At 71.9% G+C, this 56,716-nt stretch carries 48 protein-coding genes and 5 pseudogenes (2 of these 53 only partly in view); 28 read left to right on the forward strand and 25 right to left on the reverse strand.

The genetic code is table 11. The annotated features are described in order from the left end of the window. Positions 1-1,787 carry the 5' portion of an elongation factor G gene (locus tag SSP24_RS01040; protein WP_141306618.1) on the reverse strand. Its footprint begins 187 nt before the window's first position, so 1,787 of the gene's 1,974 nt are visible here — the first part of the coding sequence; it begins with the start codon at positions 1,785-1,787; its stop codon lies beyond the left edge, outside the window. Positions 1,788-1,966: 179 nt separating this feature from the next. Between SSP24_RS01040 and SSP24_RS01045 the strand changes: the two genes are divergently transcribed. Then, positions 1,967-3,067, forward strand: coding sequence for an XdhC family protein (locus tag SSP24_RS01045; RefSeq protein ID WP_141306619.1), 1,101 nt, complete (start codon positions 1,967-1,969; stop codon positions 3,065-3,067). A gap of 13 nt (positions 3,068-3,080) precedes the next feature. Here the strand turns inward: SSP24_RS01045 and SSP24_RS01050 are convergent. The 5 genes and pseudogenes from SSP24_RS01050 to SSP24_RS01070 all read right to left on the reverse strand — a co-directional run. Next, a pseudogene (locus tag SSP24_RS01050) lies at positions 3,081-3,422 on the reverse strand (phosphotransferase); the annotation flags it as partial. Positions 3,423-3,663: 241 nt separating this feature from the next. Next, a pseudogene (locus SSP24_RS01055) lies at positions 3,664-4,200 on the reverse strand (phosphotransferase); the annotation flags it as partial. A 41-nt stretch (positions 4,201-4,241) separates the two neighbouring features. Then, the gene (locus SSP24_RS01060; protein ID WP_141306621.1) at positions 4,242-4,742 is read right to left on the reverse strand and encodes a metallophosphoesterase family protein; all 501 of its coding nucleotides are present in this window, start codon (positions 4,740-4,742) and stop codon (positions 4,242-4,244) included. Positions 4,743-4,792: 50 nt separating this feature from the next. Further along, the gene (locus SSP24_RS01065; protein WP_141306622.1) at positions 4,793-4,972 is read right to left on the reverse strand and encodes a hypothetical protein; all 180 of its coding nucleotides are present in this window, start codon (positions 4,970-4,972) and stop codon (positions 4,793-4,795) included. Between the two features lie 91 nt (positions 4,973-5,063). Next, entirely contained in the window at positions 5,064-5,420 is a 357-nt protein-coding gene (locus tag SSP24_RS01070) for a DUF6479 family protein (protein WP_141306623.1), read from the reverse strand. Between the two features lie 129 nt (positions 5,421-5,549). On the opposite strand from SSP24_RS01070, the gene ctaD reads away from it, so the two are divergent. After that, positions 5,550-7,232, forward strand: a complete 1,683-nt coding sequence (ctaD, locus tag SSP24_RS01075) for an aa3-type cytochrome oxidase subunit I (RefSeq protein WP_141306624.1) — start codon at positions 5,550-5,552, stop codon at positions 7,230-7,232. Continuing rightward, positions 7,229-7,630, forward strand: coding sequence for an aa3-type cytochrome oxidase subunit IV (gene ctaF / locus SSP24_RS01080; RefSeq protein WP_141306625.1), 402 nt, complete (start codon positions 7,229-7,231; stop codon positions 7,628-7,630). The genes ctaD and ctaF overlap by 4 nt, the downstream gene beginning before the upstream one ends. On the opposite strand, the gene qcrB is transcribed toward ctaF, so the two are convergent. The 3 genes from qcrB to SSP24_RS01095 all read right to left on the reverse strand — a co-directional run bounded on the left by qcrB (position 7,548) and on the right by SSP24_RS01095 (position 12,130). Then, complete coding sequence (gene qcrB, locus SSP24_RS01085) at positions 7,548-9,086, reverse strand: cytochrome bc1 complex cytochrome b subunit (RefSeq protein WP_141306626.1); 1,539 nt, start codon at positions 9,084-9,086, stop codon at positions 7,548-7,550. The two genes, ctaF and qcrB, sit on opposite strands and share 83 nt — an antisense overlap. 112 nt (positions 9,087-9,198) lie before the next feature. Next, entirely contained in the window at positions 9,199-9,618 is a 420-nt protein-coding gene (locus SSP24_RS01090) for a CBS domain-containing protein (RefSeq protein WP_141306627.1), read from the reverse strand. Positions 9,619-9,685: 67 nt separating this feature from the next. Next, positions 9,686-12,130 carry a SpoIIE family protein phosphatase gene (locus SSP24_RS01095; protein ID WP_141306628.1) on the reverse strand — a complete coding sequence of 815 codons (2,445 nt, stop codon included), beginning with the start codon at positions 12,128-12,130 and terminating at the stop codon, positions 9,686-9,688. Positions 12,131-12,374: 244 nt separating this feature from the next. On the opposite strand from SSP24_RS01095, the gene SSP24_RS01100 reads away from it, so the two are divergent. Further along, the gene (locus SSP24_RS01100; RefSeq protein ID WP_141306629.1) at positions 12,375-14,519 is read left to right on the forward strand and encodes a SpoIIE family protein phosphatase; all 2,145 of its coding nucleotides are present in this window, start codon (positions 12,375-12,377) and stop codon (positions 14,517-14,519) included. 468 nt (positions 14,520-14,987) lie between these two features. On the opposite strand, the gene SSP24_RS01105 is transcribed toward SSP24_RS01100, so the two are convergent. Beyond that, on the reverse strand, positions 14,988-16,310 hold the full coding sequence (locus SSP24_RS01105; protein WP_141306630.1) for a S1 family peptidase: 1,323 nt from the start codon (positions 16,308-16,310) through the stop codon (positions 14,988-14,990). Positions 16,311-16,958: 648 nt separating this feature from the next. Here SSP24_RS01105 and SSP24_RS01110 point away from each other — a divergent pair. The 6 genes from SSP24_RS01110 to SSP24_RS01135 all read left to right on the forward strand — a co-directional run bounded on the left by SSP24_RS01110 (position 16,959) and on the right by SSP24_RS01135 (position 24,497). Continuing rightward, positions 16,959-17,174 carry a type A2 lantipeptide gene (locus SSP24_RS01110; protein ID WP_141306631.1) on the forward strand — a complete coding sequence of 72 codons (216 nt, stop codon included), beginning with the start codon at positions 16,959-16,961 and terminating at the stop codon, positions 17,172-17,174. A 105-nt stretch (positions 17,175-17,279) separates the two neighbouring features. Continuing rightward, positions 17,280-18,086: an HlyD family efflux transporter periplasmic adaptor subunit gene (locus tag SSP24_RS01115; protein ID WP_141306632.1), complete on the forward strand. Its 807-nt coding sequence runs from the start codon at positions 17,280-17,282 to the stop codon at positions 18,084-18,086. After that, positions 18,083-20,305, forward strand: a complete 2,223-nt coding sequence (locus SSP24_RS01120; protein WP_141306633.1) for an NHLP family bacteriocin export ABC transporter peptidase/permease/ATPase subunit — start codon at positions 18,083-18,085, stop codon at positions 20,303-20,305. Before SSP24_RS01115 ends, SSP24_RS01120 begins: the two co-directional genes overlap by 4 nt. 1 nt (position 20,306) lies before the next feature. Further along, on the forward strand, positions 20,307-23,123 hold the full coding sequence (locus tag SSP24_RS01125) for an NHLP bacteriocin export ABC transporter permease/ATPase subunit (RefSeq protein WP_141306634.1): 2,817 nt from the start codon (positions 20,307-20,309) through the stop codon (positions 23,121-23,123). A gap of 104 nt (positions 23,124-23,227) precedes the next feature. Further along, positions 23,228-24,235: a Ppx/GppA family phosphatase gene (locus SSP24_RS01130; protein ID WP_141306635.1), complete on the forward strand. Its 1,008-nt coding sequence runs from the start codon at positions 23,228-23,230 to the stop codon at positions 24,233-24,235. 55 nt (positions 24,236-24,290) lie between these two features. Continuing rightward, on the forward strand, positions 24,291-24,497 hold the full coding sequence (locus tag SSP24_RS01135) for a hypothetical protein (RefSeq protein WP_141306636.1): 207 nt from the start codon (positions 24,291-24,293) through the stop codon (positions 24,495-24,497). Between the two features lie 9 nt (positions 24,498-24,506). Here the strand turns inward: SSP24_RS01135 and SSP24_RS01140 are convergent, their stop codons facing one another. Then, complete coding sequence (locus tag SSP24_RS01140) at positions 24,507-25,115, reverse strand: flavodoxin family protein (RefSeq protein WP_141306637.1); 609 nt, start codon at positions 25,113-25,115, stop codon at positions 24,507-24,509. Positions 25,116-25,190: 75 nt separating this feature from the next. Between SSP24_RS01140 and SSP24_RS01145 the strand changes: the two genes are divergently transcribed. The 3 genes from SSP24_RS01145 to SSP24_RS01155 are packed head-to-tail and all read left to right on the forward strand — an operon-like array spanning position 25,191 to position 27,072. Then, positions 25,191-26,204, forward strand: coding sequence for an iron-containing redox enzyme family protein (locus tag SSP24_RS01145; RefSeq protein ID WP_141306638.1), 1,014 nt, complete (start codon positions 25,191-25,193; stop codon positions 26,202-26,204). Positions 26,205-26,225: 21 nt separating this feature from the next. Continuing rightward, complete coding sequence (locus SSP24_RS01150) at positions 26,226-26,879, forward strand: HemK2/MTQ2 family protein methyltransferase (protein ID WP_229864806.1); 654 nt, start codon at positions 26,226-26,228, stop codon at positions 26,877-26,879. Then, entirely contained in the window at positions 26,860-27,072 is a 213-nt protein-coding gene (locus SSP24_RS01155; protein WP_141306640.1) for a CDGSH iron-sulfur domain-containing protein, read from the forward strand. Before SSP24_RS01150 ends, SSP24_RS01155 begins: the two co-directional genes overlap by 20 nt. A gap of 137 nt (positions 27,073-27,209) precedes the next feature. Here the strand turns inward: SSP24_RS01155 and SSP24_RS01160 are convergent, their stop codons facing one another. Continuing rightward, complete coding sequence (locus SSP24_RS01160; protein ID WP_141306641.1) at positions 27,210-27,644, reverse strand: protease inhibitor; 435 nt, start codon at positions 27,642-27,644, stop codon at positions 27,210-27,212. A gap of 325 nt (positions 27,645-27,969) precedes the next feature. Here SSP24_RS01160 and abmR point away from each other — a divergent pair, with 325 nt between their 5' ends. The 4 genes and pseudogenes from abmR (at position 27,970) to SSP24_RS01180 (ending at position 30,717) form a co-directional block, all read left to right on the forward strand. Then, positions 27,970-28,524 carry an ATP-binding transcription factor AbmR gene (gene abmR / locus SSP24_RS01165; protein ID WP_141306642.1) on the forward strand — a complete coding sequence of 185 codons (555 nt, stop codon included), beginning with the start codon at positions 27,970-27,972 and terminating at the stop codon, positions 28,522-28,524. Positions 28,525-28,547: 23 nt separating this feature from the next. Further along, a pseudogene (locus SSP24_RS01170) lies at positions 28,548-28,712 on the forward strand (cytosine permease); the annotation flags it as partial. A gap of 50 nt (positions 28,713-28,762) precedes the next feature. Further along, positions 28,763-29,482 carry an alpha/beta fold hydrolase gene (locus SSP24_RS01175; RefSeq protein ID WP_141306644.1) on the forward strand — a complete coding sequence of 240 codons (720 nt, stop codon included), beginning with the start codon at positions 28,763-28,765 and terminating at the stop codon, positions 29,480-29,482. 65 nt (positions 29,483-29,547) lie between these two features. Further along, positions 29,548-30,717, forward strand: a complete 1,170-nt coding sequence (locus tag SSP24_RS01180) for an alpha-hydroxy-acid oxidizing protein (protein ID WP_141306645.1) — start codon at positions 29,548-29,550, stop codon at positions 30,715-30,717. A 103-nt stretch (positions 30,718-30,820) separates the two neighbouring features. Here SSP24_RS01180 and SSP24_RS01185 read toward each other — a convergent pair whose 3' ends face one another. The 5 genes from SSP24_RS01185 to SSP24_RS01205 form a co-directional block, all read right to left on the reverse strand. Next, on the reverse strand, positions 30,821-32,434 hold the full coding sequence (locus tag SSP24_RS01185) for an RICIN domain-containing protein (RefSeq protein ID WP_141306646.1): 1,614 nt from the start codon (positions 32,432-32,434) through the stop codon (positions 30,821-30,823). Positions 32,435-32,715: 281 nt separating this feature from the next. After that, positions 32,716-33,093, reverse strand: a complete 378-nt coding sequence (locus tag SSP24_RS01190; protein WP_141306647.1) for a toxin Doc — start codon at positions 33,091-33,093, stop codon at positions 32,716-32,718. Between the two features lie 3 nt (positions 33,094-33,096). Further along, the gene (locus SSP24_RS01195; protein ID WP_141306648.1) at positions 33,097-33,342 is read right to left on the reverse strand and encodes a hypothetical protein; all 246 of its coding nucleotides are present in this window, start codon (positions 33,340-33,342) and stop codon (positions 33,097-33,099) included. Between the two features lie 152 nt (positions 33,343-33,494). Continuing rightward, on the reverse strand, positions 33,495-35,726 hold the full coding sequence (locus tag SSP24_RS01200; protein ID WP_141306649.1) for a glycoside hydrolase family 9 protein: 2,232 nt from the start codon (positions 35,724-35,726) through the stop codon (positions 33,495-33,497). 148 nt (positions 35,727-35,874) lie between these two features. Next, a complete protein-coding gene (locus SSP24_RS01205; RefSeq protein ID WP_141306650.1) occupies positions 35,875-38,973 on the reverse strand; it encodes a glycoside hydrolase family 2 TIM barrel-domain containing protein in 3,099 nt (1,032 codons plus the stop codon). A 258-nt stretch (positions 38,974-39,231) separates the two neighbouring features. Between SSP24_RS01205 and SSP24_RS01210 the strand changes: the two genes are divergently transcribed. From SSP24_RS01210 to SSP24_RS01220, 3 genes are all read left to right on the forward strand, one after another. Further along, on the forward strand, positions 39,232-41,604 hold the full coding sequence (locus tag SSP24_RS01210; RefSeq protein WP_141306754.1) for a SpoIIE family protein phosphatase: 2,373 nt from the start codon (positions 39,232-39,234) through the stop codon (positions 41,602-41,604). A gap of 129 nt (positions 41,605-41,733) precedes the next feature. Further along, complete coding sequence (locus SSP24_RS01215) at positions 41,734-42,330, forward strand: DUF4232 domain-containing protein (protein ID WP_141306651.1); 597 nt, start codon at positions 41,734-41,736, stop codon at positions 42,328-42,330. 72 nt (positions 42,331-42,402) lie between these two features. Beyond that, positions 42,403-43,659 (forward strand): SLC13 family permease, encoded by a 1,257-nt coding sequence (locus SSP24_RS01220; protein WP_141306652.1) that lies wholly within the window; start codon positions 42,403-42,405, stop codon positions 43,657-43,659. Positions 43,660-43,696: 37 nt separating this feature from the next. Here the strand turns inward: SSP24_RS01220 and SSP24_RS01225 are convergent, their stop codons facing one another. Beyond that, positions 43,697-44,599 (reverse strand): helix-turn-helix domain-containing protein, encoded by a 903-nt coding sequence (locus SSP24_RS01225; protein ID WP_141306653.1) that lies wholly within the window; start codon positions 44,597-44,599, stop codon positions 43,697-43,699. A 69-nt stretch (positions 44,600-44,668) separates the two neighbouring features. Here SSP24_RS01225 and SSP24_RS01230 point away from each other — a divergent pair, with 69 nt between their 5' ends. Next, positions 44,669-45,487 (forward strand): phytanoyl-CoA dioxygenase family protein, encoded by an 819-nt coding sequence (locus tag SSP24_RS01230; RefSeq protein ID WP_141306654.1) that lies wholly within the window; start codon positions 44,669-44,671, stop codon positions 45,485-45,487. A 3-nt stretch (positions 45,488-45,490) separates the two neighbouring features. Here SSP24_RS01230 and SSP24_RS01235 read toward each other — a convergent pair whose 3' ends face one another. The 3 genes from SSP24_RS01235 to SSP24_RS01245 all read right to left on the reverse strand — a co-directional run bounded on the left by SSP24_RS01235 (position 45,491) and on the right by SSP24_RS01245 (position 47,506). Further along, positions 45,491-46,459 carry an aldo/keto reductase gene (locus SSP24_RS01235; RefSeq protein WP_141306655.1) on the reverse strand — a complete coding sequence of 323 codons (969 nt, stop codon included), beginning with the start codon at positions 46,457-46,459 and terminating at the stop codon, positions 45,491-45,493. Between the two features lie 63 nt (positions 46,460-46,522). Further along, positions 46,523-47,038, reverse strand: coding sequence for a flavoprotein (locus SSP24_RS01240; RefSeq protein ID WP_141306656.1), 516 nt, complete (start codon positions 47,036-47,038; stop codon positions 46,523-46,525). Between the two features lie 9 nt (positions 47,039-47,047). Next, a complete protein-coding gene (locus SSP24_RS01245; protein WP_141306657.1) occupies positions 47,048-47,506 on the reverse strand; it encodes a nuclear transport factor 2 family protein in 459 nt (152 codons plus the stop codon). A 96-nt stretch (positions 47,507-47,602) separates the two neighbouring features. On the opposite strand from SSP24_RS01245, the gene SSP24_RS01250 reads away from it, so the two are divergent. Continuing rightward, complete coding sequence (locus SSP24_RS01250) at positions 47,603-48,187, forward strand: TetR/AcrR family transcriptional regulator (protein ID WP_141306658.1); 585 nt, start codon at positions 47,603-47,605, stop codon at positions 48,185-48,187. Between the two features lie 26 nt (positions 48,188-48,213). Further along, the gene (locus tag SSP24_RS01255) at positions 48,214-49,092 is read left to right on the forward strand and encodes a sigma-70 family RNA polymerase sigma factor (RefSeq protein WP_141306659.1); all 879 of its coding nucleotides are present in this window, start codon (positions 48,214-48,216) and stop codon (positions 49,090-49,092) included. 205 nt (positions 49,093-49,297) lie between these two features. Here SSP24_RS01255 and SSP24_RS01260 read toward each other — a convergent pair whose 3' ends face one another. Continuing rightward, a complete protein-coding gene (locus SSP24_RS01260) occupies positions 49,298-49,744 on the reverse strand; it encodes a nuclear transport factor 2 family protein (RefSeq protein ID WP_141306660.1) in 447 nt (148 codons plus the stop codon). A gap of 192 nt (positions 49,745-49,936) precedes the next feature. Here SSP24_RS01260 and SSP24_RS01265 point away from each other — a divergent pair, with 192 nt between their 5' ends. Continuing rightward, complete coding sequence (locus tag SSP24_RS01265) at positions 49,937-50,386, forward strand: nitroreductase family deazaflavin-dependent oxidoreductase (RefSeq protein WP_141306661.1); 450 nt, start codon at positions 49,937-49,939, stop codon at positions 50,384-50,386. A gap of 59 nt (positions 50,387-50,445) precedes the next feature. On the opposite strand, the gene SSP24_RS01270 is transcribed toward SSP24_RS01265, so the two are convergent. Further along, positions 50,446-51,405 (reverse strand): cation diffusion facilitator family transporter, encoded by a 960-nt coding sequence (locus SSP24_RS01270; protein WP_141306662.1) that lies wholly within the window; start codon positions 51,403-51,405, stop codon positions 50,446-50,448. Between the two features lie 120 nt (positions 51,406-51,525). Here SSP24_RS01270 and SSP24_RS01275 point away from each other — a divergent pair, with 120 nt between their 5' ends. Together SSP24_RS01275 and SSP24_RS01280 are read left to right on the forward strand one after the other, a co-directional pair. After that, positions 51,526-52,557, forward strand: a complete 1,032-nt coding sequence (locus tag SSP24_RS01275; RefSeq protein ID WP_141306663.1) for a glutathione S-transferase family protein — start codon at positions 51,526-51,528, stop codon at positions 52,555-52,557. Between the two features lie 38 nt (positions 52,558-52,595). After that, a complete protein-coding gene (locus SSP24_RS01280; protein WP_141306664.1) occupies positions 52,596-52,901 on the forward strand; it encodes a DUF4235 domain-containing protein in 306 nt (101 codons plus the stop codon). A 61-nt stretch (positions 52,902-52,962) separates the two neighbouring features. On the opposite strand, the pseudogene SSP24_RS43730 reads toward SSP24_RS01280, so the two are convergent. Next, positions 52,963-53,173: pseudogene (locus SSP24_RS43730) on the reverse strand (hypothetical protein). 53 nt (positions 53,174-53,226) lie between these two features. On the opposite strand from SSP24_RS43730, the pseudogene SSP24_RS01290 reads away from it, so the two are divergent. Further along, a pseudogene (locus SSP24_RS01290) lies at positions 53,227-53,608 on the forward strand (amidohydrolase family protein); the annotation flags it as partial. Positions 53,609-53,987: 379 nt separating this feature from the next. Then, positions 53,988-55,718, forward strand: coding sequence for a hypothetical protein (locus SSP24_RS01295; RefSeq protein WP_229864805.1), 1,731 nt, complete (start codon positions 53,988-53,990; stop codon positions 55,716-55,718). A gap of 23 nt (positions 55,719-55,741) precedes the next feature. Here SSP24_RS01295 and SSP24_RS01300 read toward each other — a convergent pair whose 3' ends face one another. Beyond that, positions 55,742-56,716: the 3' portion of a cytochrome P450 gene (locus SSP24_RS01300; protein ID WP_141306665.1), read on the reverse strand. Its footprint extends 270 nt past the window's final position; 975 of the gene's 1,245 nt are visible here — the last part of the coding sequence; its start codon lies beyond the right edge, outside the window; its stop codon occupies positions 55,742-55,744.

Below are 56,716 nucleotides of genomic sequence, written 5' to 3' on the forward strand. Positions count from 1 at the left end.
GCCGCGGGCACCGAGCCCTCCAGGACGCAGGCCGTGCCACGGGTGCCGGTCGTCTGCGGCACGGCCCGCAGCGCGGCCAGCATCGGCAGCAGGGCGCCGAGGGTGTCGGCCGGGGCCTCGATACGGAAGCGGTGCATCGGTTCGTGCACCCGGGTGCCCCCGCGCCGCAGGGCCTCGATCAGCACCAGCGGGGTCAGGCCGCGGAAATCGTAGCCGGTGCTGGACATGCTCTTGTCGAAGCCCTGGTGGGCGTGGCTCTGCCGGGGCGAGTAGCCGGAGTGGGTCATGGTGACCGTGCAGTCGGGGATCGGCCAGCCGTGCAGGCCCTGACCGAGGGTCTCCCGGACGGTGTCCTCGACGGCCTTGAAGAAGGCGTACGGCATGGAGCCCAGCTCCACCTCCAGCCGGAAGTCGACGCCCGCACCGGGCGGCGCCGGGTCGACGCGCAGGCCGACCGTGGCGAGGAACGGATTGGCGTCCTTCTTGTTGAACTCCACCGCCGACCCGGTCCCGGCCAACCGCTCGATGCACAGCGGTGTGGTCTCCCGGAAGGTGACGTCCAGTCCGTAGTCGTCGGCGAGCGTCGCCTGGACGACCTCCTTCTGCACCTCGCCGTACAGGGACACGGACGTCTCCTGGCGCACCTCGTCGTGCCGCAGGGCGATCAGCGGGTCCTGCTCGGCGAGCTGGGTGAGCGCGAGGTGCAGGGCCCGTCGGTCCGTCCCGGGGCCCGGCACGACAACCGTCTCCAGGGTCGGCGGGGCGAAGAAGTGCCCGTACGGCTTGCGTGGTACGCCGATGGAGTCGCCGATCCTGATGTCGGCGAGGCCCCACAGCCGGGCGATACGGCCCGCCGGGACGGCGTCCTGCCGGGCGTCGGTGCCGTGGTCGAAGACGCTGATCGCGGTGACCCGGCCCTCGGTGGCGTCCTCGCCGCACGGCACCCGGTCGCGGGTGCGCAGCGTGCCGGAGAAGATGCGCGCGTAGGCGACCTTCTCCCCTGCCGGGCCCCGCTCGACCTTGAAGACGGTCCCGGACACCGGGCCCTCGGGGTCGCCGTCGGCGGTGGGCAGGAGGTCCCTGATACCGCCGATCAGGGCGTCCACTCCCGCGCCCGTGATGGCCGAGCCGCCGTACGCCGGGTGGACCAGGGCCTGACGGATCCGAGCGGCGAGGGACGTGCGCAGCAAGTCGTCCGAGACGGTGCCCTGGACGTAGGTGGCGAGCAGGTCGTCGTCGTGGTCGGCGAGGACGTCGAGCGCGGCCGGGCCGAGGCCGGGGGTGAAACCGGCGGCGCGGGTGCCGAGGCCGGTGGCCGTGCCCATGGGGACGACGGGGGCGCCGAGCCGTTCGCGGACCGAGCGCAGCACGTCCTCGTACCGGGCTCCGCGGCGGTCGATCTTGTTGACGAAGAGGAGGGTGGGGATGCGCAGCCGTTGCAGGGTCCGCATCAGGACGCGGGTCTGGGCCTGGACGCCCTCGACGGCGGAGACGACCAGGACGGCGCCGTCCAGGACGCCGAGCACCCGCTCCACCTCGGCGATGAAGTCCGGGTGACCGGGTGTGTCGATGAGGTTGACGGTCACGTCGTCGACGGGGAACGAGACGACGGCCGACTTGATGGTGATGCCGCGCTGCCGCTCCAGCGCGAGGGTGTCGGTCCGGGTACTGCCCGCGTCGACGCTGCCGATCTCGTCGATCACCCCGGCGGTGTGCAGCAGCCGTTCGGTCAGGCTGGTCTTACCTGCGTCGATGTGCGCGAGAATCCCCAGGTTGAGCAAGTGCACGAAGCGTCATGTCCTTTGTGGTGTGGGTCAGTGCGACGGCGGGGGACATGAACGCTGCTCGCATCAAATCGCTCCTTGTCTGTGACGACGTGACCACGTGACGACTGGTCGGGTGCAGTGCAGCAGAAGGAGCGGCGGCGCGACAATGGATTAACGCTCAACCATGCGAGGGTCGAAGCATGCGTGACATTCTTCCGGCACTGCGCCGCTGGTACGCGGCCTCGGACCCGTTCGGCCTGGCCACGGTCGTGGGGGTGAGCCGCAGCGCGCCGCGTGACCCGGGGGCGGCGATGGCGGTGGGGCCGGGCGACGAGGTGGTCGGCAGTGTGTCGGGCGGCTGTGTCGAGGGTGCGGTGTTCGAGCTGGCCCAGGAGGCCGTGGCGAGCGGCGAGGCGCGGCTGGAGACGTTCGGGTACAGCGACGAGGACGCGTTCGCGGTGGGGCTGACCTGCGGCGGTGAGATCACCGTGCTGGTCCGGCCGGTCACGCCCGAGCGGGATCCGGCGTTCGGGGCGGTGGCTCAGTCGGTCCTGGACGGCCGCCCGGTGACGGTGGCGACGGTGACCGACGGGCCGGCGCCGCGCGGGGCCACGCTGGCCGTCTGGCCCGATCGGGTGGCCGGCACGCTGGGGGCGCGCGGCCTGGACGTGGCGGTCACCGCAGACGCGCGCGGCGAACTCGCCCTCGGCGCCACCGGCGTACGGCACTACGGGCCGCACGGGGAGCGGCGCGAGGACGATGTCTCGGTGTTTCTGCACTCCTTCGCGCCGCCGCCGCGGATGCTGGTGTTCGGCGCGATCGACTACGCGGCGGCGGTGGCCCGCGTCGGCGACTTCCTCGGCTACCGGGTCACCGTCTGCGACGCCCGCCCGGTCTTCGCCACGCCGAAGCGTTTCCCGCCCGGCGTGGAGGTGGTCGTCGACTGGCCGCACCGCTATCTGCGCGGCACCGAGACCGACGAGCGCACGGTGATCTGCGTGCTCACGCACGATCCGAAGTTCGACGTACCACTGCTGGAGGAGGCGCTGCGCCGGCCCGCCGCGTACATCGGGGCGATGGGCAGCCGCCGTACCCACGACGACCGCGCCAAGCGCCTCACGGAGGCCGGGCTCACCCCGGGCGAGCTGTCCCGGCTGCGTTCCCCGATCGGGCTCGACCTGGGCGCCCGTACGCCGGAGGAGGTGGCCGTGTCCGTCGCCGCGGAGATCGTCGCGTTGCGGTGGGGCGGGACCGGGGCGCCGCTGGCGGCGACAGCGGGGGCGATCCATCCGCCGACATGACGGGCGGGGTCGCTCAGGCGTTCTCCTGCCGGTGGTCGGCGATGAGTTGCTCCAGCTGGTCCAGTGCCGCCGCGGTCCGGTCCGGGTGGTCCCGGAAGTAGGGGTCGTCGGGGACCGGGAGGGAGCTTGCCACGGCCCAGCCGCGGCCGCGTGTCCAGGTCGCGTCGTCCGGGTCGACGGCCTCCCGGAACGCCTCGCGGGCGGTCGCGGGCAGGAACAGCCAGGCGGGCAGCAGGTCGACCGCCGGGTCGGCCACGGCCAGGGTGCCGAAGTCGATGACGGCGCTGAGGTGTCCGTCCCGGGCCAGCAGGTTGCCGGTCGCGAGGTCGCCGTGGATCCACGCCGGCGGCTTGTGCCAGGCGGGCGCCGCTAGGGCCTGTCCGGCGGATCAGGCCGGCTGCAAGGAACGGCATCTGATCAGCGCAGGTGAGCGGGGTCTGGTGCGTCCAGCTGCAAGGCGGAGGAGGGCGGCGACGCGGAGCGTCGGCAACCGACGACAACGCCGCTGGGGGTACCCCCTCTGGGGGAGGGCGTGCCAGGCCCCGCGACGTCGGCATGATCCGCCGGACAGGCCCTAGGGCCGCCTCCCACACCTCGGTCACCGCGTCGGCGTCGACGAGTCCGGCTGCCCTGAGCGCCTCGATCTTGGGCCGCACCCGGGCCTCGGCGGCAAGGGAGTCGCGCTCGTCGCCCAGCGGCACGCCACGGAAGGCGTTGCTCTGCTGCGGGCCGGGCCCGCCCGCCGGGTCGATGTTCTGCAGGGCGGTGATGAACCCGGCGAGGTCGCGGGCCGCCTGCACGGGGTCGGCCAGCGTCCGGGGGGATGCTCTCTCGCCGTCCAGCCAGCGGTAGACGGACCACCGGTACGGGTAGCCCTCGCCCGGCTCGCCCTGCGCGAGCGGCTCGGAGACGGGCAGCGGGAGATGCGGGGCCAGCCGCGGCAGCCAGCGGTGCTCCCGCTCCACCTGGCCCTCCCAGTACGCGTAGCGCGGCAGCCGGACGGACAGTTCGTCGCCGAGCCGGAAGGTGGCGTTGTCCAGGCCGGAGATCGGAACCGGGGAGATCGGAAGGACGGCCCACTGCGGGAACTGGGCGGTGAGCAGACGGCGTACGAGGGCGGCATCGATCAGCACCCCGACAGGGGACCGCTGCGCACGCCGGTGCGTCCACCGAATTAGCGGGGCGGCAGCCGGTGCAGGGTCACGTCCGTGAGCCGGCCGTCGGTGACGGTGGCGGTCATGTAGGTGCAGTGGGGCTGGCGGCGGCGGTCGGTCGGGGAGCCGGGGTTGAGCAGACGCAGGCCGGTGGGGGCGGTGGTGTCCCAGGGGATGTGGCTGTGGCCGAAGACCAGGACGTCCAGGTCGGGGAAGCGGGCGGCGCAGCGGGCCTCGCGGCCCTGGGCGGGGCCCGTTTCATGGACGGCGCCGAAGCGCAGGCCGTCGAGTTCGGCGTACGCCACCTCGGGGAGCCGGGCGCGCAGTTCGGGGCCGTCGTTGTTGCCGTACACGCCGATCAGTCGGCGGCAGCGGCTCTCCAGCAGGTCGAGGGTGGCCGTGTCGACCCAGTCGCCGGCGTGGAACGCGACGTCGGCGTGCGGGAGTTCGGCGAGCAGCGCGTCCGGCAGCGCCTTGGCCCGTTTGGGCAGGTGGGTGTCGGACATCAGGAGCAGGCGCACGGCTTCAGCGTAGGACGGCTGCCGCACGCGGGGCGCGTCATGCGTGTGCTTCAGTCCTCACCCCGCACGATGTTCCACTCCGGGGCCGTGTGCGGGGTCCGTGGTCCGTCCGGGCTCTCCACAGCCGGGAGCCAGGTGCGCAGTTCGTTCTTCGCGCGCAGCCGACGGGCTTTCGACCAGCCGGTCTCCAGTCGGCGGACGACGGGTTTGTCACTGGTGGACGTGGTCACGACGCATCCTCTTCCTTCTGCGTCCCCTCGTACGGGTGTACGGAACTGGGGACCGGGTCCCCCGCTCCGCCGCTGGTAAACGCCCTGCCGGTCAGGCCCCGCCGGGTCCGCCGCTGCCGAACGAACCGCTGGATCCACGGTTCCAGCGCGGCCGGCGCTGATCTCCGCTGCGCATCCCGCCGGACGGCCTGAGGTCGTGCGGGGTGAGCCGTTCCTCCCCGGCCACCTCGTGGGGTTCGCGCTGCTCCCGCGTCTCCCGGACCGCGCCGGAGGCCGGCAGCCTCGGCTGCTCGTCGGGCCGGGGGCGGCGGGGCTCGCGCTTGCGCACCTTGATGCCGAGCAGGACGGCCCAGATCAGCACGGCGGTGACGACGACGCCACCGACGAGGATCACGACGAACCCGGCGGCGGAACCGGCTGCGGCTACTTCCTGAGCGATGGGATTCATGCGCTTTCGAGTACCCGGTCACGGGCGGTGAATGACTCCGGTCGGTGCCCTGACGGCTGACAACAGGGCGTGGCGCGGGCGGCACCACACGTCACGGCGATAGCGTCGCGGCGGCCGGAGAGGAGGACGATGACGGAGCTGCCGCAGGACACCCCGACCGCCCGGCGGCGCACGACGCACGGGCGTCCGCTGGGCGCCACGCTGTTGGGCTGGGCCACGACGACCGATCACAAGGTGATCGGACGGCTGTACATGGTCACCGCCTTCTGCTTCTTCCTCCTCGCCGGGCTGCTGGCCATGGGCATGCGCGCCGAACTCGCCGCCCCGGGGCTGCAGTTCTTCAGCGATCTCGGCTACAACCAGCTCTTCACGAACCACGGCACGATCATGATGCTGCTGTTCGCGACGCCGATGTTCGCCGGCTTCGCGAACGCGGTGATGCCGCTGCAGATCGGCGCCCCGGACGTGGCGTTCCCGCGCCTGAACGCGCTGTCGTACTGGATGTACCTCTTCGGCGGGCTCATGGTGATCGCGGGGTTCGTCGTGCCCGGTGGCGCGGCCGCCTTCGGCTGGTTCGCCTACGCGCCCATGAACAGCGCGTACTTCTCCCCCGGGGCGGGCTCAGATCTGTGGGTGATGGGACAGGTGGTGACGGGTGTGTCGACGACGCTGGGTGCGGTGAACTTCATCGCCACCATCATGTGTCTGCGCGCCCCGGGCATGACGATGTTCCGGATGCCGATGTTCACGTGGAACGTGCTGTTCACGTCGATCCTGGTACTGCCCGCGTTTCCGGTGCTGACCGCCGCACTGCTCTGTCTGGAGTCGGACCGGAAGTTCGGCTCGCAGATCTTCGACGCCACCAGCGGCGGGGCGCTGCTGTGGCAGCACGTGTTCTGGTTCTTCGGGCACCCCGAGGTGTACATCGTGGCGCTGCCGTTCTTCGGGATCATCACGGAGATCATCCCGGTGTTCTCCCGCAAACCGCTGTTCGGCTACCTGCCGATGGTCGGCGCGACCATCGCGATCACCATGCTCTCCGCGGTGGTGTGGGCGCACCACATGTTCGCCACCGGTGCGGTGCTGCTGCCGTTCTTCTCGCTGATGTCGTTCCTGATCGCCGTGCCCACCGGCATCAAGTTCTTCGCCTGGATCGGCACCATGCACCGCGGCTCACTATCGTTCGAGACGCCGATGCTGTGGGCGTTCGGGTTCCTGGTGTCGTTCCTGCTGGGCGGGTTGAGCGGGGTGCTGATCGCCTCCCCGCCGCTCGACTTCCACCTCACCGACTCGTACTTCATCGTGGCGCACCTGCACTACGTGCTGTTCGGCACCGTCGTCTTCGCGATGTTCGCCGGGTTCTACTTCTGGTGGCCCAAGTTCACCGGCAAAATGCTCGACGAACGGCTCGGCAAGCTGCACTTCTGGCTGCTGTTCCCCGCCTTCCAGCTCACCTTCCTCGTCCATCACTGGCTCGGCGAGGAGGGCATGCCCCGCCGCTACGCCGACTACCTGCCCACCGACGGCTTCACCTTCCTCAACGCCCTGTCCTCCGTCGGAGCGTTCCTCCTCGGCGCCTCCACCCTGCCGTTCCTGTACAACGTCTGGCGCACCGCCAGATACGGCAGGACCGTGACCGTGGACGACCCCTGGGGGTACGGGCGCGGCCTGGAGTGGGCGACCGCGTGTCCGCCGCCGCGGCACAACTTCGTCGCGCTGCCCCGCGTACGGTCCGAGTCCCCCGCGTTCGACCTGCACCATCCGGCGGTCGCCCGGCAACGGCAGCTCAGGAGGGGGGAGAAGACCCGATGAAGACCGAGGCGTTGTTGTTCGGAGGCGTCGCGCTGTTCTTCGCGGGCATCGGCGGGCTCTACGGCGCGTGGTCCGAGGAGCCGGCCGGCACGGCGGTGCTGGTGATCGCGTTCCTGATGGCGGGCGTGGTGTCGTTCTTCAGTGCCGTGCAGTACCGGCGCAAGGGCCGCCGCCCGCAGGACCGGCTCGACGCGGAGGTCGCCGACGCGGCCGGGCCGCTGGAGTTCTTCCCGGCGGACAGCCCGTGGCCGATCGTCACGGCGGCGGGCTTCGCGGTGGCGGCGACCGGCGTGGTGTACGGGCTGTGGCTGTTCCTCATCGGTCTTGCGGTGCTGACCCGGGGGGTTCTGGGGCTGGTGTTCCAGTACGCGCATCGGGGTGCCGGTCGCCAGCAGTGAGCTCCGGGCGCGGCGCTCCGGGCCGGAACTCGCCGACCGGCCGGTGCTCGCTCTCGTAGGCGCCCTCGACGGTCTGCCGTACCTCGCCGGTCGACACGCCCTCCTTCAGCCGCTGCTCCTCCGCGCGCAGCAGGGCGTGGCACAGCCGCCGGGTGACCATGAACGCGAGGATCGGCCCCAGCACCAGGGCCACGCGCAGGATCCAGGTCAGGGCGTTCACCGAGATCCGGAAGGCGAACGCCACGACGTCGTTGCCGCCGGCCAGGAGCAGGACGGCGTAGAAGGTGATACCGGCGACGCCGAGGGCGGTGCGGACGGGGCGTTCCCGGGGCCGGTCGCACAGGTGCTGCTCCTGTTCCCCCTCCCCCGTCAGTCGCTGCTCCACGAACGGGTACAGGTACAGGACCGTGAACAGCAGCCCCGGCAGGACGACCGCCGGGAGCAGCACGTTCCACATGAAGGTGTGCCCGAGGACGACCGTCTCCCAGGGCGGTACGAGACGCAGCGCGCCCTCCAGGAAGCCGACGTACCAGTCCGGCTGGGCACCGGTCGACACCAGGTCGGTTCGGTAGGGGCCGTACGCCCAGATCGGGTTGATCTGAGCGATGCCGCCGAGCACGGTGAGCAGGCCGAAGACCATCAGGGACAGGCCGCCCGAGGTGGCCGTGAACTGCGGGAAGAACGGTTTGCCGACGGCGTTGCGCCGGGTGCGGCCCGGTCCGCGCCACTGGGTGTGCTTGAGGTAGAAGACCAGGATCAGATGCACGGTGACCAGGGCGATCAGGGCGCCGGGCAGCAGCAGGACGTGCAGCACGTAGAGCCGGGTGATGATGTCCTCGCCGGGGTACTCCGCGCCGAAGGCGAACATGCTCAGATACGTCCCGACCACCGGGATGGACAGCATGATGCCCTGCGCGATGCGCAGCCCGGTGCCGGACAGCAGGTCGTCGGGGAGCGAGTACCCGGCGAAGCCCTCGGCGAGGGCGACCACGAACAGGGTGACGCCGATGGCCCAGTTGAGCTCGCGGGGGCGGCGGAAAGCACCGGTGAAGAAGATCCGCAGCAGGTGCACGCCGATGGCGGCGAGGAAGACGATGGCCGCCCAGTGGTGGGTCTGGCGCAGCAGCAGTCCGCCGCGGACGTCGAAGCTGATCTGCAGGGTGGAGTCGAAGGCCGCCGACATCCGCACGCCGTGCAACGGCGTGTACGAGCCGTCGTAGACGACCTCGGTCATCTCCGGTTTGAAGAACAGCGTCAGCCATACGCCCGTCACCAGCAGCACGAGCAGGCTGTAGAGGGCCAGTTCGCCGAGCAGGAAGGACCAGTGGTCGGGGAACGCCTTGCGCAGCAGGGCGCCGCCTTCGTGGACGGGCAGCCGGGCGTCCGCCGCGTCGGCGAGCCGGGCCCCTCGGGAAGGGGGGCGCCGCCGGGCCGCCGCCTCGTCGCCTGCTGCCACGTCACGCCACCTCCGACCGCCGCCCGCACCGTCCCGTGCTGTCTATCCCGCGCCGGGACGGCGCCGAGCGCCCGCGGGGCGTGAAACACCCCGTTCGGGGGTGTGCGACGGGCTATGTGTTGGGCTTGGCCGCGCTGATGTCCCCCAGTGCCGACTCCGGGTCGCGCTCCATCGCCAGGTCGCCCAGGGAGACGATGCCCACCGGGTGGTCGTCCTCGACGACCGGGATACGGCGTACGGAGTGTTCGCGCATGAGTTCCACCGCGTGGTCCAGTTCCTCGTCGGGCCGTACGGTCACCAGGTCGTCGCTGCACGCGGCGGCCACGGTGATCTCGCCGGGGTCGCCGCCGTCGGCGATCGACCGCACCACCAGGTCGCGGTCGGTGACCAGGCCCCGCAGGTGGTCGCCGTCCGTGACCAGGACAGCGCCGAGGTCCTGGTCGCGCATGATCCGGGCCACCGCCACGACGGACGTCTGCGGTTCGACGGTCACCGGGTCGCCGGTCATGATGTCGCGGACGTACTGGGCCATGACGTACCTCCTCATCTGCTGTTCCTCGGCTCCGGGTACCCGGGGCTGCCGGGTCGGCACGTGCGGGTCAGCGGTCGAGGGTGAGTTCGCTCCACACCTGTTTGCCGCCGCTGACCGGCACCGTGCCCCAGGCCGCCGACATGGCCTCGACGAGGAGGAGGCCGCGGCCGCCGGTGGCCTCCCAGCCGATGCTGGTGGGCTTGACGGGGCTGCGCGGCGAGGTGTCTGCGACGGCGACGCGCAGCCGGCTGTTGATGAGGGTGAGGTCGAGGCGGACCGGGCCCTCGGTGTGCACGAGGGCGTTGGTGACGAGTTCGGAGACGACCAGCTGGACGGCGTCGGTGTGCGCGGTCACACCCCAGGCGCGCAGGGCTCGCCGGGTGAAGCGGCGGGCGTGACCGACGGCCTCGGGAAGCCGCCACACGGTCCACGTCTCGCGCCGCGGGCGTACGGCCATGCCGTCGTAGCGCATCAGGAGCAGCGCCACGTCGTCGCCGCGGTGCGCGTTGCCGAGCAGGCCGTCGGCGACCAGGCCGAGGTGGGCGGGGTCGGAGGCGGCGAGCCGGTCGGCGAAGCCCGCCATGCCCTGGTCGATGTCGGCTTCGGCGGACTCGACCAGGCCGTCGGTGGTCAGGGCGAGCAGGGTGCCGCGCTGGAGCCGGATCGGGCTCATCGGGTAGTCGGCCTGCGCCACCACGCCGAGCGGCGGGCCGCCCTCGGCCTCCGCGATGTGGGTAGTGCCGTCGGGGTGGCGCACCACCGGGGGCGGATGTCCGGCGCGGACGCACCAGGCGGAGCCCTCCTCCATGTCGACGTCGACGTAGGCGCAGGTGGCGAAGAGGTCGGTCTCCATGTCGACGAGGAGCCGGTTGGCGTGCGAGACCACGACGTCGGGCGGGTGGCCCTCGACGGCGTAGGCGCGCAGGGCGGTGCGCATCTGCCCCATGAGGGTGGCGGCGGCAGCGCTGTGTCCCTGGACGTCGCCGATGACGAGGGCGACGTGGTTGTCGGGCAGCGGGATCACGTCGTACCAGTCGCCGCCGACCTCCAGACCGGCCGTGGCGGGCAGATAGCGGGCGACGGCGACCGCGCCGGGCAGTTTCGGCAGGCGGCGCGGGAGGAGCTGGCGCTGGAGCGTGCCGACGAGTTCGTGCTCGGCGTCGAAAGCGCGGGCGCGCATCAGGGCCTGCCCGGCGAGGCCGGCGGAGGCGGTGAGCAGGGCGCGTTCGTCGGGGCCGAAGTCGTGCGGGTGGTCCCAGCCGATCAGGCAGGCGCCGGCCATGCGGCCCGCGGCGGGCAGCGGGAGGACGGCGAGGCCGCCGGGGCCGACATCGGCGAGCGCGGGTTCCAGTGCGGTGCCCGCGGGCCAGATCTGGGCACGGCCCTCGCGCAGCGCGGCGGCGAGGGTGGGCATGGCGCGCACGGGCGCGTCGGGCCATTCGGTGCGCCACTCCAGACGCCACAGCTCGGGCCAGGCCTCCGGTTCGGGCGGGTCGAGGACGGTGACGACGAGCCGGTCGTGCTCCAGTTCGGCCAGGGCGATCCGGTCGGCCTGCAAGGGGCGGCGCAGCGCGGCGACCACGGCCTGGCTGACGTCCCGGACGGTGCCCGCGGTGGACAGGGCGGCGGCCAGGCGCTGGACGCGGGCGACGTCCGTGACGTCGGACCGCAGCGTGGAGGCGTCGTCGACCGTGCCCGAGAGCCGGGCCGGGACGCCCTCGCCGCTGGGCAGCAGACGGCCGCGCAGCCGGAGCCACTTGGGAGGACCGGTGCGCTGGAGCACCCGGAACTCCAGTTCGCGCTCGCCGATCGTCATGTGATCGGCCTCCACCACGGACATCAGCGACGGCACGTCCTCCGGCACGGTGCGGCCGAGCAGCGTCTCGACCTTGCCGTCGAACTCGTCCCGGCTGAGGCCGAACAACTCCAGGATCTCGTCACCGACGTCCACCCGGCCGCTGTCCATGGCCAGGCTGAACGCGCCCGGCGGCAGCTCACCGGCCTCGGCGGGCACGGCCGGGGCGGGGGCGGCGACCGCGTCGGCGATCAGCTCCAGGCACTTGCGGTCCTCGGTGTCGAAGCCGTCCCGGCACTCGCTCACGGCGAGCAGACAGCCCCCGTCACCGCCCCGGCGGACGGGCAGCGCGGCCAGGGAGAAGTCCCGCGCAGGGGTACGGCGGGCCTCCGCGCGGTCGGCGAGTTCGCCCGGGCCGAGCCACACGGCGCGCCCGGTGTGGTGGGCGTCGGCCACCGGGGAACTCCCGGCGAGCGGATAGCCGTCACGCAGGCCGTACAGGGTCCTTGGCACACCGGCCGAGTCGGCCAGGCACAGCAGCTCACCGTCCTCGCTGGGCGCGTACACGGCGGCGAAGGTGGCTCGCGCGAAGACGAGCGCCTGTTCGAGGACGCGGCGCCCGCGGTCGGGGGTGTCCGGGTCGGCCAGGAGCGCCGACAGGGCCTCCTCGGCACGCAGCACTCTCGCCCTGCGTCCGGCAACGCCCTCACTGACCACGTCCGTATTACAGCGCTAATGCCCGCCGCGCGCAGCCCCTGTGAACGCGGATACCTGCGTACCGTGCGGCCGTCTCGTGACAGGCGTGACGTCGAGTCCTGTGGCATGGGCCGGGGCAGTCGGGGTACGCGGTTGCTTTGTCCAGACGCCGCCCGTGCCCCGTGGGCGAGGGCCTCGCCGTGCGCGGTGGGCCGTGACAAGGGAGATTTGATCCCTGGGACTCGTCCCGCGGCGCTGCGAGGAGGTGGTCGGCGTGTCCGACAAGCAGGCGCCCACGGCGCGGCGGGCTCCGCCCGGTGGATCCCTGCTGTCGCTGGCGCTGGCCTCGATGATCGACGGTGTCGACGCGCATTCCGGCGGGTTGTATCTGTTGTCCGCCGACGAGTCCGTACTGGAGCTGGAGGTCACGGCCGGGCTGCCCCGGGCGTTCGCGGCGCCCTGGGAGCGGGTAGGGCTCAGCGCCCCGATCCCGATCGCCGACGCCGTGCGCGAGCGGCAGCTGATCTGGGTGGGCGGCGAGGACGAGATGGCGCGCCGCTATCCGCGGGTCGCCGTGGTACTGCCGTACCCCTTCGCGCTGGCCGCGCTGCCGGTGGCGACCGAGTCCAAGGTCTACGGGTCGGTGTTCGTGACCTGGCCGGGCTCCCATCCGCACGAGCTGTCCGACCGGGAGCGGGAGCAGCTGACCGCGGCCTGCGAGCGGCTCGCCGTACGGCTGGAGCGGGCCGCCGAGGAGAGCCGCCCGGTGCTTCCGGAGGCCGATTCGCTCCCCGCGACGGGGAGAGTGGCCGACACGCTGGGCTCGGTGGAGGCGGTGCGGATGGTGGCGCGGCTGCCGTACGGGTTGTGCTCACTGGATCTGCACGGGCGGATCACCTTCGCCAACACGGCGGCGGCCGCGCTGATCGGCGTCCCCGTCAGCCGGCTGCTCGGCACCCAGCTGTGGGCGGCGGTGCCGTGGCTGAACGACCCGGTGTACGAGGACCGGTACCGGGCGGCGCTGATCAGCCAGCACGTCACGTCGTTCGTGGCGCTGCGGCCGCCGGGCGAGTGGCTGTCGTTCCGGCTGTATCCGAGCAGGACGGGGCTGAGCGTCCGGGTGAGCAGGGCGCGGTCCGTGTCGGAGATGGACCGGGCGGTGCCGTCGCACGACCACGGGCCGTCCCGTCTGGTGACCATCTCGCAGGTGCTGAGCCTGGCCGGCGCGCTGACGGAGGCGGTGACCGCGCAGGACGTGGTGCAGCTGGTCGCCGAGCAGATCGCGCCGTCCGTGGGCAGTCAGGCGCTGGTCGTGCTCGGCTCGCGGGCGGGGCGGCTGCATGTGCTGGGGCACCGCGGCTATCCGGATCCCCAGGTCGTGGAGCGGTTCGACGGTACGCCGCTGAGCGCGCCGACGCCGGGCGTACACGCGCTGAACAGCGGGGTGCCGGCGTTCTTCGAGTCCCAGGCGGAGCTGGAGCGGCTGTATCCGGCCCGGCACGCGACGCCGGACGGCTTCGCGGCCTGGGCCTATCTGCCGCTGATCGCCTCCGGGCGCCCCGTGGGCACGTGCGTGCTGTCCTACGCCGAGCCGCACGCCTTCCCCGCCGACGAGCGGGCCGTTCTGACCAGCCTCGGCGGGCTGATCGCGCTGGCGCTGGAGCGAGCCCTGCTGTACGACGCCAAGCACCAGCTGGCTCACGGGTTGCAGGCCGCCCTGCTGCCGCCGTCACTGCCACCGCTGCCCGGCATCGACGCGGCCGCGCGCTATCTGCCGAGCACCCGGGGCATGGACATCGGCGGCGACTTCTACGACCTGGTGCCGGTCGATGGGCTGGCGGCCGCGGTGATCGGGGATGTGCAGGGGCACAACGTGACGGCGGCGGGGCTGATGGGGCAGATCCGCACCGCCGTGCGCGCGTACACGACGGTGGGGCAGTCGCCGGCGGAGGTCATGTGCAGCACCAACCGGCTGCTCATCGACCTGGGGGCCGACCTGTTCTCCAGCTGTCTGTACCTGCGGCTCGACCCGGGACGCGGGCGGGCCGTGATGGCCCGGGCCGGGCATCCGCCGCCGCTGCTGAGGCGGCCGGACGGCCGGGTCCGGGTGCTGGACCTGGCGGGCGGTCCGCTGCTCGGGATTGACAGCTCGGCGACATATCCGACGACCGAGGTGGACCTGGCGCCGGGTTCGGTGCTGGTCCTCTACACCGACGGCCTGGTGGAATCTCCCGGCGTCGACATCGAGGACTCGCTCGTGGAGCTGGGTCGGCGACTGGCCGAGGCCGGGGACCGACCGCTGGACGAGCTGGCCGACGTGCTGGTGGGACAGGAGGGACACGCGGAGGAACGGATCGACGATGTGGCGCTGCTGCTGTTGCGGGCGCGGGGGGTTGCGGGGGGCGGCTGAACGGCGGACGGCCGGGCGACCCGGCCTCCTGCCGAGACACGCGGCCCGGCCTCCTGCCGAGTCACGCGGCCCGGCTGCCGCCGAGGCATGCGGACCGGCCGTCCGGCCGAGGCCTACGGCCGCAAGCCTCCTCCGAGGGACACGGCCCGGCCACCACGAGGGGCGCAGCCCGGCCTCCGCGAGGGGCGCTGCCCGGCCTCCGCCGAGGGACACGGTCCAGCCCCCGCCGAGGCACGCAGCCCGGCCCCCGCGAGGGGCGCCCCCGCCGAGGAACACGGCCCGGCCCCCGCGAGGCACGCAGCCCGGCCCTCCGCCGAGGGACACGGTCCAGCCCCCGCCGAGGAACACGGTCCGGCCCCCGCGAGGGGCGCTGCCCGGCCCTCCGCCGAGGGACACGGTCCAGCCCCCGCCGAGGAACACGGTCCGGCCCCCGCCGAAGGGCCGGACCATCGGACTTGCGACTCCCGATCAGTTGGTGCCGGTCAGCCCGGAGCCGTCCTCGACGCCGGACTGGTCGCCGACACCGGCTTCCTCACCGGCCTGCTCACCGCCGACGGCGTCACCGCCGCCCGCACCGGCCTCTTCACCGGCGCCGTCGCCGACACCTTCACCCGCACCGGCGCCTTCGCCGACGCCCTCACCGGCACCGGCACCCTCACCGGCGCCACCAACGCCCCCCGCGCCCAGCGTCGCGCCGACCGCCGCCAGAGCCGTAGTGACCGGCTGGAAGAACGTCTCGCCGCCGACCGTGCAGTCGCCGCTGCCGCCCGAGGTCAGGCCGATGGCGAGGCCGTCCTGGGTGAACATCGAGCCGCCGCTGTCGCCGGGTTCGGCGCAGACGTTGGTCTGGATGAGGCCGGTGACCGTGCCCTCGGGGTAGTTGACCGTGGCGTCGAGCCCGGTGACCGTGCCGTCGGCGAGGCCGGTGGTGCTGCCCATCCGGAACACCTGCTGGCCGACGGCGGCTTCGGCGGCCTGGAGGATCGGGACGGTCTGCCCGCCGCCGACGTTGACGTCGCTCGGCGCCTGGGTGGCCGGGTCGTTGTACTTCACCAGCGCGAAGTCGCCCTCGCCGGGGAAGACGGCCTGGTCGACGGTGGCGATCGGGGCGCCGTTCTGCGCGTCGGACCACTCGGCGACCGCGACCCCGCAGTGACCGGCCGTCAGGAAGGCCGGGGAGCCGTCGCCCGCGGTGACGTTGAAGCCGAGCGAGCAGCGGGAGCCGCCGCCGAATATCGCGTCGCCGCCGGAGGCGAACGTCTTGAAGGTGCCGGCGGACTTCTGGATGGTCGCCATGCCGGAGCCGAGGCTCTGCACGGTCGACTCCAACGTGTCCCACTTCTCGCCGGTGACCGTGCTGTCGGCGGTGACCCGTATCTTGTTGGTCCTGGGGTCGACGGCCCACGCGGTGCCCGGGATGGTGGCCTCGGTCTTCAGCGTCTGCGCGGCGGACTTCAGTTCGGACGTGCTGTTCTCCACCTGGCGGACCGCGGCGCCGGCCTTCTTGGCCTGGATGATCAGCTGGTTGTTGTCGCCGACCACGTTGACGACGAGCTGCTGGTTGTCGGCGTCGTAGTAGGAGCCGGCGAAGGCGTCGCCCAGCAGCCCGGCAAGCTGCGAGGCGAGGTCCGATGCGTCGCCCGCCTTCAGGGTCTTGGGGGCGGCGGCCGTGTCCTCGGCGCCGTCCTGGGACGCGTTGGCGTTCGGCAGCAGGAGTGCCGCCGCTCCGAGCGCCGCCACGCTGCCCGCCGCGATCGCGGCCTTGCGCTTCGGAATTCGCTTGTGACTCAAGGGTTCTCGACCTCCTGGAGGACGGGGTCCGTGCCACCGTCCCTCGGCAGCTGATAGGGGCGCCTGGATGGCCACTGGTACGCAGGGGGCGCGCGGGACGTTCAATTCCGGTTCGCGGCGCGCCCGTACGGACACTGATTCGGCCATCGCCGGAAGCTTCTTCCGCCCTCTGAGCCTCTGCCGGGCCGATACCGCTGGTAATCGATCAGCGACGGTCCGTTCCGGACGATGAGCGGAATCCTCGCTTCAGCGAATCTGCACATCGAATGCGCAACCAAGTCACCGGCACCCGCGGTTCTGCACAATCTCGCGCCCCGTGGCACGCCTTTGGGGCGGGAGTGCCGGATTCCGCGAGCGGACGGCAAGGGGTCGGTGCGGGGCGATGCCGGGCGGCATGTGAAGAAGTCGCCTACAAGCCGTGGGCACACCTGCACGGATGGGGGCTGGTGTGACTCAAGTGCCCTGATGAGGCCGCTGATTGATTGGAAGCCCACGGTCGCCGCGTGCTTTGATCCATCGCACCGCGGGGTCCGCGAAGGGCTCCCCGGCCAGGGGCGCTGCCTGGCGCCCGCGGTCGCGGCCGTCCATCTGTCCCCAGAGGGGGCCGCTCCCCCCTTGTGAAATTGCCATACGAAGGGAAGTTCCATCATGAACTCCACCCCCCAGGTTGAGACCGTCGAGATCTCCGACGCCGAGCTCGACAACGTCTCCGGCGGCCTCTCCGTGAACGCCGTGAACACCGTCGTCGGCGCGGTGGATGGCATCGCCCCGGTTTCCGGCCTGGTCGACACGGCCGTCGGCACCGTCGAGGGTGTCACCGGTCTGAACACCGCCCCGGTCACCAACCTGGTCGCCGGTCTCTGATCGCACACCAGTGCCGCTGAGTCCCGGAGCCGCCTCCCGGCTCCGGGGCTCTTCGGATGTCGTAACGGGATGTCGTAACGCTCTTCACCCGGTGAGGGAAATTCCGTGCAGTTCCGCCAACAGGCCCTCGCCAAGCTCCAGTCACCGGAGGAACTCGACCTGCCGGTGCGCCTCGCCCGCCCGCAGGGCTGGCTCGTGCTGTCCGTGACCGTGGTCGCGATGGCCGCCACGTCCGTGTGGGCCGTGACCGGCTCGGTGACCTCCACGGTGAGCGCGCCCGCCATCCTCACCCACGGCGAGGGCAGTTACGTCCTGCAGAGCCCGGTCGCGGGCCAGGTCACCGCGATCCTCGCCGAGGAAGGCGAGCGGCTCCCCGCCAACTCGCCCGTGCTGAAGGTCCGTACGAACGACGGCGAGACTGTCGTGCGCACCATCGCCGCCGGCCGCCTCACCGCGCTCGCCGCCACCATCGGCCAGATCATCGCCACCGGCGCGAACGTCGCCGCCGTCGAGAAGGTCGCCGACGCGGACGACCCGCTGTACGCCACGGTGTACGTGCCCGCCGAGAACGCCGGCTCCATCCCCGCGAACGCGGCCGTGGACCTGACCGTGCAGACGGTCCCCACCCAGGAGTACGGCGTCCTGCGCGGCCATGTGAAGTCCGTGGACCGCTCCCCGCAGTCGCCGCAGGAGATCGCCGCGTTCCTCGGCGACAGCCAGCTCGGCGAGCAGTTCACCAAGGACGGCCGCCCGGTCGCCGTACTGGTCCGCCTCGACAAGTCGTCCGGCACCGAGAGCGGCTACAAGTGGTCGTCGGCGGACGGACCGCCGTACCCCCTCACCTCCATGACGATGGCCACGGGCTCGATCCGGCTGGCCGGTCAGCGTCCCGTCGATTGGCTGCTGCCGTGACCACCGCCGCACCGGAAACCCGGGGCCGGCGCCGGGCCGCCCCGCCCAAGCGCACCGTCCCCAAGGGCCGCCGCAAGACCGTCCGCACCCCCACCGTGCTCCAGATGGAGGCCGTCGAGTGCGGCGCCGCTTCCCTCGCCATGGTGCTCGGCCACTACGGCAAGCATGTCCCGCTGGAGGAGCTGCGCATCGCCTGCGGTGTCTCCCGCGACGGCTCGCGCGCCAGCAATCTGCTGAAGGCGGCGCGCAGTTACGGCCTGACCGCCAAGGGCATGCAGATGGACCTGGCCGCCCTCGCCGAGGTGAAAGTGCCGGCCATCCTGTTCTGGGAGTTCAACCACTACGTCGTCTACGACGGCATGGGCCGCCGCTTCGGCCGCCGCGGGGTGTTCATCAACGACCCCGGCAAGGGCCGACGTTTCGTGCCGATGGAGGACTTCGACGGCAGCTTCACCGGCGTCGTCCTCACGATGGAGCCCGGCGACGGCTTCACGCGGGGCGGGCGCAAGCCGGGCGTCTGGGGCGCGATGCCCGCCCGGCTGCGCGGCACCGCAGGCACCATGCCGGCCGCCGTGCTGGCGAGCCTGCTGCTGGTGGTGGTCGGCGCGGCCGTGCCCGCGCTCAGCCGGACCTACATCGACATGTTCCTGATCGGCGGGCAGACCTCGCTGCTGAACGTGCTGTTCGCGTCCATGGGCGCCTGTGTGCTGCTCACGCTGGTGCTGACCTGGCTGCAACAGGCCAACCTGCACCACGGCCGCATCATCTCCTCCACCCTCTCCAGCGCCCGCTTCCTGCGCCATCTGCTGCGCCTGCCGGTCACCTTCTTCTCCCAGCGCAGCCCCGCCGACCTGGTGCAGCGCCTGCAGTCCAACGACGCGGTGGCCGAGACGCTGGCGCGTGACCTGGCGGCGGCGGGCGTGGACGCGGTGGTCGTCGTGCTCTACGCCGTGCTCCTCTACACCTACGACCCGCAGCTCACCTTCGTCGGCATCGGCGTGGCGCTGCTGAACATCGTCGCCATGCGGGTGGTCATCCGCCTGCGCGCGACCCGTACGGCCAAGCTGCGCGCGGACAACGCCCGGCTCACCAACACCGCGTACACCGGTCTTCAGCTGATCGAGACGATGAAGGCGACCGGCGGCGAGGACGGCTACTTCCGCAAGTGGGCCGGACAGCACGCCACCACCTTGGAGGAACAGCAGCGGCTCGGCGTGCCGAGCGCCTGGCTGGGCGTGGTCGCGCCGACGCTCGCCACGCTGAACAGCGCGCTGATCCTGTGGATCGGCGGCATGCGCGCGATCGAGGGCCATATCTCCGTCGGCCTGCTGGTCGCCTTCCAGGCGCTGGTCACCCGTTTCACCGCCCCGCTGACCCGGCTCAACGGCGTCGCGGGCCGCATCCAGGACTTCGCGGCGGACGTGGCCCGGCTGAAGGACGTGGAGAACTTCCGCACCGACCCGCTGTACGACCGGGCGGGCGGCGACTCCACCCGCCGTCTGCACGGCCACGTCGAGCTGCAGAACATCACCTTCGGCTACAGCCCCCTCGACAAGCCCCTGCTCACCGGCTTCGACCTGACCGTCGGGCCGGGTCAGCAGGTCGCGCTCGTCGGCGGCTCGGGCAGCGGCAAGTCGACGGTCTCCCGGCTGATCTCGGGCCTGTACACGCCGTGGGAGGGCGTGATCCGTATCGACGGGCAGCGCCTTGAGGACATCCCGCGCGGTGCGCTCGCGGCCTCCGTGTCCTTCGTCGACCAGGACGTGTTCCTGTTCGAGGGCTCGGTCCGGGACAACGTGGCGCTGTGGGACCCGTCCATCCCCGACGAGGCGGTGGTGGAGGCGCTGAAGGACGCCGCGCTCCACGACGTCGTGCTGCGCCGCCCCGGCGGCATCCACAGCCGGGTCGAGCAGGACGGCCGCAACTTCTCCGGCGGCCAGCGCCAACGCCTGGAGATCGCCCGGGCGTTGGTGCGCCGGCCCAGCATCCTCGTGCTGGACGAGGTGACCAGCGCGCTCGACGCCGAGACCGAGCTGGCCGTCATGGACAACCTGCGCCGGCGCGGCTGCGCCTGCGTGGTGATCGCACACCGGCTCAGCACCGTGCGGGACAGCGACGAGATCGTCGTACTCCAGCACGGCACGATCGTGGAGCGCGGCCGGCACGACGAGCTGGTGGCGCGCGGCGGCGCGTACGCGGCGCTGGTCAGGGAGCGGTGAGATGACGACCGTGCACGGCGACGACTACGTCCTCGGCGCCCTCGGCTCGGTGGGCACGCCCATCGACTGCGCCGGGTTCAGCCGCCTGGACCTTCAGGGGCCGCAGGTGCTGTGGCTGGTCGCGGCGGGTGCCCTCGACCTGTTCGCGGTGGACGCCGCCCAGCAGGGCCACTGGCACCACCTCGGCCGCTTGGAGGCGGGCTCGCTGCTGCTCGGCCCGGTCGCGGGCCCGCAGCACACGCTGATCGCCCGCCCGGTGCGGGACTGCGTGGTGCACCGCATCGGGCTGCGCGAGTTGTACCAGCCCGCGCAGACGCAGACGTGGTCGTACGACGAGTACGGCAACCCCCAGTACGTGCCGCCCACGACGAGCCCGCTGGAGTACGCCCTCGCGCTCGGCGTCGGCCGCGGCCTGTCGATCCTCTTCCAGGCGCCGACGGCCGGTGAGCGGGCCGCCGAGATGACCGACGACGACGTGTTCTGGATGCAGGTGCCGCCCGGCAGCGTCCAGTACGGCTCGCTCTACGGCGCGGAGGCGGCCGCCGACCTGTTGATGGACCCGGCGGTCTGGCAGAGCATGGTCGATCAGCAGTACCGCCTGCTGACCACGCTGGACCGCTGGATCGAGCAGCTGGAGCGCACCCACGAGACGCGTACGGCCGCCGGTATCAAGGCCGGTGAGCAGGTACGCGCGCAGGCCGACCGGACGCTGCTCGCGGCGATCGGCAAGCCGTCGGCCAAGCGCACGACGGCCGCCGACGCGGACGCCACGTACGCGGTGTGCAAGCTCGTCGCCGGGGCGGCCGGGATCGTCCTCGCCGACCCCGGGCACGGCGGCACCGAGAGCGACCGTCTCGACCCGGTCGAGCGCATCGCCCTCGCCTCGCGCGTCCGTACCCGCGCGGTGCGGCTGGACGGCAGTTGGTGGCGCGACAACGTGGGCCCGCTGGTGGGCCACCGGGCCCTGTCGGGGGCGCCGGTCGCGCTGCTGTGGCGGCGTGGCGGCTATGTGGCGGTGCATCCGGCGACCGGACGCGAGACGCCGATCGAGAAGGCCAACGCGCCGGAGTTCGAGCCGCGCGCGGTGATGTTCTACCGGCCGCTGCCGGAACGCCCGCTGGGCCCGCTCGGGTTGCTGCGCTTCTGCATGCGGGGCACGCGCGGGGATGTGATCGGGCTGGTGCTCAGCGGGCTGGTGACGGTGGCGATCGGCGCGCTGGTGCCCATCGCGACCGGCAAGGTGCTGGGTGAGTTCGTGCCGAAGGCGCAGGCGGGGCTGATCGCGCAGGTCTGTCTGGCGGTGATGGTCAGCAGTGTCGCGGCGGCGGCCTTCATGCTGCTGCAGAACATGACCATCCTGCGCCTGGAGGGCCGTATCGAGGCAACGCTCCAACCGGCGGTGTGGGACCGGCTGCTGAGGCTCCCGACGAAGTTCTTCACCGGCCGCTCCACCGGTGAGCTGGCCAGTGCGGCCATGGGCATCAGCGCGATTCGGCGACTGCTCGCGGGAGTCGGCCCGACCGTCGCCCAGTCCGTCACCGTCGGTGCGATGAATCTGGGTCTGCTGCTCTGGTACAGCGTGCCGATGGCGCTGGCCGCGATGGGCATGCTCGTCGTCATCGCCGGTGTCTTCCTCGGGCTCGGGCTGTGGCAGGTGCGCTGGCAGCGGCGCCTGACGGTGCTCACCAACAAGCTGAACAACCAGGCGTTCCAGACCCTGCGCGGCCTGCCCAAGCTGCGGGTGGCGGCGGCCGAGAACTACGCCTACGCCGCCTGGGCGCGGGAGTTCGCGCGCAGCCGTGAGCTCCAGCAGCGCCTCGGCCGCATCAAGAACCTCACCACCGTGCTCGGCGCGATCTATCTGCCGCTGTGCTCGCTGCTGATGTTCATGCTGCTCGCGGGTCCGGCGCGGGGCTCGATGTCCGCCGCCGCCTTCCTCGCCTTCAACACCTCGGTGACGATGCTGCTCACCTCGGTCACGCAGATCACGGGCGCGTTTGTGTCGCTGGTGGCCGCGCTGCCGCTGTACGAGCAGATCAAGCCGGTGCTCCGGGCGACGCCGGAGGTGCGCACGGCCAGCACCCGGCCGGGCCCGCTGACCGGCGCCGTCGAGGCGCGGCGCCTGTCGTTCCGTTACTCCGACGACGGGCCGCTGGTCCTGGACGACGTGTCGTTCGAGGTGCGGGCGGGTGAGTTCGTGGCGATCGTCGGGCCGTCCGGCTGCGGCAAGTCGACGCTGCTGCGGCTGCTGATCGGCTTCGACAAGCCGGTCTCCGGGAGTGTCCTCTACGACGGCCAGGACCTGGCGGCGCTCGACCAGTCGGCCGTACGGCGGCAGTGCGGGGTGGTGCTCCAGCACGCGCAGCCGTTCACCGGGTCGATCCTGGACGTCATCTGCGGCACCGAGCCGTACACGCCGGAGGAGGCGATGGCGGCGGCCGAGATGGCGGGCCTCGCCGAGGACATCAAGCGCATGCCCATGGGCCTGCACACGATCGTCGCGGGCAACGGGGCCATCTCCGGCGGCCAGCGGCAGCGGCTGATGATCGCGCAGGCGCTGATCCGCCGCCCGCGCATCCTCTTCTTCGACGAGGCGACCAGCGCCCTCGACAACGAGACGCAGCGCAAGGTCATCGAGAGCACCAAGGCCCTCAACGCCACCCGCATCGTCATCGCCCACCGCCTGTCGACGGTGCTGGACGCCGACCGCGTGATCGTGATGGAGGACGGCAAGGTCGCCCAGCAGGGGCCGCCGGCAGAGTTGCTCGCCGACACGGGCGGGCGGCTGCACGAACTGGTGCGGCGGCAGTTGGCGTAGTCGGTCCCTGCCGGGGGGCGCCCCTCCGGCGTACTGGCGCACTTCGGGCGGCGCACGGGTGTGGAGACCGTTGGAGTGCGGCGTAATCGGGTACCCGCCAGGCCATGCGAATCAGCGTGGTGGATGTGGGGTCGAACACCGTCCGGCTGGTGGTGGCGGACGCCGAGGACGGAGTGCCGCTGCCGGTGCACACCGCCAAGTGGCGGCTGCGCCTGTCCGAGTACGTCAAGCCCGGGGGCGCGATCCCCGAGGAGGCCGTCGAACGACTGGCGGAGGCGGTCGCCGAGGCGAGGCGTACGTCGGCCCAGTGGGGTTCGGCGAGTCCGCTGGGCTTCGCCACGGCGGTGGTCCGCGGCGCCCCGAACCGTCTGGAGGTGCTGCGCACCGTCCGGACGCGGGCCGGAGTGGAGCTGTGCACCCTGCCCGGCGAGGTGGAGGCCGAGCTGACGTTCCTCGGCGCCCGGCGCTGGATGGGCTGGCGGTCGGGGCCGCTGGCGCTGCTGGACATCGGTGGCGGCTCGCTCGAAGTGGCCTTCGGGCGGGGGCGGTTGCCGGACTTCGTGGCCTCGCTGCCGCTCGGCGCGGGACGCCTGACCCACGAGTTCTTCGCGGAGCAGGATCCGCCGTCGCCGGAACAGGTACGGGCGCTGCGCCGCAAGGTCCGGCACCAGCTGCGGGACGTCGGGTCGCGGATCCGCTGGGAGGGGCCGCGGTCGGCGGTGGTCACCTCGCGGACTTTCCAGCAGCTGGGCCGCCTGTGCGGTGCCGCGCCGGGGCGGTACGGGCCCTTCGTCGAGCGGCGGCTGCGGCGCGCCGACCTGCGGGAGGCGGTCGCCCGGCTGGCCGCCCTCCCCGCCGCCGAGCGGGCGCAGCTCCCGGGCATCTCCGCACCGCGCGCCATGCAGAGCCTGGCCGGGGCGGTGGTCGGGCACACGGCGATGAAGGTGACCGGGCTGAAGACGGTCACCGTGTGCCCGTGGGCGATCCGCGAGGGCGTCCTGCTGCGGCACATCGAGGACGGTGCGTCCTGGTGGGCGGAGGTCTGCCGGCTCAGCGAGGAGGCCGTGCCGCCGGACCCGGTACCGCTGCGGATCGCGTCCGCCACGTCCTGACTTCTCGGCCTCGCCCACTGCTCAGATCTCTCAGGCCTCTCAGGAAGGAGCCACCGTGACCAAGAGCGACCAGAACGGCAAGCACCCCGAGGACAAGAACCCCGAGGAGCACGCCGAAACCGCCCGCGAGAAGGTCCTGCGCGAGATCCGGGACGCCAAGCCCCGCGACGCGCAGTCCCCGGAGGAATCCGGGCACCGGGGCGAGGCCGGGGACGCGATCACGCCCAACACGGAGGCGCAGGAGCAGTCACAGGGAGACTGACGAACGCTCCTACCCGGGCGGCGCCCCCACCGGCTGTGCGGCCAGCGCGCGGGCCACTCCGGTCAGGTTGGCCGCCATCGCGCGGCCCGTGCGGTGGGACCAGTCGCGGCCGCGTTCGTCGTCGAGGTAGTCGGGGCCGGGGCCCGGGCCGAGGTGCCAGTAGGTCCACGCCTGGCCGGGGATCGTGTAGCCGATGTCGGCGAGGGCGCCGGAGATCTCGCTGATGACGTGGTGCGCGCCGTCCTCGTTGCCGGTGACGACCACCCCGGCGACCCGGTTGTAGGCGACGGGCCTGCCCTCGTCGTCGGTCTCGGACAGCATCGCGTCCATCCGCTCCAGCACCCGCTGGGCGACGGACGACGGCCGGCCGAGCCAGGTCGGCGAGGCGACGACCAGGATCCGGGACTGGAGCAGCTTGTCGTGGACGCCCGGCCAGGCGTCGCCCTCGCGCATCGGCTCACTCGTCACGCCCGGCGCGATGTCCAGATCGACGGCGCGCAGCAGCTCGACCTCCACACCGTCCTTCTCCAGCTGCTCGACGACGACCCGGGCCAGCGCCTCGGTGTTCGAGGGCTCCGGGGACGGCTTGAGCGTGCAGTTGATCACTAGTGCCTTCATGGGGCTCAGGGGTACCCGTGAAGCCGGGTGCCAGTCGGGTGGGAGGACCGCTGTCACCCGGGTACTCGCTCCCGCATGAGGCACGACCACCAGGAACCACGGCTGCCGTCCGCCCGCGGCCCGCTGTCCGCCGCAGTCATGGAGTACCTGCGGGGTACGGGTCCGCTGCCCGGCGACGAGGAGATCGCGGGCGCGGCCGCGTACGGCGACGACGTCCAGCTTGCCCTCTACCTCTGCTACGAACTCCACTACCGAGGCTTCGCGGGCGTGCCCGAGGACCGCGAGTGGGACCCCGACCTGCTGCGCACCCGCGCCGCACTGGAGGACCGCTTCCTGACCGCCCTGCGGGCAGACACGCCGGTGCACGACGGCGTCGAGGAGGCCCTCGCGGAGATCCTCGTCGAGCCGGTCGACGGCACCGGCGTCACCCACTACCTGCGCGACAAGGGCGAGCTGTGGCAACTGCGCGAGTACGCGGCCCAGCGCTCCCTGTACCACCTCAAGGAGGCGGATCCGCACGCCTGGGTGCTGCCTCGGCTGTGGGGCAGGGCGAAGGCGGCGATGGCGGCGGTGGAGTTCGACGAGTTCGGCGGCGGCCGCGCCGACCGGGTCCACGCCCGCCTGTTCGCCGACCTCATGACGGACCTGGGCCTGGACACGACGTACGGGCACTACCTCGACGGGGCCTGCGCCGAGGCCCTCACCACGGTGAACCTCATGTCCCTGTTCGGCCTGCACCGCTCCCTGCGAGGTGCCCTGGTGGGCCACTTCGCCGCCGTGGAGGTCACCTCGTCACCGGGTTCCCGGCGGCTCGCCGAGGCCATGCGCCGGACCGGGGCGGGACCGGCCGCCGAGCACTTCTACGACGAGCACGTGGAGGCCGACGCCGTCCACGAGCAGGTCGTTCGGCACGACGTCATCGGCGGCTTGCTGGAAGAGGAACCGTGGCTGGCCTGCGACATCGCCTTCGGTATCGACGCCACGGGGTATGTCGAGGACCGCCTCGCCGAGCGCCTGCTCACCGGCTGGCGGGCGGGGAAGTCGTCGATGCGCACCCCGCTCCCATCCGAAAAATCCCATATTTCCTGAATACCGGGGTACCTGGCCGGAGTGAAGCCTCTGGTGCCGCCCGGCGTCTACACGCCCCAGGAAGACACCGCCCTGCTGGCCGAGGCCCTGTCCGAGGAGACGCTCGCGCAGGGTGTGGACGTGCTCGACGTGGGCACCGGCACGGGCGCGCTGGCGCTGCATGCCGCGCGGCGTGGGATGCGGGTGACGGCCGTAGACGTGTCGTGGCGGGCGGTGGTCGCGGCCCGGATCAACGCCTGGCTGTCCAGGGTGCCGGTCCGCATCCTGCACGGGAACCTCTTCGACCCCGTGCGCGGACAGACGTTCGACCTGATTCTGGCCAACCCGCCGTACGTGCCCGCGCCGGACGGGCGCTCGACGCCGCGCGGTACGGCCCGGGCGTGGGACGCGGGCCGCGACGGCCGGCTGGTCCTGGACCGGATCTGCCGGGAGGCGCCCGCCCTGCTGCGCCCGGGCGGAGTCCTGCTGGTCGTCCACTCGGCCCTCAGCGGACCCGAGCGGACCCTGGAGCTGCTGCGCGCGGCGGGCCTGAAGTCGAGCGTGATCCGTCGTCGCCGGATCGCCTTCGGTCCCGTACTGCGGGAGCGACAGGGCTGGCTGCGGGAGCGGGGGCTGCTGTCCGCCGCCGAGGACAAGGAAGAGCTGGTGGTCGTCCGTGCCGAACTCCCCGTCTGACGCCCCGCGCCGGATCACCGTCCAGCGCCGTGGCCCCCTGCTGGTGGAGGGCCCGGTGGAAGTGGAGCTGGAGGACGGTACGACCGTTTCCTCCGACCGCTTCCGGGTCGCGCTGTGCACCTGCCGGCGCAGCCGCCGCTACCCCTGGTGCGACACCAGCCACCGGGACCGGGCGCAGCCGTCCGACGAGTGATCCCAGGGGTCGGCGGGCGGCCCCACTCCGCCCGGCCGACCCCTGGGGCGAGACCACAGGGTCCCCGCGACGACGGCCCGCACTCCCCAACTGCGGGTCGCTCGCGGCATTCACGGAGACCATGCGATCCCGGTCCCTCAGAACGCGAAGACGCTCGCCCCGTACGAGTTCTTCACGCACTCGTTACCGAAGGTGCGCTCATAGGAGACGTACTGGCCCTGCCAGACCCCGTCGACCCGGACGACCACGGGGTTGTATTCCCGGGTGCACCACACGCCAGTTTTGCTCTCCAGGGCGTCGAAGTTCCCGTCGACACCGCGCAGTTCGGCACAGGCCGCGGCGGCGTTCGGGTGCGTACCGGAAGCCGTCGGGGCGCAGTTCAGCGTCACCGCGCGCTCGGGGGTGACGGTGGCCGAGCTCTCGCCGTGGCCCGTGGTGAGCACCAGGGCGGACGGGGCGTAGAGCGAGGCCGGTGTGGCGGCGGGGGCGGCGTGCGCGGCTCCGGTCAGGGGTCCGCAGACGGCTGTGGCCGTGAGGCCGAGGGTCGCTGCCCAGCGCGCGGGGTTCCGCATTGTGTGCATCCTTCCGCTCGATTGCATGAGTCGCCGGACCGGCTTGTGGTCGGTGCCCGACCGGCGAGCGCGAGTCTGCCGAGTCCGGCGCCGAAACTCACCTCCACCCCACGTGTTTCAGTAACATTGCGTGTTGAAACAGTGGCGTGAAGTCACGGAATTCGAACGTTACAACCGGCCCGGGACGCGGCTCTTGATCGCCCCGCGTGGCCGGATGGCTGGATCTCTGCGGTTCTTTAATCGGCCTGAAACATTCCGGATGCGCCTTGAGCGTAGTCCGTTTTGACCCCTTGTGTTCATGGGCGGGCCGCGTAATGGTCATTACATGATTACGAAAGACCAGCAAGAGAAACTGCGCGGCTGGTTCGCCGGCCGGCTGCCCGACGACCTCTTCGAGGAACTGACCGAGGTGACGGTCGACCGCGAGGAGATCACCGTGATCGGCCGTATCCTCGAACCCCGGCTGGCGGAGGACGCCTCGTCGGGTGAGCGGGAGGCGGCCGTACAGGGGCGTATCGAGGAGTTCCGGGAACGCACGCGGGAGGACCGGATCGCGGTGGCCCGCGAGGCCGAGCACCGGTTCCGCCGGAAGGTGTCCTGGGGCGTGGAGTGCGGCGGGCAGCGGGCGCTGTTCACGCACATCGCGGCACCGGTCATGACCCGACTGCGGCAGCCCGAACGCCAGGTCCTGGACACCCTGATCGCCGGCGGCGTCGCCCGCAGCCGCAGCGACGCGCTCGCCTGGTGCGTGCGCCTGGTCCAACGCCACACCGACGACTGGCTGACCGAACTACGGGACTCCCTCGAACACGTCCAACGCGTACGGTCGCAGGGACCCGACGCCGAGCCCCCGAAGGAGACCACCAAGGATGGAGAGTGATCGATGACGGTGGTCGAATCGCCCGAGGCTGGTACGACCCGGAGGCGCGACAGGTCTTCAACCGCCGCCAGCGGGGCGGCCGTTACTGGTTCGCGCACGGCTGGAACTGGCGCGGCATGACCGCGCGGTGGGTCTTCGCGGTCATCGGCGTGCTGTTCACCAACATCCCGGCCAGTTCGTGGGCTCCCCGTGCCGCCGATCACCGGCGATTGTCAGTGCCCCGCGCTACGTTGCCGCCATGACCGAATTCGTGCTTGTGGCAGGTGCGTGGCTGGGGGCGTGGGCGTGGGACGAGGTGGCGGGGGAGCTGCGGGGGGCCGGGTACGGGGTGCATCCGCTGACCCTGTCCGGTCTCGCCGAGAAGCGGGGCGTGCCGGCCGGGCAGCAGACCCATGTCCAGGACATCGTCGACGAGGTCGAGCGTCTGGACCTGCGGGACGTCGTGCTCGTCGGGCACAGTTACTCCGGTGTCCCGGCCGGCCAGGCCGCCGAGCGGATCGGCGACCGGCTGGCCCGGGTGGTGTTCGTGGACGCCAACGTCCCCGTCGACGGGGAGACCTTCCTGTCGGGGTGGCCGAGCGATCCCGTGCGGGCGGCGATCGAGAAGCACGACGGCTTCTGGCCGCCCCTCACCGCCGACGACTGCGCGGGCCAGGATCTGACGGACGACCAGATCGCCAGACTCCTGCGGGACGCGACCCCGCATCCCGGCGCGACGCTCACCGAACCGGCGGTCCTGACCCGCTCCCTCGCCGAGCTGCCGACGACGTACATCAAGTGTCTGCTCGACGGGGAGGAACCCCTGGATCCCGTGCGCGAGTTGCTCGGCAGTGAGCGCTGGGAGCTGGTGCGAATGGACACCGGGCACTGGCCGATGCTCTCCCGGCCGCGCGAACTGGCCGAGATCCTGCATCAGTCGGCTGGGAGGGAGGGAGTGAGGGTTCACCGCTGGACGTGACCTGCCCTTACTCGCCAGTATCGTCGGGACGACGCGGCTCGACGGCGAGAGGCGGGGACCTGGCGATGGCGAAGCACTGGGCCGACTTCCAGTACGAGATCTATCTGAACGGGATGACGGGAGCCGTACCCCGGCTGCCCACCGATCTGACCCGGCTGGAGGAGCTCACCGCGCAGCGGCTCGGCCCCGGACCCGTCGGCTACGTCGCGGGCAGCGCCGGCGACGGCAGCACGGCCCGCGCCAACCGGGCGGCCCTGCGACGCCGTCGGATCGTGCCACGCATGCTGCGGGCCGTGCACGAGCGGGATCTGTCGGTCGAGGTGCTGGGCCGCGCGCTGCCCGCGCCGCTGGCACTGGCGCCGGTCGGCGTGCTGTCGATCATGCACCCGGACGCGGAGTGCGCCGCCGCCCGGGCGGCCGCCGCGCAGGGCGTGCCGTATGTGCTGTCGTCGGCGTCCAGCACGCCCATCGAGCAGGTCGCGGAGGCGATGGGCGACGCCGAGCGCTGGTTCCAGCTGTACTGGGCCAAGGACCGCGAGGTGACCCGGAGTTTCCTCAACCGAGCGAAGGCGGCCGGGTTCAGCGTCCTGGTCGTCACGCTGGACACACCGCTGCTCGCCTGGCGGCCCCGCGACCTGGACCAGGCGTATCTGCCGTTCCTGCACGGGGTGGGCACCGCCAACTACTTCTCGGACCCGGCGTTCCAGGCTGGCCTCGCCAAGCCGGTGCACGAGGATCCGAACGCGGCGGTGATGCACTTCGTCGGCATGTTCGCCGACCCCGCCAAGACCTGGCCGGACCTGGCGTTCCTGCGGGAGAACTGGGACGGCCCGATCGTCCTGAAGGGCGTCCTGCACCCCGACGACGCCCGGCAGGCCGTCGACGCCGGAATGGACGGCGTGGTGGTGTCCAACCACGGCGGCCGACAGGTGGCCGGTGCCATCGCGGCCGCCGACGCGCTGCCCGGCGTCGTGGCGGCGGTCGGCGACCGGCTGACGGTGCTGTTCGACAGCGGGGTGCGCACCGGTGACGACGTCTTCAAGGCGCTCGCGCTCGGCGCGCGGGCGGTCCTGGTCGGACGGCCGTACGTCTACGGTCTCGCGCTCGACGGTCAGGCGGGCGTGGAGCACGTGATCCGCTGCCTGCTCGCCGAACTCGACCTCACCCTCGCCCTGTCGGGCCACGCCACACCCGGGACCGTCGGCGCGGCGGACCTCGTGGAGGATCCCGCCTGATAGCAATCAAAACGGATGCAAAACGGACGTAAACGCGAAACCCTGGCCGACACGGAACGTCGGCCAGGGCCACGGGCACGGCAACCGTGCCCGCCGGTCGCCGCTAGGACCCGCTCCCCAACCCCGCCTGCCGCGCCGACGGGTCGCCCGTCTCCGCGACCGACAGGGAGCCGGCGTCGGCCGGCTGCGGGTCGGTCAGCCACCGCTGGGCGTCGGATCCGTCGCGCACCTTGACGACAATGTCGGCGCCGGGGTCCCCGGTCGTGGTGGCGAGCGCGAGCTGCTCGTCCCAGCGGGGCAGCAGCTCGCCCCGGACGGTGAGGTCGTACCGCACGTCGTCGGCGCGCTCGTCGTCGCCGTCGGCGCACGTGCCGAGGATGACGACACCGGCGTCCGCGCGCGAGTCCAGGCACAGCCCGGGATCGGCCACGCTGCGCAGCAGCCCGTCGTTCTCGTACGACCACTGCTGGGTCGGTTCGGACGAGCACGCCGCCAGTACGGCCCCGGCCCCCTCCTCGGCCTCGTCGCGGATGTCGAGGCACAGCTCGTTCGCGGCGTTGCGCAGCCGGGTCTGCCGGGGCGCGGTGGGGAGTTGGGCGGTGCCGGGCGGCGTGGGCTGGGCCTGGGTGCCGGTGCCGGGTGCCGTGCCGGTGCCGTCGGTGGCGCCCGCGGAGGCCGTGGGGTCGGTCTCACCGTCGTAGGACGACAGGCTGGTGGCGAGGACGGTGCCGAGCAGGGCGGCGCCGGCGATGCCCACGCCCGTGCGCAGCGCCCGGGAGGGGCGCCCGGTCATTTTGGGGAAGCGGGCGAGGACGCGGTGGCGTGCGGCGTTGCGGGCGCGGGCGGAGTGCCGGGCGGCGGCGCGGGTGCGCGATCGGTGCGGGGTGCGGCCGGGCCGGGAGTCGAGATAGCGGCGGCTGCCCCAGCCGAGCACGGCCTCGGCGAGCAGGACGTCCAGCGCGCCCTCGAAATGGCTGAGCTGTTCGGCGGCGTCCCGGCAGTAGCGGCACTCCGCCAGATGCTGCTGGACGTCCGGCAGCAGGGCGCCGCCGCGGCGGATCGGGACATCGAGGAGGCGGTTGTAGAAGCCGCAGTCCTTGGACGGCGCGAGTTGCTGATGGGCCCGTACACAGCCCTCGCGGAATTTGTCCCGGGCCTGTTCCAGGGTGGCCGACGCGGTGTCGGTATCCATGCCGAGCAGACCGGCGGGGAAGGTGATCGGTTCCGCCTCGACCTCGGTGTGCCACAGCAGAGTGCGGGCCGGCCCCGGAAGGCCCTGGAATGCGCGCTCGGCCAGCTTGCGGTTTTCCGGCGTCATGGACTTCGCGGCCCGCATACCGCGCCCCCCGGCCGGTTTCTGCAACTCCGGCAGTGCCCCCGTTATTCGTTCCTCGGCCGACCACAGCCGGACGATGTCCCGCACGGTCACCAGCAGCCGCGGCCGCAGCACATCGCCCGGCTCCCCGAGGGTGAGGCGGTCGAAGACCTGATGGAAGGCCGCCGCGGTGACCATGGACGCAAGGCTCGCCGAGGAGGCGAGGCAGATCACCGCGTAGTCGTGCGCCGACTGCCAGTGCCGGGCGATCAGCAGGGCCGTGGAATGGGCGACTTCGGCGTCCGGGGCACCGGTCAGCCGGGCGGCGAGGGCCGCGTCGGATTCGCCCGGATCACCGCCGGACGGCGGGTAAGGAGGACGAGGGGGGTGGGGGGTGGGCACTGAGCGGATTCCTTCCCACGCAAGGTGACACAAAGAGTTCTGCCCGCCGAAAAGGGAAGCCGGGATGAACCCGGATTGGTGTATACCTTTTTGACAGGTGCGAGGGGCGTGAATTGTGCGCGAGAACCCGGCCATTACACCCCCCGCCGGATGGTTCACCCTTGCACAGCTCACTCTGGGCCAACAAGGCACTTGGGCAACATCAGCGCCACTGACAGAAAGTCAAATTCGACAGCAAGTCATAGCACCTGATCCGCCATTCGCTATTTCAGGGGCAGGTCTCAGATCTGCCAGGACCGCAGCCGGTCCGCCGCCCCGTACACATCCGTCTTGCCGTCGATCAGATCCCGGGTGAGGTCCACGAGAGCGCCGTAGGGCGGGTCGATGCCGACGCCGCTGACGAACATGTAGGCCACCGCGGTCGCGCAGGCGAAGCGGGCGTTGGCCGAGGGCAGCGGCTTGAGCAGGGCGAGAGTGTGCAGCAGGGCGGCGGCCCGCCAGGCGGGGTCGGAGTCCACGCCGAGGCGGGGCGGGTCGACGCGGTGCCGGGCGACGGCGGCGACCAGCGCGGAGAAGTCGTTGATCGTCGGCTGGTCCGGAAGGACCTCCTCGTGCCGCTGAAGAAGCCACGGCACGTCGATATGCAGGACGGGTGCCATTGGTCAGGCGACCCGTCCCTCGCCGCCGACGGACGGCTCGTCGTCCGGGAAGGCGGCCGCGAACTCGTCGGCGTGGGTGGCGAAGAACCGGCGGAAGGCCTCGGCACCCTCCTGCAACGCCCGGTGCCGGGCTATGTCGGCCGCGGCCGCCTCCCGCACGAGGGCCTTCATCGACGTACCGCGCTCCTTGGCGATCTGCCGCAGGTCCTCCAGCTCGCGATCACTGAACTCCACGTTGAGGGCTGGCATGCCGTAACGGTACCGCCAGGGTACTTACTCGTAAATACCCCCAGCTCAGAGGGGCCAGGAGACGGTACCGGACGGACAGGGGGCGCTCAGAATGCGAGAGAGGTACGTCACATTGAGCGCCCCCGAGGTCATATCCAGACTGGTGGCGTACGTCAGCCCTGATCCGCCACGAAGGACGCCATCCGGGCCAGTGCGGCGTTCCAGTTGATCGTCGTCTCGTTGGTCGACCAGGACTGGATGTCGTCGATGTAGCAGAACTGGCCGACGCAGCCGGTGAGTTTGCTCTGCGCGTAGGGGTCCTGAATGCTGGAGTTCGGGCCGCCGGCGAGGGTGCCCCGCGGCGGGTTCGGCAGACCGGGGTCGAGCTGGCGGGCGTACCAGCGGCTGTGCTGGTTCTGCGCGCTGACCTCGCCGTAGCCGGTGACGTACGAGATGTTCAGGGCGTTGCGGCCGAGCACGTAGTCCATGCTCTGCAGCGCGCCGTCGCGGTACTTGGCGGCGCCGGTCAGGTCGTAGGCGGTGGCGATGATCACCGCGTTGTTGAGGACCTGGTGGGTGGAGCCCCAGTCGTAGAGGTTGCCGTCGGGGGCGTAGGGCATGCCGTACGGCTGTGCCTTCAGCGTGGCCAGATAGCGGTCGGCGCCCTTGATCACCGACCGGCGGACCTTGTCCCGTCCGGGGAGCCGGTTGGGCACGGTCGCGAGGTCGAGGCGGCCCGCGGCGGCCGTCCGGGCCCAGTCGAAGCCGAGGGGGCCGAAGATGTCGGCGGTGTGCACGGGCGAGGTGAGGATGTGCCGCTCGAACTGCCGCTCCCCGGTGGTGAGGTACAGCTCGGCCGCGGCCCAGTAGAACTCGTCGGTCGCGTCACTGTCGGGGTAGGCGCCGCCGCCGATGCCGTCGTTCGGGTCGGCGTACATCGCGGGGTGCGCCAGGGCCGCCGCCCAGGCCTTGCGCGCCGCCGCGAGCGCCCGCGCCGCGAACGCCCGGTCGTAGGGCCGGTACAGCCGGGCCGCCTGCGCGGCCGTCGCCGCCAGGTTGAGGGTCGCCTGTGTGGACGGCGGGTGCAGCTCGCGCTTCTGCGGATCGTCGCTGGGCAGCAGCGGCAGGCCCGTCCACTGCTCGTCGTGCATCTTGTGGTGCGCCATCCCGGCCAGCGGCCGCCCGTCCGGCACCTGCATCTTCAGCAGGAACTCCAGCTCCCAGCGGACCTCGTCGAGGATGTCCGGCACCTTGTTGCCGCTCTCCGGGATGGCGAGGGTGCCGTCACGGAGCGTGCCGGGCCGGCCGGTGCGGGCGTGCAGGGCGCGTTCGTAGGTGCTGAGCAGCTCCCATGTCGAGATGCCGCCGTTGACGACGTACTTGCCGTGGTCGCCGGCGTCGTACCAGCCGCCGGTGACGTCGAGCGTGTAGTCGCACACGCCCGGTTGGCAGGGCACATTCGTATCGCCCTGGTTGGGCGCGACGTCCACGTGTCCGGCGGGGCGTCCGTAGCCGGGGCGCAGCTCGTCGCGGATCTCGATGCCGCTGCGCTGTGTGTAGTAGAACTTCAGCGAGTCGAGGCGCAGATCCTCGTACACACCTGCGTCGATGTCGAAGGGTCGGCTGGTCTCGCCGTCCGCGACCAGCGTGAGGCCCGCGCCGTGGGCCCGGTAGGAGCCGAAGTCGATGGAGTGGACGTGCTGCCCGGAGGAGACGTCGACACCGCGCGGCACGGTCCTCCCCTGGGCCACCACCGCGCCCCCGGCGTTCTTCAGCTGCCAGGGCAGCGCCTCGGTCGCGTCGGTGACGAGGGTGGCGTTCTTCGGCCCGGCGGGCAGATAGGCGACCTGGTTGACGCGGACCCGCGGCCCGGTGTCAGGTTCGTACGGCTCCGGCGGCACCCCGCCCAGCAGCGACACGTCGTCCATGCAGAAGCGCCAGTCCTGCGCTCCCCCGCCGAGCTGGAAGGCGACCTGGCCCTGCGTGGTGTCGACGGGCGAGGTGAAGGTGTAGGCGTACGCGTCACCGGAGACGCTCAGCTGCGGCTTCACCTCGAACCAGGTGTCGTACGGCGCCTCGGACAGCCCCACGATCGCGCGCACGGCGTTCCCGGCGGGCGCGCCGGACGCGGAGAAGGAGAAGCGGTACGACTCCCCCTTGACCAGGGTGAGGTCGTTCTGGCCGACGGCCGCGTCCCAGGGGTTGGTGGTGCCGCCGGGCACGTCCGCGCAGAGCCGGCCGTCGGACAGGCCGGCGGTGACGTTGCTGGTCCACCACGGGTCGGTGGTGGTGTCGAAGGTGCCGTTCCTGATCTGCTCGACCTCGTCGGCCTCGGCGGGCAGTGCGGTGAGGGCCGTTCCCAGCAGGGCCGTCAGGGACAGCAGGGCGGTTCTGCGTCGTTTCACGTCGGGGGCTCCTCGGGTGCGTGTGGCGCCCCCTGCGATGGGAGCGCTCCCAAGTTGCGGATGTCCGCCATGGTGCGAAAGGTGACACCCCGTCAACGGTCCGGACACGACTTCTGCTTTTGGCGTCCGGACCGTTGGCGTACGGGCCTCAACCGGCCGGGACCTCCAGCTTGCCGATGCGCACCGCGCCCCTGGCCTCGCCGGGGTACCGGCTGGTGAGGGTGAGGCGCAGCCGGGAGCCGCGGACCGGCGCGAAGGTGATGACCGTCGGTGTGTCGGAGGCGGTGGCCCAGTCGACGGACGCGTCCTTGACCGGCACGTACCGGCGGCCGTCCCACACCTCGGCCTCGACGGCCGCGGGCAGGCTGTGTGTCGCGTCCGTGGTGAACCAGACCTCCGCCCGGTCGAAGGTCCGCGCCCGCCCCCAGTCCACCGACACCCAGTCCTCCGCCCGGGCCCCGTCGAAGGCGGGCAGCAGGGCGGTGGCCGCCTTGTGGAAGCCGTTGGACCAGCCGGTGGCCGGGTCGCTGTCGAGCATGGCGGCGGGCAGCGTGTCTGGGCGGCCGGAGTAACTGGCGTCGGCGTGGGGGTAGTTCAGCGGCGCCGGGTGGTCAGGCGCGAACCGAGGCGCGGGGGTGGTCGCGGCCGACCGGGCGGACGTCGTGCGCACGGTCACGGTCCCGGTGCGCAGGCCCTTGACGCGGGCGGTCACCTTCACGGCGCCGGGCCTGCTGCCGGAGCGGACGATGGCGAGTGCCTTGCCGTGGAAGGCGGTCCGGGTGCTCGCCTGGTAGCGCTCGGCGCTCTCCTGGCGGCCGTTGTCGAGTCCGGCGAGGGAGCCGCCGCTCACGTCGAAGGCGATGAGGTGCTCGGCGCCGGGCACCACGACGCCGCGGGCGTCGACGATCTCGGCGGTCACGAAGAGCAGCGAACGCCCGTCCGCCGCCAGGGACTTGCGGTCCGCGGTGAGGCGCACGGCGTGCGGTGCTCCGGCCGTGCGCAGCACGTCCGTGGCGACCACCTTGCCGTCGGTGCGGGCCACCGCCTTCAGCTCCCCCGGCTCGAAGGGCACCCGCCAGGTGAGGTGCAGTTTGCCCGCGCTGCCGTTCGGGCTGGTGTAGCTGCCGGGGTACGGGCCGTCGGTGAAGGTCTTGTCGTCGCCGGTGGCCTCGGTGGTCTCCAGGTAGGCCCGCCCGTCGGTGGTCTTCTTGGTGTCGAACCGCCGCACGCCCAGCGACCGGCCGTTCAGGAACAGCTCGACGGTGTCGACATTGGCGTACGCCCAGACCTCGACCGTCTCCCCCCTGGCGTGGTTCCAGCTCATCGGCAGCAGATGGACCATCGGCTCGCTCGTCCACTGACTCTTGAACAGGTAGTACATGTCCTTCGGAAACCCGGCCGTGTCGACCGCGCCGAAGAAGGACGCCTTCACAGGGAAGACGTCGTACGGCGTGGGCTCACCGATGTAGTCGATGCCCGACCACAGGAACTGCCCAGTGAACCACTTCCGGTCCCGGTCCTTCTTGTGCCCGTACTCGCCGCTCATCGTCCAGGAGGCGAGGTTGTTGTCGTACGAGGAGGTGGCGCGCCTGCCCGGCGTGTAGTTCTCGCCGGTGTTGAGCCGCTCCGGTTCCTGGTACGTGCCGCGCGTCGAGGTCTCCGACGACGACTCCGACTCGAAGAGGAACAGGTGCGGGTAGGCCGCGTGCAGGGCGTCGACGGACTTGGCGGTGTTGTAGTTGAGGCCGAGGCCGTCGAGCTTGGCCAGCATCAGGTCGGCGGCCGAGCCCTTCGCGGGCAGGCGGCGGTACTTGTCGGAGCCGATGACGACCGGGCGGGTGTCGTCGGCGGCCTTGATGGCGGCGATGATCCGGTCGGCCATGGCGAGCCCGGCGGTGGAGGTGGAGTCGGGGACCTCGTTGCCGATGGACCACATGATCACGGCGGGCGAGTTGCGGGCCGCGAGGACCATCTCGGTGGCGTCCTGCTCGCACCACTCGTCGAAGAACCGGCCGTAGTCGTAGCGGTTCTTGCCCCTCCGCCAGCAGTCGAAGGCCTCGACCTGGAGCACGATGCCCAGCTCCTCGCAGACCCGGATCACCTCCGGCGAGGGCGGGTTGTGGGAGGTGCGCAGGGCGTTGACGCCCATGGACTTCATGATGGTCAGCTGCCGCCGGACGGCGTCGATGTGGGTCGCCGCGCCGAGCGCGCCCAGGTCGTGGTGGAGGTCGACGCCCTTGAGCTTGGTGTAGGTGCCGTTGAGGTGGAAGCCCTCGTCGGGGTCGCAGCGGAAGGTGCGGATGCCGAAGGGGGTGCGGTAGGTGTCGGTGGTCTCGCCGTCGACGCGCAGCTCGGTGACCAGGGTGTAGCGGTGGTGCGGGGTGGCGAAGTCCCACAACTCGGGCCGCTGCACGGTCAGTTCATGGGTCTCCGTCGCCCGGTCGGTGACGTCGACCGTGGAGCTGGTCCGGGCGACCGTCCGGCCGTCGGGGCCGGTGATGCGCGAGCTGATCTCGACGGGTCTCGCGCCGCCGGAGGCGTTCACCACGTCGGTGCGCACCCGCACCAGGGCGCGCTCCTCGGTGACCTGGGGTGTGGTGACGTACGTGCCCCAGCGCGGCACGTGCACGGGTTCGGTGACGACGAGGCGGGTCTCGCGGTAGATGCCGCTGCCGGAGTACCAGCGGCTGCTGGGGAGTTGGTTGTGCACCTTCACGGCGAGGACGTTCTCGGTGGTGCCGTCGGTGTGCACCAGGTCGGTGAGGTCGAAGGCGAAGCCGGTGTAGCCGTAGGGGTGGCGGCCGAGTTCGCGGCCGTTGCAGTAGACGTACGCGTCCATGTAGACGCCGTCGAACTCCACCGAGATCCGCTTGCCGGCGTAGCCGGGCGGCAGGGTGAAGGCGAGGCGGTACCAGCCGAGGCCGCCGGGGAAGAAGCCGGTGCCGCTGGTGGTGCCGTGGTCGGTGGTCGGGGTCTGCTCGATGCTCCAGTCGTGCGGTACGGCGACCTCGCGCCACGCCGAGTCGTCGTACGCGGGGTCGGCCGCGTCGGCGTAGGCGCCCGTCGGGTCGGTGGTGCCGCCCGGGTTGACCAGCGCGAAACGCCAGCCGTCGCGCAGGGGGACGCCACTGCGGCCGGGGGCGTGCCCGGCGGCGTCGGCGGCCAGGGCACTCGGGGTGCCCACCAGCGCGCCGGCGGCCGGGGCGGCCGTACCGGCGATCAGAACCGATCTGCGCGTGACCGTCATGGCGGCTCTCCCTCATCAGGGCCCAGAAGTACTCACAACTGATCGCGACCAAACAGATTCTGACGGTGTGCCACGCACGCCCGTCAAGGGTGCGGTGAGGTCCTTCTGTCCCGGGTGTCACATCGGCCGGATCCGGCTCTTGACCGGCGCGCCGGACGGCCCCCGGCGACCGGATTCGCGTCGGACCGCGACGCATTAGGCTGGAACCGAAGTGACTTGGTTGTTCACTGTGCGTATATGCGCGATGGAGTGACGACGATGCCCCCGGAGTACCCGTTCGAAGAGGCCGCCACGGCCCGGGCCGTCATCGACGCCGAGGGCCGGGTGACCGAGTGGGGCGAGGGGGCCCGGCGGCTGCTGGGCTGGACGGCCGACGAGGTCGTGGGGCGGTCCGCCGCGCGGCTGGTCCAGGGCAGGGCGCCCACGCTCCGGGGACCTCGCTGGAACGGAACGCTCACTTTGCGCCACCGCGACGGCCGTACGGTGTCCGTGTGGCTGCTCGCCCACCGGCAGTCGGGGCCGGGCGGCCGCACCGGGGACTGGCTCGTCGTCACCCCGTTGGAGGGCGCCCGGGCCCGCCCGGACGACGATCCGCTGGACCGGCTGGCGCTCATTCAGTCCCCTTGCGCCGTCGCGATCTACGACGAGCGGCTCCGGCTGTACCGGATCAACGACGCCCTGGCCGCGGTGATCGGACTGCCCGAGGAGCGGGTCCGGGGACTGCGTGTGACCGAGCTCAGCGGCCGGCTCCGGAGCGAGGAGATCGAGCGGCAACTGCACCGTGTCCTCACCACCGGCCAGGCGCACGACTTCAACACCTGCGTCCCCGCCGCCGACGACGGCCGGATGACCGCCTGGCTGGGCCGGATGGCGCCGATCACCGACGCGGCGGGACAGGTGTGCGGGGTGTGCGTCGCCGTGCACGACGTCACCGACCAGTACCTGGCCCGCGAGCGGCTCCAGCTGGTCAACGAGGCGAGCGTCCGGATCGGCACCACCCTCGACGTCACCCGGACGGCCCAGGAGCTGGCGGACGTCTGCGTGCCCGGGCTCGCCGACTTCATCAGCGTCGACCTGCTCGACCCGCGGGAGCCCACGGGTGAGCCCGCCATCGGGCCACTGACCGCCCCGGTCACACTGCGCCGGGCAGCGCACCAGTCGATCAATCCGGGCCCCGGGGCGGTGGTGAAGCCGGGCCGGCCGGACGTCTACCCCGCCGGTTCGCCGCAGGCCGACTCCCTGCTGGCCGACCGGACGATCGTCGCGGACACGGCGTCCGAGGACCTCGCCCAGTGGCTGTCCTGGGACACGGCCCGGAAGGAGCAGGTGCGGCCGTACGACATCCACTCCACGATGTCCGTGCCGATCCGGGCACGCGGTACGACTCTGGGCGTCGCGGTGCTCACCCGGTTCCGCCGCCCACACCCGTTCACGCCGGACGACCAACTGCTGGCCGAGGAGATCACGGCACGCGCCGCCGTGTGCATGGACAACGCCCGCCGCTACTCCCGGGAGCGGGAGACCGCCCTCGCCCTGCAGCGCAGCCTGCTGCCGCAGTCGCTGCCGAGCACGGCCGCCGTTCAGGCGTGCTCGCGGTACCTTCCGGCGGCGCGGGCCGGGGTGGGCGGCGACTGGTTCGACGTGATCCCGCTGTCGGGGATGCGGGTCGCGATGGTGGTCGGGGACGTCGTCGGCCACGGCATCCAGGCCTCCGCCACCATGGGGCGGCTGCGCACCGCCGTGCGCACGCTCGCCGACATCGACCTCGCGCCCGACGAGCTGCTCACCCACCTCGACGACCTGGTGCTGAGGCTGTCCGACGAGTCCGGTGCCGACGGCAGCGCCGGGGAGGTCGGCGCGACGTGTCTGTACGCCGTGTACGACCCGGTGTCCCGGCGCTGCACGCTCGCCCGAGCCGGGCATCCCTCGCCGCTCATGGTGCGGCCGGGCAGGACCGCAGAGGAGGTCGAGCTGCCCACCGGGCCGCCGCTGGGGCTTGGCGGGCTGCCGTTCGAGGCGGCCGAGCTGTATGTGCCCGAGGGCACCGTGCTGTCGTTCTTCACCGACGGGCTGATCGAGTCCCGCGACCGGGACGTCGGCCTCGGCCACGACCTGCTGCACGAGGCCCTGTCACGGCCCTCCGCCTCCCTGGACGAGACCTGCGACCGCATCCTGCGCCTGCTGCTGCCGACCGGCGGGGCCCGCGACGACGTGGCCCTGCTGCTGGCCCGCACCCAGGGGCTGCCCGCCTCGCAGGTCGCGACCTGGGACATCCCGGCCGATCCGGCGCTGGTCGCCCCGGTGCGCAAGCAGGTCGTCAACCAACTCGGCACCTGGGGGCTGGAGGAGGCCGAGTTCACCACCGAGCTGGTGGTCAGCGAGCTGGTCACCAACGCCATCCGGTACGGCTCCCACCCCATCCGCCTCCGGCTGATCCACGACACGGCCACCCTGATCTGCGAGGTGTCCGACACCAGCCACACGGCCCCGCACCTGCGGCGCGCCAAGACCTGGGACGAGGGCGGCCGCGGACTGCTCCTGGTCGCCCAGCTCACCCAGCGCTGGGGCAGCAGGCACACGACCGAGGGCAAGACGATCTGGGCGGAGCTGGCGTTGTTCCAGGAGCAGTGAGGGCCGCGCTCCCGGAGCAGTGAAGGCCGCGCCTTCCCTTTCACCCCGCCGCGTCCGCATCTGTCGCCCGGCACGGGGCACAAGCACCAGTACGTACGCATCGGCGAACGTCCGGGAGTGTTGAGGTACATGACGTCCACGTCCCCGTCCGCGCATCCCTCCCCCTCGACGCGCCGCCCGGCGCTCCTCGTGAGCGCGGTCGCGGTGCTGGGCCTGCTGACCGGCTGCGGCGGTGCGGCCGGCGGCACGACGAGCAGCCCGCCGCGGCAACCGTCCCTCACGGACGCCGCCGCCCCCATGGAACGCGGGACCCGCTGCCACACCTCCGAACTGCGCGCCTCCGTCGGCCGCGTCAACCCGGGTGCCGGTCAGCGCAACTACCCCATCGTCCTGACCAACACCTCGTCCCGCACGTGCACCTTGTACGGCTTCCCGGGCGCCGCCTTCGTCGACGCCTCCGGCAAGCAGCTCGGGCCCGACCCGGTGCGCGAGGGGGACGCGCCGTCCAGGGTCACGCTGGCGCCGGGCGACAGCGCCTGGTCCGGCCTGTCGTACACCAGCCCCGAAATCACCGGGGCCCGCACGGCCACGCCCGCGTCGCTGCTGGTGACCCCGCCGGACGAACGGGACCAGCTGACTGTGCGGTGGACGGGCGGCGAAGTGCCGGTGGCCGGGAACGAGTCGGAGGTTTCCCTCACGGTGCTGCGAGCGGGTACCGGAGCCTGATCTCACCGAGCTCTTACCCTCGCCTGCTGCGATGGACCGGCAACCCCTGATCGCAGCCGTCCGAGGATCCCCCTGAACACGCCGCTCGCCGAAGCCCTGTCTGTCGTCCTGCTCGCCGCCGTGCTGGGGTGGGCGGTGCTGCGTCCGTTCGGGCTGCCGGAGGCGGTGGTCGCCGTTCCGGCGGCCGGGCTGGCGGTGGCGACGGGAGCGATCTCGCCGGACCACGCGCTCCATGAGATCGAGCGGCTGGCGCCGGTGGTGGGCTTCCTCGCCGCGGTCCTGGTCCTTGCCCATTTCTGCGAGGTGGAGGGCCTGTTCCGGGCCTGCGGGGCCTGGCTGGCGCGTCGGGCGGGAGGGCGGCCCGGTCGGCTGCTGACGGCGGTGTTCGCGCTGGCCTCGGCGGTCACGGCGGTCCTCAGCCTGGACGCCACAGTCGTGCTGCTGACGCCGGTCGTGCTGGCAACCGCCGCCCGGGCGGGCGTCCGGCCCCGGCCGCATCTCTACGCGTGCGCGCATCTGTCGAACACGGCGTCGCTGCTGCTGCCGGTCTCCAACCTCACCAACCTGCTGGCGTTCACGGCGAGCGGGCTGAGCTTCACCCGGTTCGCGGCGCTGATGGCGCTGCCGTGGCTGGTCGCGATCGGCGCCGAATACCTGGTGTTCCGGCGGTTCTTCGCCCGGGACCTCGCGATGGCGCCCACCGCGCAGGAGGCCGTACGGGCGCCCGAGCGGCCGGTGTTCGCGCTGGTCACCGTGGCCTGCACGCTGGCCGGGTTCGTCGTGGCATCCGCGCTGGGCCTGGAGCCGGCCTGGGCGGCCGCCGCGGGCGCGCTGGTGCTCGCGGCACGCGCGTGCGTACGGCGGCAGGCGACGTCGTCCACGGTGGTGCGGGCGTCGGCGCCCGCGTTCCTGGCGTTCGTGCTCGCGCTCGGCGTGGTGGTACGGGCGGTGGTCGACAACGGCCTCGCCGACGCGCTCGGGCAGGTCCTGCCCGACGGCTCGGGACTGGTGGCCCTGCTCGGCATCGCCGCGCTGGCCGCCGTCCTGGCCAACCTCATCAACAACCTGCCCGCGATACTGGCCCTGCTGCCGCTGGCCGCCCCGTCCGGCCCGGGCGCCGTGCTCGCGGTGCTGCTCGGCGTGAACATCGGCCCGAACCTGACGTACGCGGGATCGCTGGCGACGCTGCTGTGGCGGCGCATCGTGCGGCAGCACGGGCACCGCGTCGACGTACGGGAGTTCACCCGTCTCGGGCTGCTCGCGGTGCCGTCGGCGTTGATCGCGGCGGTGGCGGCACTGTGGGTGTCGCTCCGGGTCGTCGGAGTGTGATCCGCACGGCCCCGCATCACCCGACTGGCTCAGCCCCTCACCGGTGCGCGGCCCGATATGCGCCGGGCGGGCTTCCGAAGCGTTCGTGGAACACCCGGTTGAAGTGGAACGGGCTGGCGAACCCCGAGGCCGCCGCCACGCGTTCCACGGACAGGTCGGTGCCCTCCAGCAGCCGGGCGGCGTGCCGCAGGCGCGCCTCGCGCAGGGCCCGCATCGGGGACTCGCCGACCTGCTGGGCGAACAGGTGCGCGAACCGCGAGGGGGACAGCGCGACCGCCTCGGCCAGTGAGCGGACGGTGTGCGGGGCGCCCGGGTCGGCGGCGATCAGCGCCTGGGCCCGGCGCACCCGGGCGTCGACGCCGGGCGGGGGCGCCGGGGTGCGCGCGGCGGCGGCCGTGAGCAGGACGACCTCCTCCAGCGCACCGAGCGCCAGCTCATGGGCCGCCATGCCGTGGGCGACGGCGATCCGGTCGTCGGCGGGCGTTGTCGCGGGCGGTGCCTCCACACCCGTCCAGCGGGCGTCGGCGAGCATCCGGCGGAACGCCGACTCCACCCTGCCGTGCAGCACGGCAGGGACGGGCGCGACGACATGGACGCCGTCTCCGGCGTCGTACGGGCGCAGCCAGGGCCGCCAGGACGGCCGTGCCTGGCAGTGCGCCCACCAGAAGCGCCAGCGGCGCGCGTCCGGGGCGACGCCGTAGCCGTGCGGGACGCCGGGCGCGAGCACGACCAGGTCCCCCGGACCGGCAAGGGTCTCAGTGCCGCCCTGGCGCAGTCGGCCCTGGCCGCCCGTCGTCCAGGTGAACAACCAGCTGTCCGCGCCGCGTGGCCGATCGACGGCGTAGCCCGGAGACTGGTCGAAGTGGCCGACCACCACCAGGCCGGGCGGCGGCGCCGGATCACCAGGGACAGCAGGCTCGGGCAAGTCGTCAGCGCTCATGGACATCCTCCCGGACGGCGTTCCGGCCTAGCGTGGTGCACCGACGACACCTCATCGAGGAGTGGACGCATGACAGCCACGGACATAGGCGCCGCCGGTCATCCCATCCTGACCCAAGAGGGGCTCGCACAGTTCCAGGAGGACGGTTTCACGGTCGTCCGCGGGCTGTTCGGGTACGACGAGATCGACCGCCTGTGCGCGGAGTTCACGGCGCTGCACGCGGCCGGGCCGGTGCCGGGGCACTTCGAGCCGCGCGAGGGCGACGATCCGCTCGCCGCCCACCCGAGGGTCATGCACCCGCACGAGATCAACGAACTGGCCCTGCGGTTCCTGCTGGACGCGCGGCTGCGCGGGGTGCTGGAGGTGCTGCTCGGCGAGGAGGTGCTGGCCGCGCAGAGCATGTTCTACTTCAAGCCGCCGGGAGCCCGGGGACAGGCGCTGCACCAGGACAACTTCTACTTGCGGGTCGAGCCGGGCACGTGCGTGGCGGCATGGGTGGCCTGCGATGTGATCGACCGGGAGAACGGCGGTCTGGAGGTCGTGCCGGGCACGCACCGGATGGACATCTTCTGCCCGGAGGAGGCGGACGCGGAGGTGTCCTTCGCACGGGAGTACGTGCCGCCGCCGCCCGGGCTCACTCCCGTGCCGGTCGACATGCGGCCGGGTGACGTCCTGTTCTTCAACGGCAGCCTGGTGCACGGCTCCGGGCCGAACCGTGCGACCGACCGTTTCCGCCGCTCGTTCATCGGCCACTACATCGGCCGCTCCGCCGAACGCATCGGCGGCTTCTACCGCACACTCACGATGAGCGGCGACCGGGTGCCGTTGCCGGAGAGCGAGGGCGCGGGCCCGTGCGGCACGGAGTTCGACCCGCCGGGCCCGCACTGAGTCTCAGTGCCCCGAGATGGGGTGCGGGGTGTAGGGCTGCTGAAGCTCCTCGATCTCCTTGTCGGTGAGCTCCAGTTCGACGGCAGCCACCGCGTCGTCGATGTGGTGCGGCTTGGCGGCACCGATGATGGGGGCCGTCACCGTGTCCTGGTGCAGCAGCCAGGCGAGGGCGACCTGGGCGCGCGGCACGCCCCGGTCGTTCGCGATCCGGGTGACGGCCTCGACGATGGCGCGGTCGCCCTCCTGGTAGAGGCGGCTGCCGAAGTCGTCGTTCGCGCTGCGCTCGGTCGTGGTGCCCCAGTCCCGGGTGAGGCGGCCGCGGGCGAGCGGGCTCCACGGCAGTACGCCGACGCCCTGGTCCGCGCAGAGCGGCAGCATCTCGCGCTCCTCCTCGCGGTAGAGGAGGTTGTAGTGGTTCTGCATGGACACGAACCGGGTCCAACCGTGCAGCTGGGCCGTGTACTGCGCCTTGGAGAACTGCCACGCGTACATCGAACTCGCCCCGATGTAGCGCACCTTGCCCGCCTTGACCAGGTCGTGCAGCGCCTCCATCGTCTCCTCGATCGGCGTCTCCGGGTCCCAGCGGTGGATCTGGTAGAGGTCGACGTAGTCGGTGCCGAGGCGGCTGAGGCTGTGGTCGATCTCGGTCATGATCGCCTTGCGGGAGAGCCCGCCGCCGTTGGGGCCGGGACGCATCCGGCCGTGCACCTTCGTCGCGAGCACGATCTCGTCGCGGCGGGCGAAGTCCCTGAGCGCCTTGCCGACGATCTCCTCGCTGGTGCCGTCCGAGTAGACGTTCGCGGTGTCGAAGAAGGTGATCCCGGCCTCCAGCGCCTGTCGGATCAACGGTCGTGACGCCTCCTCGTCGAGGGTCCACTCGTGCGCGCCCCGGTCGGGAAGGCCGTAGGTCATGCAGCCCAGACAGATCCGCGAGACGTCCAGGCCCGTCGAACCGAGCTTCACGTACTGCATCGTTGCTGCTCCTGCCGTCGGAAAGGGGATTCCGAGGCGAGCGTACGCCGCGCTCAACCCCCTCTAGCGGTCGACCAGGTCCAGCGCGTACTCCCACCGAAACGCCTGACGGTCCTCTCCGGAGTGCGGGTCGCCGAAGCGGACGCCCATCCCCCGGAGCCTCATCAGGCTCTCGTTGTAGGCGGGATGGGCGGCCAGCGCGTCCGCGACGCAGGGCAGGACCGCGATCGGGACGCCCAGGCCGTACGCCTCGCACAGGGTGGCGACGGCGAGGGTGTCGGCCAGGCCCGCGGCCCACTTGTTGATGGTGTTGAAGGTGGCCGGTGCCACCACCACGGCGTCCGGCGGCGGGAAGGGGCGCGGCTCGCCCGGGGTGCGCCAGGCGGAGCGGATCGGGCGGCCGGTCAGCGCCTCGACGGCGGCGGTGTCGAAGAAACCGCCCATGGCGGCCGGCGTCGCGATGACGCCGACCTCCCAGTCCCGCTCCTGCGCGGCGGTGATCAGTTTGCTGACGTCCGCGGCGATCCCGGCGGCGCAGACGACGACGTAGAGGAAAGGCTTCCCGTCCTGTGCGGTCACCCGGGAACCCTACTCAACCGGGAAGGACCAGCCGCTCTCGGCCGCCGGGCGCGGGCCGTGGATACGGCGCGCGCTCTCCTCGATGGGGACGTCGTTGATGCTGGCCTCCCGCCGGGTCATCAGGCCGTGCTCGTCGAACTCCCACAGCTCGTTGCCGTACGACCGCCACCACTGGCCGTCGGCGTCCCGCCACTCGTACTGGAAGCGGACCGCGATGCGGTTGCCGTCGAACGCCCACAGGTCCTTGCGCAGCGCGTACTCCTGATCGCGCCGCCACTTCGCGGTGAGGAACTCGACGATCTCGGCGCGGCCGGTGACGAAGGTGTCGCGGTTGCGCCAGACGGAGTCCGAGGAGTAGGCGAGCGCGACCTTGTGCGGGTCGCGGGTGTTCCAGGCGTCCTCGGCGGCCTGGACCTTCTGCGCGGCGGTCTCGCGGGTGAAGGGCGGGAGGGGCGGGCGGGTGGTCATGGGGGCTCCTCGACGGGAAGGGAGAGAACGAGCGTTCTCCCGTGTTGCTGCTACCGTAGGAGAACGCTCGTTCTCGCGTCAAGGAAGAGGTCGTTCATGGACACCGCAGTCGCCCGGGAGCGGGCTCTGGACGCCGCGGAGCGGCTGTTCTACGGGCGGGGTGTGCAGTCCGTCGGCATGGACGACGTGCGCGGCGCCTCGGGGGTCTCGCTGAAGCGGCTGTATCAGCTGTTCCCGGCGAAGGAGCAGCTGGTCGAGGCGTACCTGGAGCGGCGAGACGTGCGCTGGCGGGGGCGGCTCGCCGCGTATGTGGCGGCCCGGCAGGAGCCGCGGGAGCGGATCCTGGCCGTCTTCGACTGGCTGGCGGAGTGGTTCGGCGAGGCGGATTTCCGTGGCTGTGCCTGGATCAACGCGTACGGCGAACTGGGCGCCGTCTCCGGCCGGGTGGCCGAGCAGGTGCGGGCGCACAAGCGGGCCTTCCGGGACTACGTGGGCGGTCTGGTGGCCGACGCCGGTCTGCCCGCCGCGCTCACCGGGCCGCTGTGCCTGCTGGCGGAGGGCGCCATGGTCACGGCGGGTATCACGGGGAGCGCGGAGCCTGCCGCACAGGCGCGTGCGGGGGCTCGGCTGCTGCTGGCGTCGGGTGTCACCTCGGCCGGGGACGGATCGTCGAGGGACTGAGGGAGCAGGCCGGAGGGAGGTGAGCCATGGGCGGCCAGGAGGAGCTGGCGGCGCGGTTCGAGGCGGAGCGCGGGCGGTTGCGGGCGGTCGCGTTCCGGATGCTGGGCTCGCCCGACGAGGCGGACGACGCCGTGCAGGAGGCGTGGCTGCGGCTGAGCCGCGCGGGCGGCGACGGTGTCGGCAATCTGGCGGCCTGGCTGACGACGGTGGTGTCCCGGATCTGCCTCGACATGCTGCGGGCCCGCACGGCCCGGCGCGAGGAGCCGTACGGCCAGGAGTTCGACGGCGACGGCAACGTGCCCGAGGACGAGGCGGTGCTGATCGACTCGGTGGGGCTGGCGCTGCTGGTCGTGCTGGACACGCTGGGGCCGGCCGAGCGGGTCGCGTTCGTGCTGCACGATCTGTTCGCCGTGCCCTTCGAGGACATCGCCCGGATCGTCGACCGTTCGCAGCCGGCGGCCAAGAAGCTGGCCAGCCGGGCCCGCCAGAAGGTGCGGGGCACACCGGCGCTGCCCGCAGCCGAGGTGGACCGGCACCGGCGGGTCGTCGAGGCGTTCCTTGCCGCCGCGCGCGGCGGCGACATGGGCGCGCTGCTCGACGTACTGGCCCCGGACGTGGTCCGCCGGGCCGACCCCGCAGTCCTGCCGCCCGGAGTGGCTCCGGAGCTGCGGGGCGCCCGTGCGGTGGCCGAGGGGACGGTGCGGTTGCGCGAGCGGTCCCGGCACGCGGCCACCGCCCTCGTCGACGGCCGCGTCGGCATCGTCGTCGCCCCGCGCGGACGGCTGCTGTTCGCCCTCACGGTCACGGTCGAGGGCGACCGGATCGGCTCCTACGAGGTCGTCGCCGACCCGGCGCGGCTGCGGCGGCTTCGTCTGGCGGTGCTGGACGGGCTCAGCTCGCGCTGAGGCCTGTCTGACAAATTCCCGTCGTCCGCCCGGAGGGCGGGGCGCGCGGCGTCATGGGGCTCCACCCGCGCGAGGTTGCTCGAGCGCGGGGGACCGTGCGATCGCAAGGCGCCGGAGCCGCCCTCGATGGGGGGAGGAGTTACGTGGGCGGTTCGGCAACGCGGCGAGCGTGCGTGCCAGACGCGGCGCGGCAGGCGGGAATTTGTCAGACGGGCCCAAAGGCCCGGGCCACCGACAGGCTGTCCTCGTACACGTGGTGGCGGACGATCCGGCCGTCCTCGACGGTGAGATGCAGGGCGAACCGGGCGCGGTAGGGGCGTCCGGTGGGGCGGGCCGTCTGGCGGATCTCGCCGAGCACGACGGCGTCGGCGCCGTCGACGAGGACGCGCTCGATCCTGGTGTCCGCGGCGCCGGGGACGTGGTGGGCGGCCAACTCGCGGTAGTGGGCGGCGGCGTCGCCGCGGGTGCCGCGCTGGGTGATCCACGGCGTGGCGGCGCGGCCGTGCTCGTCGTCCGGCCAGCTCAGCTTCCAGTCGGCGTGGGCGGCGTACAGCTCGGCGATGTGGTCGGGGTCGCCCTGGCCGATCCTGCGCAGCAGTTCCTCGACCGTGGCGCGGGTCGTCGTGGCGGTCTCGGTGGGGGTCGGGGTCATGGGGTGTCCTCTCCTTCGGGCGGCTCCCGGCGGGGTGTGTGTTCGACTGTGCCGTGAGCACGCGAACGGCGCGATTACCTCGGAGGTCATCACGGGCGCCGGAGTGTCGGCCGGGGTGGATGAATCCCGCGTTTGTCAGTGTTGGGGCACGGTGATGGGGGGGCTTCGATACACGACGATGGGACGGTTGCCATGCCACTTGAGGGCGAGTACGAGCCCAGTCCGACGCAGTGGGTGCGCGAGCAGGTGGAGTTGTACGAGAGCTCCGGCGGTACGAAGGGGACGACCCTGATGGACACCGGGTTGCCCGTCGTCCTGCTGACGACCCGGGGTGCGCGGAGCGGCAAGATCCGCAAGACGCCGCTGATGCGGGTCGAGCACGAGGGGCGCTACGCCGTCGTGGCGTCGCTGGGCGGGGCGCCCAAGCACCCGGTCTGGTACCACAACGTCACGGCCGATCCGCGCGTGGACCTCCAGGACGGCCCGGTGAAGCGGGACATGACGGCCCGGGAGGTCACCGGCGCGGAGAAGGCGCAGTGGTGGGAGCGTGCGGTGGCCGCGTATCCGCCGTACGCCGACTACCAGAAGAAGACCGACCGTGAGATCCCGGTGTTCGTGCTCGAACCGGTCGACGGGGACTGAGCCGGAATTTATTTCCCGGCGCGCGATGCATGAAGGCGTGCACGCCGGGCACCCGCACGTCAGGCCCCGCCGCGTTCCCCCGTCGCGGCGGGGCTTTCGCGTGCCTCCTCGGCGAGCCGGTCGGTCACGTCGAGGAAGATCTGGTCGGCCTCGGGCACCGTACGGGCGATCGACCGTTTGATGCGTACGGCGACCTCCTCGACCCGCTCGCTGTCCAGGCCGGGGACCAGGTCGACGCGCGCGGCCACCAGCGCCGAGTCGATGCCGGTCTTCATCGTGAACAGCGCCTCCACGCTGTCGATCTCGGGCTGCGCCTGGAGCAGCGCACGGATCCTGCCGCCGGCCTCCGGGTCCGCGGCCTCGCCGATCAGCTGGGCGCGGGCGTCCTTGCCGAGGCGGTACGCCACGTACACCAGCAGTGCGCCGATGGCCAGCGAGGCGGACGCCTCCCACACCACCTCGCCGGTGGCCATGTGCAGCGCCATGCCGGTGAGGGCGAGGGTCACACCGAGCACCGCGGTGCCGTCCTCGGCGACGACGGTGCGCAGGGCCGGGTCGCGCAGGCCGTCGGCGACGCCCTGTCGGCGCAGTTGGTGCAGGGCGCGGAGCAGGGACGCGCCCTCGGCAAGGAGGGCGACGCCGAGGACGATCATGCCCGCCGCGTAACCGCCGAAGGTCTCCTCGGTGCCCTTGGTGAGCGCCTCGAAGCCCTGGAAGAAGGAGAAGCAGCCGCCCATGACGAAGATCCCGACGGCGGCGAGCAGCGACCAGAAGAACCGCTCCTTGCCGTAGCCGAAGGGGTGCCGCCCGTCGGCGGGGCGGCGGCTGCGGCGCAGGGCGGCCAGCAGGAAGACCTCGTTCAGACTGTCGGCCACGGAGTGCGCCGCCTCCGACAGCAGGGCAGGCGAACCGGCGATCACCCCGCCGATCGCCTTGGCGACCGCGATCACCAGGTTGGCCGCGAGCGCGACGAGTACGGTCACGCGGGTCCTGCGGTCGTTCTTGGATGTCCCGCTCATCACGGCCGGTTGCCCCCGTCGGGGCGGATCACACCGTGGCGGGGGCGGAAACGGGGGAACTCGGGGAACCCGGTCGGCAGCACTGCCCACGGTGAGGACACGGTGAGGAGGAGAGAGGCCATGAACGGCCAGGGTGACGGGAACGGTGACGGCAACCGCGCGTACGGCCGGACGTCGTTCCAGCGGTCCAAGAGCCACTTCGCGGACCGGATCACGGCGGACGGCCGGGACGGCTGGCCGGTCGCGGCGGCACGTTACCGTCTGGTGGTCAGCCGTGCCTGTCCGTGGGCGAGCCGCGCGGTGATCTCACGGCGGCTGCTGGGGCTGGAGGCGGCGGTGTCGATGGCCATCGCCGACCCGATCCAGGACGACCGCAGCTGGCGCTTCACCCTCGACCCGGACGGCCGTGACCCCGTCCTCGGCATCCGCTTCCTCAGCGAGGCGTACGACAAGCGCGAGACCGGATACCCCGGCGGTGTCAGCGTGCCGGCCATCGTCGACGTACCCACCCGGCAGCTGGTCACCAACGACTACCAGCGGATCACCCTCGACTTCGCCACCGAGTGGACCGCCCTGCACCGGGAGGGCGCGCCGGATCTGTACCCGGAGGGGCTGCGGGACGAGATCGACGAGGTGATGGCGAACGTCTACGAGGACGTCAACAACGGCGTGTACCGGGCCGGTTTCGCCACCGGGCAGGCGGAGTACGAGGCCGCCTGCTCGGGCGTCTTCCGGCGGCTGGAGCTGCTGACCGAGCGGCTGGCCCGGCAGCGGTATCTGGTCGGCGACACGATCACGGAGGCGGACATCCGGCTGTTCACCACGCTGGTCCGGTTCGACGCGGTCTATCACGGCCACTTCAAGTGCAACCGGTGGAAGCTGACGGAGAACCAGGTGCTCTGGGCGTATGCCCGCGACCTCTTCCAGACGCCCGGCTTCGGCGACACCGTCGACTTCGACCACATCAAGCGGCACTACTACCAGGTGCACACCGGCATCAATCCGACCAGGATCGTGCCGCTGGGACCGGACCTGTCCGGCTGGCTGACCCCGCATCACCGCGAGGAACTCGGCGGCCGTCCGTTCGGGGACGGCACACCGCCGGGGGCGGTCCGCCCGGGTGAGGACGTCCCGGCCGCCGGCCGTCCCTGAACCCCACAGCCCGTACACCGACAACCAGGGAGACCACGGTGGCCAAGAAGATCAAGAAGAAGAAATTCCCCCTCGCCTACCAGCCGGTCGGATGGGTGCTGGGCTATGCGGGCGGTGCGCTGGCGGGCCTGGCCTTCCGCAAGACGTGGATGGCGCTGCGGCACGAGGAGGACGCGCCCGACGCGCTGGACCCGGACCGCGGCTGGGGGGAGATCCTGCTGGCCGCCGCCATCCAGGGAGCGATCTTCGCGGCGGTGCGCAGTGCGGTGGACCGCACGGGGGCCAAGGCCATCGCGCGCTCGACCGGCGTGTGGCCGACCAAGGAGAAGGGTGGCCGGGACTGACCGGCCGACACGGCGGCGACCGGCACGGCGCGCCTCGGCATAGGGCCGTGACCGAGGAGGCTCAGCCCTGCTTCGGCGCCGTGGGCGCGACGCGGCGCAGGGTGAAGGAGTGTCCGGCCGGGTCGGCGTAGCCGCGTACCTCGTAGCGGCCCGGCGCGCGGCCGGCTCGGCGGCGTCGCGTTCATGTCGCGGCGGAAGGCGAGCCGGGTCCCGTCGGCGCCCCTGATCTCCACTCGGTTGGCGGTCGCGTCCGTCTGCTCGGCCTCCAGCAGTTCCCGGTAGAATACGGCGAGTTTCTCCGAGCAGCAGGTCCAGGGCCGCCGACGCGACCGCCAACCGCGGCACCGTGTGCATCGACGCCGAGCAACTGCCCAAGTGCGCCACCGAGTTGGACGCGCTCGACTTCCAGTGCCACTGTCACGCCCTCGGCGACCGGGCCGTACGCGACGCGCTGGACGCGACCGGGGCGGCGCGCGCCGCGAACGGGCCGAGCGACACGCGGCCCCTCGGCCCATCTCCAGGTCGTCCACCCCTCCGACGTGCCGCGCTTTGCCCGGCTCGGGGCCACCGCGAACATCCAGCCGCTGTGGGCCGCGCACGAACCGCAGATGGACGAGCTGACCATCCCCTTCCTGGGGACCGAACGGGCGGCGTGGCAGTACCCGTTCGGCGCCCTGCTGCGCTCCGGGGGCCGACGACACGCCGGTGTTCCTGCCCGGTGAACGCATAGGACTCGCCGAGGGAGCCCGCCGTGTAGGCCGAAGGCGATCGCGGAGACGCATGTATCTATCACTTACATCGGGGGCGCGCGAGTATACGCAGCTCAAGAAGTGTGAGCAGTAATCGAGATCACGGTCCGGTTACGCGTAGATCATTTACGCCCTGGGCAGTCTCCTACCGCTTTTCGCTTCAACTTACGTATCAGGAAGGTGAGTTCGAATGAGCGGGCGGTCGTGCGGCCGCTCGCCCGCAGGGCGGGGGGACCTCGGGCCACGTCCCCCCGAGCTCGTCTTCTCGGACACGACCGGCTGACAACCACGGCCGATGGACTCCGTTGCCAGGACCACAGCTTGAAGGGAGACCGGTGTGAAATCCAGAGTCGTAGCAGGTGGTCCGGAGACGTCCACCGACAGCCTGCTCCCGGCGCAGCCAAGCGCCCGGCTCCAGCCGGCGGAGGCGGGGAACGCCCTGGCCCGCCTCTTCGCGGAACACATCAATGGGCGCACGGCTCAGTACCGAGATTGCCAGAACGCCGCTCAGCAGCGGCTGGACGCACTGATATCCCCCCGCTCCAGCACCACGCTGCATGTGGAGGGAGCCCTCCAACTGGCGCCGCGCGCATTCCTCCCGCCCGACGAGGAGGGCCAGGCCAGGTTGAGGCGACTGGACGCCAGCCTGCGCGTGATCGAAGCAGCCTTCCCCCAAGTCAGCACCGATATCGCGGTCTGCCGACTGACTTGCACGATGCTGGAAGGGACCTGGAGGAGCCGGGCACTCAGCCCGCCACGCGAGGAGGACCAGACAACCGTCTGCGCCTGCTCTCTGTGCCGTCGACTGCCCACGCCCCCGGCACGCACGCTGGCTGACTACGGTTGGCGGCAGAGCGCCGGTCGTCCCCTCACCGTCAAGACCTGGCCGTACCACCGGGAACTCGACAGCGTCCTGACTGGTGGATGGGTCTTGGCCCGGCAGATGAACGACCTTGAACGAGACCTTGGCTACCGCCACCGCTTCGAGGACGACATCCTGCTCTTCCACGAATACAAACGCGTGATCGACACCATAGACACCACGCACCTCACCCAACTCATCGAAGGCCGCTTGGCCGAGAGTTTCAGCACCAACACCGCACGGGCCCTGGTCTGCGGACTCTACGCAGCCCATAAGCGATCCGTGGACGAGTACTGGCTCCAACAGCATCACGCGGGCAGCGTCGTACTCCCCCAGACCAACCCACTCAGCCAGAGCACCTACTCAGTCCTGCAGATGATGGACTGCCTGTTCTGGCACGTCTCGCCCGACACCGAACTCTGGCAGGAAGAACACCTCGCCTCCCTGCTGCTGTGCCGCGTCGTCGACGACATGGTCGACGTACGAGCCGACGCCCTCACCGGCGAGATCAGCAACTTCTGGCTCGCCGACATGCCCACCCACACCAAGGCCCTCTACGCCGCCTGCGCCATCGCCATGGTCAAGTACGGCTGCATGCCCGAGGCGCATCCCCCGATGTGGAACACCTGGCTGATGCCAAGCACCATCGTCTGGTTGGGTCTCACGGGCCGCCACGCCTTGTGGTTCGACGGCATCACCGAGGGCCTCCCCCCGGCCCAGGACTGCCCGCTGTGCGACCTTCAGCCCAACGCATGCACCGGCATCCTCACCCACGGCACCACCCTCACCATCGCCCCGCGTCCCACCGCACCGGCTCTGAGCGCCCGGACCGCCGAGCTGTCCGCACGCTGCCGGGCCCAGTACCCCGAGACATGGCCCCTCTTCGACGCCGAGCTCCATGCCTTCGAAGCACTGCACGGCCCCTGGCACGGCAACACCGACAGCACATGGGAGATCCTGCGCCGCACGTACATCGCCGCCGTGGAGGCAGCCGGCGCCGCACCGTCCACGGCCCGCGCTCGTGATGTCCAACAAGACTCCGGCGCAGTCGGATCCGAGTTCTTCTACGCCCTGCACGACCCTCAGACCGGGAGGGAGGACACCGCACTGCTCGCCTACATGTTCGGTTGCGCCCACCCGCATTTCCTCTGGAACGCCACGGGATACCGTCCCACGGACCTCGCAGGCGACTGGCTCGACGGCTGACGGCTGACGGCGCGTCTCAGGGCCTATACCTCGAACTCGACCGGCAGGCTGTCCAGCAGGGACATCCATGTGGACGCGGTCGAGGTGAGCTCCTCCGGCGGCACGGCCAGGCGCAGGCCCGGCAGACGGTGCAGCAGGACGTCCACCGCGATCTCGATGATGGACATCCCGATGTTCTGCCCGGGGCACTCGTGCGGGCCCGCGCCGAACGCCAGGTGCGCCTGGTTGCCCTCCACCGAGACACCCGGGTCGGGCCGGATCTCGGGGTCGAGGTTGCCCGGGGCCAGACCGAGAACGAGCAGGTCGCCCTCCTCGATGCGGTGCCCGCCCAGTTCGACATCGCTGGCGGCGAAGCGCCCCGGCAGGACGGCCAGCGGCGGAGAGTTCCACATGGCCTCCTCCACCACCGCCGAGATGTTCAGCTGACCGCTGATCAGCCCGGAGAGCCGGGAGGCGTCGGTCAGGACCAGCTCCAGCACCCGGGCCAGCAGGTTCGTCGTGACGTGCGCGGCGATCAGCACCGCGCGCAGGTGGGCCACGACCTCGTCGTGGTCGAGCGCCGCGTGATGCTCCAGCAGGCCGGTGGCGAGGTCGGAGCCGGGTTCGGACCGCCTGCGCTCGGCGAGTTCACCGAAGATCTCCCTGATCACGCCGTCGTGCGCGACGGCGTCCTCGCCGCCCTTCATCACCTGGGCGCAGGACTCGACCAGGCGACGCCCCTCCGCCTCGGCAAGCCCCAGAATGCGGGCGATCACGAGCATCGGCAGATAGTCGGCGTAGTCGGCCACCAGATCGGCGCGGCCGGAGTCCGCGAACGCGTCGATCTGCTTGTTGGCGAAGTGCGTGGCGTGGCGCCGGACACCGCGGTCGGCGGCGGACTGCAGCCCGTCGCTGACGGCACCGCGCAGTCGGCGGTGAGCCTCGCCGTCCTGGGACACACAGTCGGGGCGCCAGGCGAGCATCGGAACCAGCGGAGAGTTGTCCGGGATCCGGCCCTC

It is taken from the genome of Streptomyces spinoverrucosus, assembly GCF_006539505.1.
Lineage (GTDB): Bacteria > Actinomycetota > Actinomycetes > Streptomycetales > Streptomycetaceae > Streptomyces > Streptomyces spinoverrucosus.

Excerpts from the sequence above, each read along its gene's own strand:
- SSP24_RS01045 (WP_141306619.1), top strand. The coding sequence starts at position 1,967 with ATGCGTGACATTCTTCCGGCACTGCGCCGCTGGTACGCGGCCTCGGAC.
- SSP24_RS01070 (WP_141306623.1), bottom strand. The coding sequence starts at position 5,420 with ATGAATCCCATCGCTCAGGAAGTAGCCGCAGCCGGTTCCGCCGCCGGG.
- ctaD (WP_141306624.1), top strand. The coding sequence starts at position 5,550 with ATGACGGAGCTGCCGCAGGACACCCCGACCGCCCGGCGGCGCACGACG.
- ctaF (WP_141306625.1), top strand. The coding sequence starts at position 7,229 with ATGAAGACCGAGGCGTTGTTGTTCGGAGGCGTCGCGCTGTTCTTCGCG.
- SSP24_RS01090 (WP_141306627.1), bottom strand. The coding sequence starts at position 9,618 with ATGGCCCAGTACGTCCGCGACATCATGACCGGCGACCCGGTGACCGTC.
- SSP24_RS01110 (WP_141306631.1), top strand. The coding sequence starts at position 16,959 with ATGAACTCCACCCCCCAGGTTGAGACCGTCGAGATCTCCGACGCCGAG.
- SSP24_RS01125 (WP_141306634.1), top strand. The coding sequence starts at position 20,307 with ATGACGACCGTGCACGGCGACGACTACGTCCTCGGCGCCCTCGGCTCG.
- SSP24_RS01130 (WP_141306635.1), top strand. The coding sequence starts at position 23,228 with ATGCGAATCAGCGTGGTGGATGTGGGGTCGAACACCGTCCGGCTGGTG.
- SSP24_RS01140 (WP_141306637.1), bottom strand. The coding sequence starts at position 25,115 with ATGAAGGCACTAGTGATCAACTGCACGCTCAAGCCGTCCCCGGAGCCC.
- SSP24_RS01145 (WP_141306638.1), top strand. The coding sequence starts at position 25,191 with ATGAGGCACGACCACCAGGAACCACGGCTGCCGTCCGCCCGCGGCCCG.
- SSP24_RS01160 (WP_141306641.1), bottom strand. The coding sequence starts at position 27,644 with ATGCGGAACCCCGCGCGCTGGGCAGCGACCCTCGGCCTCACGGCCACA.
- abmR (WP_141306642.1), top strand. The coding sequence starts at position 27,970 with ATGATTACGAAAGACCAGCAAGAGAAACTGCGCGGCTGGTTCGCCGGC.
- SSP24_RS01175 (WP_141306644.1), top strand. The coding sequence starts at position 28,763 with ATGACCGAATTCGTGCTTGTGGCAGGTGCGTGGCTGGGGGCGTGGGCG.
- SSP24_RS01180 (WP_141306645.1), top strand. The coding sequence starts at position 29,548 with ATGGCGAAGCACTGGGCCGACTTCCAGTACGAGATCTATCTGAACGGG.
- SSP24_RS01190 (WP_141306647.1), bottom strand. The coding sequence starts at position 33,093 with ATGGCACCCGTCCTGCATATCGACGTGCCGTGGCTTCTTCAGCGGCAC.
- SSP24_RS01195 (WP_141306648.1), bottom strand. The coding sequence starts at position 33,342 with ATGCCAGCCCTCAACGTGGAGTTCAGTGATCGCGAGCTGGAGGACCTG.
- SSP24_RS01205 (WP_141306650.1), bottom strand. The coding sequence starts at position 38,973 with ATGACGGTCACGCGCAGATCGGTTCTGATCGCCGGTACGGCCGCCCCG.
- SSP24_RS01210 (WP_141306754.1), top strand. The coding sequence starts at position 39,232 with ATGCCCCCGGAGTACCCGTTCGAAGAGGCCGCCACGGCCCGGGCCGTC.
- SSP24_RS01215 (WP_141306651.1), top strand. The coding sequence starts at position 41,734 with ATGACGTCCACGTCCCCGTCCGCGCATCCCTCCCCCTCGACGCGCCGC.
- SSP24_RS01225 (WP_141306653.1), bottom strand. The coding sequence starts at position 44,599 with ATGAGCGCTGACGACTTGCCCGAGCCTGCTGTCCCTGGTGATCCGGCG.
- SSP24_RS01230 (WP_141306654.1), top strand. The coding sequence starts at position 44,669 with ATGACAGCCACGGACATAGGCGCCGCCGGTCATCCCATCCTGACCCAA.
- SSP24_RS01235 (WP_141306655.1), bottom strand. The coding sequence starts at position 46,459 with ATGCAGTACGTGAAGCTCGGTTCGACGGGCCTGGACGTCTCGCGGATC.
- SSP24_RS01245 (WP_141306657.1), bottom strand. The coding sequence starts at position 47,506 with ATGACCACCCGCCCGCCCCTCCCGCCCTTCACCCGCGAGACCGCCGCG.
- SSP24_RS01250 (WP_141306658.1), top strand. The coding sequence starts at position 47,603 with ATGGACACCGCAGTCGCCCGGGAGCGGGCTCTGGACGCCGCGGAGCGG.
- SSP24_RS01255 (WP_141306659.1), top strand. The coding sequence starts at position 48,214 with ATGGGCGGCCAGGAGGAGCTGGCGGCGCGGTTCGAGGCGGAGCGCGGG.
- SSP24_RS01260 (WP_141306660.1), bottom strand. The coding sequence starts at position 49,744 with ATGACCCCGACCCCCACCGAGACCGCCACGACGACCCGCGCCACGGTC.
- SSP24_RS01265 (WP_141306661.1), top strand. The coding sequence starts at position 49,937 with ATGCCACTTGAGGGCGAGTACGAGCCCAGTCCGACGCAGTGGGTGCGC.
- SSP24_RS01270 (WP_141306662.1), bottom strand. The coding sequence starts at position 51,405 with ATGAGCGGGACATCCAAGAACGACCGCAGGACCCGCGTGACCGTACTC.
- SSP24_RS01275 (WP_141306663.1), top strand. The coding sequence starts at position 51,526 with ATGAACGGCCAGGGTGACGGGAACGGTGACGGCAACCGCGCGTACGGC.